Annotated in this window: 43 protein-coding genes; 16 read left to right on the top strand and 27 right to left on the bottom strand. The window is 57.7% G+C overall.

Annotation, left to right across the window (positions count from 1 at the left end; translation table 11 throughout):
- On the top strand, nt 1-1,145 hold a 1,145-nt coding region (locus tag AB1772_07755), incomplete at its 5' end, for a hypothetical protein (protein MEW5796243.1).
- A 133-nt stretch (nt 1,146-1,278) separates the two neighbouring features.
- Here the strand turns inward: AB1772_07755 and AB1772_07750 are convergent.
- The 8 genes from AB1772_07750 to AB1772_07715 all read right to left on the bottom strand — a co-directional run bounded on the left by AB1772_07750 (nt 1,279) and on the right by AB1772_07715 (nt 8,615).
- A complete protein-coding gene (locus AB1772_07750) occupies nt 1,279-1,524 on the bottom strand; it encodes a hypothetical protein (GenBank protein MEW5796242.1) in 246 nt (81 codons plus the stop codon).
- Nucleotides 1,525-1,535: 11 nt separating this feature from the next.
- Nucleotides 1,536-2,996: an MFS transporter gene (locus AB1772_07745; protein ID MEW5796241.1), complete on the bottom strand. Its 1,461-nt coding sequence runs from the start codon at nt 2,994-2,996 to the stop codon at nt 1,536-1,538.
- Nucleotides 2,997-3,027: 31 nt separating this feature from the next.
- A complete protein-coding gene (locus tag AB1772_07740) occupies nt 3,028-4,371 on the bottom strand; it encodes a decarboxylase (protein MEW5796240.1) in 1,344 nt (447 codons plus the stop codon).
- Nucleotides 4,301-5,662, bottom strand: coding sequence for an ATP-grasp domain-containing protein (locus AB1772_07735; protein MEW5796239.1), 1,362 nt, complete (start codon nt 5,660-5,662; stop codon nt 4,301-4,303). The genes AB1772_07740 and AB1772_07735 overlap by 71 nt, the downstream gene beginning before the upstream one ends.
- The gene (locus AB1772_07730; protein ID MEW5796238.1) at nt 5,655-6,653 is read right to left on the bottom strand and encodes a GNAT family N-acetyltransferase; all 999 of its coding nucleotides are present in this window, start codon (nt 6,651-6,653) and stop codon (nt 5,655-5,657) included. Before AB1772_07730 ends, AB1772_07735 begins: the two co-directional genes overlap by 8 nt.
- A 2-nt stretch (nt 6,654-6,655) precedes the next feature.
- Entirely contained in the window at nt 6,656-7,105 is a 450-nt protein-coding gene (locus AB1772_07725; GenBank protein MEW5796237.1) for an S-adenosylmethionine decarboxylase, read from the bottom strand.
- A gap of 86 nt (nt 7,106-7,191) precedes the next feature.
- Nucleotides 7,192-7,743, bottom strand: coding sequence for a fasciclin domain-containing protein (locus tag AB1772_07720; GenBank protein MEW5796236.1), 552 nt, complete (start codon nt 7,741-7,743; stop codon nt 7,192-7,194).
- 203 nt (nt 7,744-7,946) lie between these two features.
- A complete protein-coding gene (locus AB1772_07715; GenBank protein MEW5796235.1) occupies nt 7,947-8,615 on the bottom strand; it encodes a TetR/AcrR family transcriptional regulator in 669 nt (222 codons plus the stop codon).
- A 647-nt stretch (nt 8,616-9,262) separates the two neighbouring features.
- Between AB1772_07715 and mscL the strand changes: the two genes are divergently transcribed.
- From mscL to AB1772_07695, 4 genes are all read left to right on the top strand, one after another.
- Entirely contained in the window at nt 9,263-9,718 is a 456-nt protein-coding gene (mscL, locus tag AB1772_07710; GenBank protein MEW5796234.1) for a large conductance mechanosensitive channel protein MscL, read from the top strand.
- A gap of 158 nt (nt 9,719-9,876) precedes the next feature.
- The gene (locus tag AB1772_07705) at nt 9,877-11,124 is read left to right on the top strand and encodes a glycosyltransferase family 87 protein (protein ID MEW5796233.1); all 1,248 of its coding nucleotides are present in this window, start codon (nt 9,877-9,879) and stop codon (nt 11,122-11,124) included.
- Between the two features lie 482 nt (nt 11,125-11,606).
- Nucleotides 11,607-11,954: an RNA-binding protein gene (locus AB1772_07700; GenBank protein ID MEW5796232.1), complete on the top strand. Its 348-nt coding sequence runs from the start codon at nt 11,607-11,609 to the stop codon at nt 11,952-11,954.
- A 205-nt stretch (nt 11,955-12,159) separates the two neighbouring features.
- Nucleotides 12,160-12,852: a hypothetical protein gene (locus tag AB1772_07695; GenBank protein MEW5796231.1), complete on the top strand. Its 693-nt coding sequence runs from the start codon at nt 12,160-12,162 to the stop codon at nt 12,850-12,852.
- A gap of 74 nt (nt 12,853-12,926) precedes the next feature.
- Here the strand turns inward: AB1772_07695 and AB1772_07690 are convergent, their stop codons facing one another.
- The 4 genes from AB1772_07690 to AB1772_07675 all read right to left on the bottom strand — a co-directional run bounded on the left by AB1772_07690 (nt 12,927) and on the right by AB1772_07675 (nt 16,638).
- Nucleotides 12,927-13,088, bottom strand: coding sequence for a hypothetical protein (locus AB1772_07690; GenBank protein ID MEW5796230.1), 162 nt, complete (start codon nt 13,086-13,088; stop codon nt 12,927-12,929).
- Between the two features lie 7 nt (nt 13,089-13,095).
- Nucleotides 13,096-14,550 carry a putative sulfate exporter family transporter gene (locus AB1772_07685; GenBank protein ID MEW5796229.1) on the bottom strand — a complete coding sequence of 485 codons (1,455 nt, stop codon included), beginning with the start codon at nt 14,548-14,550 and terminating at the stop codon, nt 13,096-13,098.
- Nucleotides 14,551-14,718: 168 nt separating this feature from the next.
- Entirely contained in the window at nt 14,719-15,195 is a 477-nt protein-coding gene (locus AB1772_07680; protein MEW5796228.1) for a hypothetical protein, read from the bottom strand.
- A gap of 108 nt (nt 15,196-15,303) precedes the next feature.
- A complete protein-coding gene (locus AB1772_07675; GenBank protein ID MEW5796227.1) occupies nt 15,304-16,638 on the bottom strand; it encodes a hypothetical protein in 1,335 nt (444 codons plus the stop codon).
- A 298-nt stretch (nt 16,639-16,936) separates the two neighbouring features.
- On the opposite strand from AB1772_07675, the gene AB1772_07670 reads away from it, so the two are divergent.
- Both AB1772_07670 and AB1772_07665 read left to right on the top strand, forming a co-directional pair.
- Nucleotides 16,937-17,500: a PadR family transcriptional regulator gene (locus tag AB1772_07670; protein ID MEW5796226.1), complete on the top strand. Its 564-nt coding sequence runs from the start codon at nt 16,937-16,939 to the stop codon at nt 17,498-17,500.
- A 169-nt stretch (nt 17,501-17,669) separates the two neighbouring features.
- Entirely contained in the window at nt 17,670-18,332 is a 663-nt protein-coding gene (locus AB1772_07665) for a hypothetical protein (protein ID MEW5796225.1), read from the top strand.
- A 120-nt stretch (nt 18,333-18,452) separates the two neighbouring features.
- Here AB1772_07665 and AB1772_07660 read toward each other — a convergent pair whose 3' ends face one another.
- Nucleotides 18,453-19,244, bottom strand: coding sequence for a GNAT family N-acetyltransferase (locus AB1772_07660; GenBank protein MEW5796224.1), 792 nt, complete (start codon nt 19,242-19,244; stop codon nt 18,453-18,455).
- A 328-nt stretch (nt 19,245-19,572) separates the two neighbouring features.
- On the opposite strand from AB1772_07660, the gene AB1772_07655 reads away from it, so the two are divergent.
- The 4 genes from AB1772_07655 to AB1772_07640 are packed head-to-tail and all read left to right on the top strand — an operon-like array spanning nt 19,573 to nt 24,013.
- Entirely contained in the window at nt 19,573-19,875 is a 303-nt protein-coding gene (locus tag AB1772_07655) for a hypothetical protein (protein MEW5796223.1), read from the top strand.
- A gap of 24 nt (nt 19,876-19,899) precedes the next feature.
- Entirely contained in the window at nt 19,900-20,937 is a 1,038-nt protein-coding gene (locus AB1772_07650) for a sulfite exporter TauE/SafE family protein (protein ID MEW5796222.1), read from the top strand.
- Complete coding sequence (locus tag AB1772_07645) at nt 20,934-23,480, top strand: PEP/pyruvate-binding domain-containing protein (protein ID MEW5796221.1); 2,547 nt, start codon at nt 20,934-20,936, stop codon at nt 23,478-23,480. The genes AB1772_07650 and AB1772_07645 overlap by 4 nt, the downstream gene beginning before the upstream one ends.
- A 2-nt stretch (nt 23,481-23,482) precedes the next feature.
- Entirely contained in the window at nt 23,483-24,013 is a 531-nt protein-coding gene (locus AB1772_07640) for a CBS domain-containing protein (protein ID MEW5796220.1), read from the top strand.
- Between the two features lie 1,154 nt (nt 24,014-25,167).
- Here AB1772_07640 and AB1772_07635 read toward each other — a convergent pair.
- Both AB1772_07635 and AB1772_07630 read right to left on the bottom strand, forming a co-directional pair.
- On the bottom strand, nt 25,168-25,353 hold the full coding sequence (locus AB1772_07635) for a hypothetical protein (GenBank protein MEW5796219.1): 186 nt from the start codon (nt 25,351-25,353) through the stop codon (nt 25,168-25,170).
- Complete coding sequence (locus AB1772_07630; protein ID MEW5796218.1) at nt 25,350-25,673, bottom strand: hypothetical protein; 324 nt, start codon at nt 25,671-25,673, stop codon at nt 25,350-25,352. The genes AB1772_07635 and AB1772_07630 overlap by 4 nt, the downstream gene beginning before the upstream one ends.
- A 526-nt stretch (nt 25,674-26,199) precedes the next feature.
- Between AB1772_07630 and AB1772_07625 the strand changes: the two genes are divergently transcribed.
- The 5 genes from AB1772_07625 (at nt 26,200) to AB1772_07605 (ending at nt 30,302) form a co-directional block, all read left to right on the top strand.
- Nucleotides 26,200-26,880: a UPF0149 family protein gene (locus tag AB1772_07625; protein MEW5796217.1), complete on the top strand. Its 681-nt coding sequence runs from the start codon at nt 26,200-26,202 to the stop codon at nt 26,878-26,880.
- A 12-nt stretch (nt 26,881-26,892) separates the two neighbouring features.
- Nucleotides 26,893-27,267 carry a DUF4440 domain-containing protein gene (locus AB1772_07620; protein ID MEW5796216.1) on the top strand — a complete coding sequence of 125 codons (375 nt, stop codon included), beginning with the start codon at nt 26,893-26,895 and terminating at the stop codon, nt 27,265-27,267.
- 470 nt (nt 27,268-27,737) lie between these two features.
- On the top strand, nt 27,738-29,141 hold the full coding sequence (gene fumC, locus AB1772_07615) for a class II fumarate hydratase (GenBank protein MEW5796215.1): 1,404 nt from the start codon (nt 27,738-27,740) through the stop codon (nt 29,139-29,141).
- Between the two features lie 165 nt (nt 29,142-29,306).
- Nucleotides 29,307-29,759, top strand: coding sequence for an NUDIX domain-containing protein (locus AB1772_07610; GenBank protein MEW5796214.1), 453 nt, complete (start codon nt 29,307-29,309; stop codon nt 29,757-29,759).
- A gap of 75 nt (nt 29,760-29,834) precedes the next feature.
- Complete coding sequence (locus AB1772_07605; protein ID MEW5796213.1) at nt 29,835-30,302, top strand: hypothetical protein; 468 nt, start codon at nt 29,835-29,837, stop codon at nt 30,300-30,302.
- A 242-nt stretch (nt 30,303-30,544) separates the two neighbouring features.
- Here AB1772_07605 and AB1772_07600 read toward each other — a convergent pair whose 3' ends face one another.
- The 12 genes from AB1772_07600 to AB1772_07545 all read right to left on the bottom strand — a co-directional run.
- Nucleotides 30,545-31,843, bottom strand: coding sequence for a M48 family metallopeptidase (locus AB1772_07600; protein ID MEW5796212.1), 1,299 nt, complete (start codon nt 31,841-31,843; stop codon nt 30,545-30,547).
- Nucleotides 31,844-31,942: 99 nt separating this feature from the next.
- Entirely contained in the window at nt 31,943-32,905 is a 963-nt protein-coding gene (locus AB1772_07595; GenBank protein MEW5796211.1) for a glycosyltransferase, read from the bottom strand.
- A 17-nt stretch (nt 32,906-32,922) separates the two neighbouring features.
- Nucleotides 32,923-33,618 (bottom strand): haloacid dehalogenase type II, encoded by a 696-nt coding sequence (locus AB1772_07590; GenBank protein ID MEW5796210.1) that lies wholly within the window; start codon nt 33,616-33,618, stop codon nt 32,923-32,925.
- Nucleotides 33,619-33,663: 45 nt separating this feature from the next.
- Nucleotides 33,664-34,473 (bottom strand): PASTA domain-containing protein, encoded by an 810-nt coding sequence (locus AB1772_07585; protein ID MEW5796209.1) that lies wholly within the window; start codon nt 34,471-34,473, stop codon nt 33,664-33,666.
- Between the two features lie 68 nt (nt 34,474-34,541).
- A complete protein-coding gene (rsmB, locus tag AB1772_07580; protein ID MEW5796208.1) occupies nt 34,542-35,912 on the bottom strand; it encodes a 16S rRNA (cytosine(967)-C(5))-methyltransferase RsmB in 1,371 nt (456 codons plus the stop codon).
- Nucleotides 35,913-36,225: 313 nt separating this feature from the next.
- Nucleotides 36,226-37,623 (bottom strand): aminotransferase class V-fold PLP-dependent enzyme, encoded by a 1,398-nt coding sequence (locus AB1772_07575; protein MEW5796207.1) that lies wholly within the window; start codon nt 37,621-37,623, stop codon nt 36,226-36,228.
- 97 nt (nt 37,624-37,720) lie between these two features.
- Nucleotides 37,721-38,941 carry a glycosyltransferase family 4 protein gene (locus AB1772_07570; GenBank protein ID MEW5796206.1) on the bottom strand — a complete coding sequence of 407 codons (1,221 nt, stop codon included), beginning with the start codon at nt 38,939-38,941 and terminating at the stop codon, nt 37,721-37,723.
- Nucleotides 38,942-39,003: 62 nt separating this feature from the next.
- The gene (locus AB1772_07565) at nt 39,004-39,414 is read right to left on the bottom strand and encodes a YkvA family protein (protein ID MEW5796205.1); all 411 of its coding nucleotides are present in this window, start codon (nt 39,412-39,414) and stop codon (nt 39,004-39,006) included.
- Between the two features lie 46 nt (nt 39,415-39,460).
- Nucleotides 39,461-40,018 (bottom strand): 2'-5' RNA ligase family protein, encoded by a 558-nt coding sequence (locus AB1772_07560; GenBank protein ID MEW5796204.1) that lies wholly within the window; start codon nt 40,016-40,018, stop codon nt 39,461-39,463.
- An 18-nt stretch (nt 40,019-40,036) separates the two neighbouring features.
- A complete protein-coding gene (locus tag AB1772_07555) occupies nt 40,037-41,497 on the bottom strand; it encodes an OmpA family protein (GenBank protein ID MEW5796203.1) in 1,461 nt (486 codons plus the stop codon).
- A 27-nt stretch (nt 41,498-41,524) separates the two neighbouring features.
- A complete protein-coding gene (locus tag AB1772_07550; protein ID MEW5796202.1) occupies nt 41,525-42,754 on the bottom strand; it encodes a SpoIID/LytB domain-containing protein in 1,230 nt (409 codons plus the stop codon).
- Nucleotides 42,755-42,823: 69 nt separating this feature from the next.
- Nucleotides 42,824-43,694 (bottom strand): anhydro-N-acetylmuramic acid kinase (locus tag AB1772_07545; protein MEW5796201.1); only part of this gene is annotated, 871 nt, incomplete at its 5' end.

Below are 43,694 nucleotides of genomic sequence, written 5' to 3'. Positions count from 1 at the left end.
TGTATGACAACCCGGGAGTAGATACGGATTCGGACGGATACTTCGGTGAATTTCGTGTTTGTGAGGGCGAGACGACCTGGTACAAAGGGGACGGTGTTCCAGACTTTCGCGGCAACACCCCGCCGCCAATACCGTTCACGAGGTTCGAGACCGAGCCGGGGAGAATAGTCGTTCGGTGGAATGGGTATTTTTCGGAGACCACCAAAGACCGATTCTCAGGGCTGGTTGACTTCGAGGGGTATCGCGTCTATACGGGGCTGGATAATAGGCGAACGAGTCTGGCGATACTGTCGAGCTATGACAAAGAGGATTTCTTCCGGTTCAAGTATCATGAGCTTGGCAGTGGTGCGAATCGTTGGATCAACGACGATCCGCCGTACAGCTTAGACTCTCTGCGTATCATCCACAACGATCCTGAATTCGACCCGCTGCGCTATCCCCGCGAGCGGCCACGATTTGAGGGCGACAGCGCGTTCTACTTCGCCCCGGTCGATGCCAACTTAGCTGATCTCAGTTCTATTACCGGCATCCACAAGGCGTATCCTGACGCTGTCAATCCCGGTACTGACTCAACTCTGTGGACAGACGACGATGTCACTATGGAACATGGCCGCCGCCTGCCCAAGTTCTACGAGTACGAGTATATCATCGACAACCTGCTGCCGACAGTTCCTTACTTTGTCAGCGTGACAGTCTTTGACTTTGGTTACGCCGGTGGCAGGGGAAATCTCCCTCCCGATGAAACCAACCCGCTGAACAACATCACCGAAGTTTACGCACAAACATCATCTGATGTAGTCGAAGAGCAGAACCTCGATGTCATCGTCTATCCGAACCCGTACCGTGCCGACGCCAATTATCACGAGTTAGGCTACGAGAATCGCAAGGGGACGATCATTCCTGACCGCGCCCGACTCATCCACTTCAGCAATCTGCCGCGCGTCTGCAAGATCAGCATTTTCACGCTTGACGGTGATCTGGTCGGCTCGATAGATCACAACTTCCCCGAGGGCGGTCCTGAGGCGATGCACGACTGGTGGAACTTAGTCAGCCGCTCCGGCCTTGCAGTCGAATCCGGGCTTTACTACTGGGTGGTCGAGTCGTCAACGCGGACACAGATCGGGAAGTTAGTGATCCTGAAGTAATCAAATCCCACCCGTTGGGCGGGGTACGTGTCCTCTTGAAATGTGCTCGGCTGGACGGGAGCTCCGCCAGATACAAAAAAACCGGCACACGGGCGCAATGCGCCTGCCTGCCGGTTCGTGATGGAAAATTTATTCAGCGGTCTTCTTCGTCAAAATCCAGATCTTCCTCCACCTCTTCCTCGCCCCCCAGGTCATCCCAGTGTTCCTCCTCGACATCCTCGAAATCACGGTCGCGTCCTCCAGCACCGGTCTTTCGGCTCCCTTTGGACGTCAACTCGAATACGGCGTCGCAGTCCAAACAATAGACTATCTGAAGGTCGTGTCCGGAGGCGTCCTCAACTTCAAGGTTTTTGCTCCCACAATGCGGGCACTTCTTCATCTGGCTTCTCCTTACTGTGTGGTCCGGTCAGTCCGTGACAGGTGATCGTCTGGTCCCTTATGCTCGGGTTTGCTGTTATCCATGATATCCGGCGGACAGGGCACTATCAGCCGCCCCATCAGCAGCCATCTCAATACTGCGTAACTCATTTGCTGAACCATCACTGGCAGCCTTTGTTCCGACCGGTCGGTCAGAACCAGCATTAGTCCGGCCGAAGCTAATCTCAGCAGGGCCGAAATAACAAATAATATGTGATAATTCAAGAATGTTTGTCGGCCTGCCTTGAGGGAAAAGTCGCTCAGAATTTCGGCCAACACCCCGCCCAAAAGCGAGGCCACAAAGAACGCCACGCCCGTTACGGCTGCAAACCAGGCCAGGTAGTAGGCGCGATCATTTCGGGGGCTCTTGTCGATCGGCAGCGTAAACGCCGCCAGGTTGAATCCTGTCCAGAGCCAGCCGGCGTAGACCACCTCGAAACTCAGAATCCAGAGATAGCCGGCCCGGGGAATCAGCCAGATGAGCGGCACCAGTCCGATCCCCACCGCACAAAACGTAAGCACTGCGCGCGAACCGAACCGGTCTATCAAGGCACCCCAGGATCGGTTCGAGGCCACCGCCACTACCGCTGCCCCAGCCGAGTAGAGGCCGATCAGCAGAAAGCTCATCTTGAGATTGACCAGCATGTGGGGGGCAAAAAACGGAGCCGAGATTCCGATGGCGAAATTCCAGGCACTGAACACCCTTAGTATGCGGCGAAACTCCCGGTCACGGATTGGCCTGGCCCAGTGAACTGTCTTGTCGCGTAACAGCGGTGCCGGCATCGGCGCTTCCGAAACCCGGCTTAGCACCGTCGAACCGAGTCCGGCCGCCGTCGCCGCAATCGCGACGACAACCGCATAGCCGAGCGACTCGCGGTCGGCGTCTCTAGTCCAATCGAGCACCAGGCTCCCGAGAATGGCGAACATCAAGGTTGACCCCGCCACCATGGCGCTGCGCGCGCCGAAAAATCGTCCACGGATCTCGCGCGGCACGATATCCGACACCCAGCTCAGCCAGACCGGTGTAACCAACATGGTCGCTATACTCGACATCCCGACCAACACGAGAAGTGCGAAGAGTTCCCATTGCCCTTTGAGAAAGAGTAGCGGAACGGCCAGCCACCAGATCTGCCGTCCCAAAGTGAGGCCCCACACCGATAGCCGCCTGCGATCCTCGGCGAATTTCGGCAACAGGACCGAGAGCGGCTGGGTCGCCTGCGCGAGCAGCGGCAGCGCGGCGAGCAGGCTGATCTCGAAATCACCCGCGCCAAGCATCAGCGCCATCCCGGCTACAAAAGCACCTCCGGTCAGAACAACGAATATACTCGAGAGAGCACCCTCCCAGACGATGTACCGTAGATCGTCGCGTCGCGAACCCGGCGGGGATCCGGCGTATCCTGTTTCGGCCGAGACGCGGCCGGTCAGCAGACTCATGCGAGCGCTTCCGTGGGAAGGCCGTGTGGACCTACCGACTCCCCTGATTAGAAACTGGCCGCCCCGGCCCGGTCATGACCACCACCGGCGGCAACGGTTTAATGAAATGCTGACGGAGGCTATACGTATATGCCCCCTGGTCAGGTATCAGGAGGACATCCTCCGGCTGGATGTCATCCCCAAAGTAAGTGTAGCCCCACAGGTCGTGCGGCGTGCACAGCGATCCGGCCACCAGACACTCTCGCTCTTCCAGTGACGGCCTTGTGAGGTTTATCACCGGGAAGTAGTCGGATTCGTACCGCTCCCAGCCCACTGCGTTGGTGCCGGCATCGGTTATTACCAGGTCAGCCGCCTTGCGATCTACCACTTTGACAAGTATATGCATGGCCTCATGGCAAACCCACCGCCCCGGCTCGAAGTACAGCGTTATGTTCTTGCCCGCCGGCATGTGGTCGTCTACGGCTTGGGCCACACTTCGGGCGAAATCATCGAGCGGCGATGCCCGACTCACACGATGATCGAGCGGGCTGCCGGCCCTCTCTCCAATTGCAGAGCCGATAATACCTTCCGGTGTCGCCGCCGGCTGCAACCACTCACCCCGTGGCGGCCAGTACCCGCCGCCGATATCGAGAAACTCGATTGCGTCCTGCTGCTGTGCTGTCAAACTCTTGATTGCCTGACCCAGTCGCATAACGAACAGTACCTGGTTCGACGGGTTCATGTTCCAACTGATATGAAACTGAATTCCTTTGAGCTGAACGAACCGACATCGCACTGCCTGCTCGAAAAACTCGCCGAGTGTTTCGAGCGGCGTTCCGAATTTGCGCCAGATACCCGACTCTGCCGTGCTGACACGGACCCCCGTTCGAACCACGCGGCCCAGCCCTCCGGCCACCCGCTCCAGCCGCTGCAGTTCGCCAAAGCTGTCCAACATGATCGTTACCCGGTCCGCGTTGTTGACAGCCAGGGCGAGCTCCGTATCGGACTTGCCGGGACCGCTGAAGATGATCGCCGACGCCCCCGAATCGAGTGCCAACTGCAGTTCCTCGCCGCTGGAAACATCCAGGCCGTAACCGTCGGCTACCAGCAGGCGGGCGATCTCCGGGCAGTTGTTGCTCTTAACCGCATAGAAAGGCGTTACCGACGGAAATCGGCTGCGGAAAACCGCCCGGAACTCCCTCGCACGCGAGATCAGCGCTTCCTTGTCCAGCGCGTAAAGCGGCGAGCCGTGGCCGCGGACTAATTGCAGAAACGAGTCACGGCGCCCGATAAACCCCCGTACATAGGCTTCAAGTTCTGAGCGCTCAAGCCGCGGTATCGGCTGCTTCAGCAGCGCGGCGATGCGGTGAGAGTAGTCCTCGGAGCTTTTGCTCATGGCGGGTCTCAAAATCGACGGCAAGACGCGAAACAATAGCCTCGCTCTCCCGTTCGAGCAAGTGGTAATGGAGGGACGATGGCTTAAAGATCACATGCCCCAGCAACCAGGATTCGTAGTCCTCGGGCGGCAGAGTAACCACATGACCGGGCGAACGCTTCAGCCAGCACTCGACTACCGCCGGGTGCGCCTGCACGGCCCCGGTATCGAGACGGCTGATCATCCCCTCCTGGCGGGCAAACATGCGTGCTCCGACTAACCGGGTCCACTCTGCCTCCGGCGGTGCCGACACTGGCCTGCTCTCGGCAAAATCCAGCGCCACCCCCAGCATATCCAATCCACAACTGCGCATGATCAGCGGCGGCAGGCAGTCGCCGCCCGGTCGCGGGGTCAGCTCGAGAAAACAGGGTCGCTTATTGTGCATGATGAAGTCGACCATACAGACCGCCCGGTCGATCCCCAGCGCCTTCGAAGCGTCACGGAGCTTACCGGCGAGATGCGAGGTGTCAAGGCCGTCAGGCAGGCGCGCCGGCAACAGATAGGCGAGCGTGGTGCCGAAAGTCAGTCGGCAGGAGCGTATCTTTCCGGCGATCCTGATGATGCGGACAGTGTCGCCCTCAATAATGAAGTCACAACTGTATTCCGGCCCCTCGACAAGCTTCTCTGTAACTATCGCCGGCTGCATGGTCCCTGCTGCCACCTCCGCATCCGCGATCGAATACATCCGAGATCCGGCGAGTTTTCCCAAACCAGATTTGACCTGGCTGTAGTGCTTTAGGCATTGTTTACGGTCGTCGCAACGGAACGTAAGCTCGCTCCCACTGCCGGTAAGCGGCTTGAGCACGATCGGATAGCCGACGCTGTCGGCAAAACGGAGGACATCTCTTTCGGATCTGACAAGCACGGCCCGGGGACAGTTTACCCCACGCTCCTGCCAGATCTGTTTAGTCCGGAACTTGTCTCGAAGCAGGTGGATGGATTCGACTGACGGGTACGCCAGCCCAAATCGCCCTGCGAGATCAGCCGCCAGCGCCATCGACTCGCAGTCGTAACAGGCCACCCCGTTGAGCTTCAAGTGATACTCCGACAGGTGAGCGACCAGAGACTGATAAACCGCGTCGCTCTGCCTCAAATCAACGAGCACCTCGTTGCCCGGAGAGGGCGGAAGTTCACGGGCTTTCCGACGCTCGAGTGCATCGGTCACGAACAGCGCCCGTTCAGGGTAGCGTCTGCTGATGAGGTCGATATAGTCGGAGGTTGTGCCGACTACCAGCACTCGGCCGTCAGGCATTGGCGATCCCGCCCACGTCGAGGCTGCTGGGCGCCCACTTCCGCTGCGGGTGCACAAGCCCGGCTTCCGGCCTGACCGTCTGCTTGTCTTCCTGGACAAGATACAGCGGCGCCGGCGTCAGATGGAATATCCCTTTCCAGTTGAAATCACCGCACAGGAAGTCAACCCGCTCCAGCTTCTGTTCGCAGGCCCAGGTCATGTGGTGGACATTGATCAGTTTCGCGATACCGACATGATTGGCGCTTGTTCCGCCGGCCAGCATGGTCATAGTCCCGTTGAAGACCGCTCCCATATCGACTGCCGCCGGTTCTCCGCCGACCAAGATAGTGACCATGCGCAGCCAGCCGCGTTCCGAAAGCAGATCCCGCAGGGCGCGGAAACCTTCCAGAAAGCGTCGGTCATAAAAATACGAGTTCGCTGCGTAGCGGCCGAGATTCAGCTCCACCAGCGTCTCGAAATCCTCGGGATTGTCGAAACGCCAGGTCGCGCCACGATCATCCCAGCCGGCCAGCTCGCGCCGGAGCTTCTTGGCTGTCTTGTGGGAGAATTCCTCATAATACCGCTCCATGTCGAAGCCGTACCGAGGAGGACAGAACAGATACCCGACTTCGTCGACCTGGTCGTACAATTCGCCTGCCGGCGAACAAGGTCGCAGGTATCGAAGATGGTACGACCCCGGCACCGCCGCCAGCATTTCCCGAAGCAGGCGCGGTTGGTCGGCGATGATCCGGTTTTGTTCGAGCCAGGTCTTGCCCGACCAGGTTTCGCCCGGGAAGAAGTTGAACAAGCCGGAATCGCCGTTGCGACTCAAAGGAAGGAAACCGCGAACGCCCCCCCGCTCCTCGGCCACCACGAAATACGGGGCGTGCCGATAGCTGTGGTCGAAACAGGTTCGCACCTCCCAAAGATCCGAGACGAACTCTCGCGGGATGAGCGACTCCCACAGGCGACGACATTCACCCGGATCGGTAACTACTCGAATTCGATACACCGTTACTTCCTCAGATTCACGTGCGCGATGCAGCGCTTGCCGTCGAAATACTCGAGCGCGAACTTTTCGACCACGGCCGGGTCGTAGGGCTTGCAGCTGAATACATCGAGGTAAACAGCGTTGCTGGCATTGGCGAAATGAGCCGAGATCAGCGAGGTCTCGATCAACTGGACCATCGAGAACCCGGCCACCCTTTCGTCCTCGCCGAAATTAACCACCTGACACTCACCGAAGCGCTTCATCGCGATCAGATCACAAAGCTGATACACGAACTGGCGGATCTTCTCAGCGTCCCTGATGGTATCCGGGTCGCAGTTATACAGGTCAAAACTGCAGGCCAGACCCCAGGCGCCGCTGATATCGCTGGCGTCATACTGACTGAGCTCGTCATAGGCCACGAGGCGCGATACCGCGTTGCTCGCGGCCTGTCCGGGGTGGAATTTCGTCTTCACTTGGTTCCGTCCTTTATCAAGTGTGGTTTCCTGTGTCGCTCGCGGCGCGGCCACCAGCCGGCCCGCCTCCGCAGAGCGGTAATAATCTATCTTTGAGGGCCGACTCCCGACCCGATTACTCCGTCGATCACATGGATGACACCATTGGCGCAGAGGATTCCCTCCTCGACCACCGCGGCATCACCTACTTTCACTTCATCACCGTCCGTCACAATCACCAGCGGTTCTCCCGCCAGCCCGGATACTCTCATTGCGCCGGTTTGTTCGAAAATAATTGCGCGCCCCCGGACAATATGTCGCGACAGGAGCTGCCGTAATCTGGCGCTGTCCCGCGCCGCCTCCTTTCCGTCTGACAGATTCAATTCCGCGAACACCGAGTTGTTGGGAGCAAACAAGGTAAACGTTCCCTCGCCGCTCAAGAGCTGATAGAGCGCTGTAATCCGAAGGTACTCGGCCAGCCGGGCCAGGTCGCTGATCTTTGAGAGCGTAGTCATGATGTCGCTCCGTGCAGCCGACGAATCGGCGATCTCCAGCTCGACCGGAATTGACTCCAGCGGGCGACTGTCGGGCATAGAGAAACCGACAACCGCCACTGCCGTTGTCAGCAGAGCAATCGTCGGGTACCACAGTCGTTTCACGAACGACCCTCCGAGTTCGTCCTTGTGCCCATCGTCAACTGTCACCGAACCTGCGCCGCGGCTGCGGAAATAACGAAATCAGGCACCGGGCCCGCTCCGTCTCTCCGTATCCGTCACCACCTCTCCTTATGTTCCATCGCTTCAACGACAAGTACTGCCCTCTTGAAACTTCCTCGTATCACGAGGCCCATGCCCTGCCGTCGTTAATTCACCTTATCTGCCGGTATAGCTTCCCGAATGAAACGAGTCAGCCCCGCCACGAATGCCTGCTTCAGCGACGCGAACGATCGATCCACGTCGTCACCGTCGGTCGTGACCACCGCAAACGAGTAGTACCCGGAAATGAACCCGACAATGGCGCAAGCCAGACGCCGAATGGTAGCGGCCGGAATGGGGGCTTCTATTGTCCCGTCGACCAGCTCCTCCACCGTCCTGATGTACTGCAGGAACGGGGTCTCGATACCCTCGTATCCCTGCTCCAGCGTCAGATCGGCGCGACCCTGGAAGTAGAGCACGAAATCCTGCCAGCGCCGACTGAAAAACTCGACATGCGCGCCGATCATGGCGTCGAGCATCTCCGGGAGTTCGGTGTGACCCTGGCACTTCTGCACCAGCTCGGCGGTCAACTCATCGATCACCGTCTTCATGACCTCGTTGACCAGTTTCGACTTGGTCCCGAAGTGGTAGTAGAACGTGCCCCGCCCTAGGTCGGCCCGGCGCGTGATATCATCAATCGTAGTCAGATCCAGCCCTTTTTCCGAGAAAACGGAACGGGCCGCGTCCAGCAGCCGGGCGCGAGTTTTACTAAAACGCCGTTCCCGACGCGACTGGCTTCGCCCGGTTCCGGCGGGCTTATCTGAGTCTATGGCCACCAAACTATTCGACACTATCATCGTTTTGGACACTATCGTCAAATCTGACGAAGCTGTCAAGGCCTCAAACAAAAAAACTTCAGAGCGGTTCCAGGAATGTCTTAACGTGGGCAAGGTAGACAAGTTTTGAACCTTTTCGAGAGCCCGTAATTCTCTTGTAACATCATTTGTTTCAATCGATTACACTTACGCACCCCTACCGACTTGAATCTGCCGACCGGCGTTGTGACACAAATCCGAACCACCCCACCAGAGGGGCTTGCCGGCCCAAAAACAGGACTGATTCGATTGTGGACCTATAATTCCCGGAAATCAGCGCGAGAATGCTCTCGAGTGCTCCTCTAACTATCGCTGGCCCAGACCGTTATATGTTCTGATCTTCTCAAACAGTTATCCTCATTCCCGTATGTGACACATTCCCCATGGACAACTTTCTTTCTCGCATGACCTTACAAGGACTTCAGAGAGAGCACCCACCCGCAGCTGTGGAGCGGCAGGCGGAGGACTGATCCAGTGTGATTATTTCTCTTTTATCGCCACACGCCACACAGTATGATAGCTTGTATTGTCGCACAGTCGAACCGTGTGGATATGGGTCAAACGGTGCGTGATTGAACCACTCTCAACCAAGGGGTACAACTATGAGCATGGCCAAGGAGTTTCGCGAGTTTGCGGTCAAAGGCAACGTGGTCGACATGGCCGTTGGGATCATCATCGGCGCGGCGTTTGGCGCAATTGTCAGATCGCTCGTCGATGATGTCATCATGCCGCCGATCGGTCTGCTGCTGGGTAACGTGGACTTTTCCAACCTGTTCATCGTCCTTAAGCATGGCACGACAGCGGGCCCGTTCGCCAGTCTGGCCGACGCCAAGGCGGCGGGAGCAGTCACACTCAACTACGGCATGTTCATTAACACGGTGATCAGCTTTCTAATCGTCGCCTTCGCGGTGTTTATCCTCGTGAAAAACGTCAATCGCATGAAGCGCGAGAAAGAGGTGGCGCCGGCGGCGCCGACCACCAAGGAGTGCCCGCATTGCTTCTCGACAATTCACATCAAGGCGGTGCGCTGCCCGAACTGCACGTCGAGCGTGGCAGGAGCGTAGGCCGGGTGGCCACCTGACACCAGTAGTGTCAGGAAGCGGCTCCGGAAGCGGAGGGCGGGTTGTGGAGTAGTTTCGGCAACTGCCACGGTGACATAATTGTGCGCGGCCGTGCTTCAGCGAATAGCCGGCGGCCGTAAGCCAGGGAGGTCAGGACGCTCGTGAGCGTCAGATTCAGACTGATTCTGTTGATTTCGGCAGTGGTTCATGCCGGGCTCCTGTATCTAGTCCTGACCCGTCAGTTGGATTTTCTCTTCAGCGACGCCTCGCACCGCATGGGACCGGCCTCTGATTTTTTTGCCTTGTACAATGCCGGGAAGCACTGGGCTGTCGGGGACGGTGTCTACGGGCACGGCCCCGGATTCGGGTTCAGACACCATCCCATCATGGCGATGTCGGTTTTCGCCTGGCTGTCGGCACTCAAACCATACACGGCATATTACGTTTGGGTAGCGCTAACGGAGCTTACGCTGCTTGTTGCGGCGATACTGCTGAGAAAGCTGATTGCAGACGATCTCCACTTCACCGTGACGATTGCCATCGCAGTCTTCTTCTCGCCGTTGTATCTCGAAATCTTCATGGGGAATGCCTCAGCCTTGGCGGGCTGTCTTTTGCTCTTTGCTTACTTCCTCTATGTGAGAAGCCGGTCCACCGCAGCCTTCCTCGCTTTTGTGGCGAGCTGTCTGATAAAGCCAGTCGGGATCATCCTGCTTCCCGTGATTGCCCTCAAAGGACACTTCAAACCGGCGCTGCTCGCGGTCGTGATTCTGATTGGCCTGTGTGTGCCGTATTTCATTCAACATGGCGCGGATCTCGACAATCTCATATTGCTCGACGCAACTGACCACAAATCAACCGCCGGATTCCTGGTGCATGCGGGCAACCAGGGGCTTTGCGCGCTCTTGATGAGAATCGGGGCAGCCTTGGGAGACACACCACTGGCATCACTGAAGTCGGTAAACCAGTTGCCCCAATGGTACGCGCCGTTGGTATACGCCTGGCCGGTTTTGCTCGGGGGGCTGGTACTCTGGGTAACATGGCTGCACCGCCGAAGCCTTGGTATAGAGATGATGGTGTTTTTATCAATATCCGCGTACCTGCTTGGCTATAAAGATGTCTGGGAGCACAGCTACTCAATCCTGATTGGCGCTCTCCCCTTAGTCTATCTCTCCGGCAAAATCGACAGACGAATCCTGCTCGCCGGTACACTCCTCCTGGCTCTGCCTACCGGCCTGGCGTTTTATGACGTGCACATCGACAGTCCTGGTATCCACGATCCGGACTGGTACTGGAACGGGGGGACGTCGATAGTCCATCATGCTACCAAACCCCTCGGCATGCTCTTTCTGTTCGCCAGTGCCATGTTCAAACTGCGTTGGAACCGCCCCTCAAGTACCGGGGAAGCTTGACCGTCGACTGTCGACCAAGTGCCATGCAACTTCTCCGGGATACTCCAGTGACACCTACTCTGAATCTCACGTTTCGATCACGGGCTGGGGCGTTGCCACTCGCTGTGCCCGTAAGAGACCCCCGGGACTCTACGCCCAACTCCCTTATTCACAATCACTTACCCATGATACGGGGTGTGGCCGAATCATAGATTAGAGAGTTGTCTACACGATTCAAGACAGCACTTCGCTGAGATCCACAAGGTCTTCTGAGTAAGCGACCGAAAGAAATACTCTGGACATTGATGACCCAATCCGATATAATTATTTGTCAGTGTTGGTTTCCGTAACGGCTTTGGTTGAGAGTTTGTCCTTCCCCACAAATATCTTGAAAAGCGTAGAGGCGGAAGCTTTGCGCAATAGTGCGCTGTAATGCGTTTGTCCTCGTACGGGGTTTTCTCTGGAGAATTACTGGCCGCGGACAGACAAGACCGGAGTGTGTGATGAACATCTACGTGGGAAACCTGTCGTTCAACACGACAGAAGAGCAGTTACGTCAGGCCTTTGAGAGTTTCGGTGAGATCAAGAGCGTGAGCATCATCACCGACAAGTTCACGGGCGAGTCCCGTGGTTTTGCCTTTGTCGAGATGCCTGACAAGGAAGCGGCGGCGGCGGCGATCAGCGGCCTGAACGGTCAGGAGCTGAACGGTCGCAAGCTGAACATCAACGAGGCCCGTCCGCGGACCGATCGGGGCGACCGTGGCGGCGGCCGCGGCGGCGACCGGGGTGGTTTCCGTGGCGGTCGTGGCGATTATCGCGGCGGCGGCGGCCGGGGCCGTGGCCAGGAGTAAGTGAACACCAGACCGACCTAGACATAAAAACTTCCCATAGAGACCGGCCCGCGCCGGTCTCTTTTTTTGACAGCCCCGACCCCTCCCTACTCATATCCTGCTCGTCCGTAGCCCCTTGAGGTCCGGTTTGTTAGTGCCGATATCCACTCTATAAGGTAACCGCGAACATCCAAGGCGACTGTAAATATCCAGCAAGGAGGCAACGATGCAGGAACATGAGCGGACAATTCGGCCGGCCCTGGCGGCGATCGTGCTGATCTGCTTTTTCATGCCGTTTATCAAGATCAGTTGTGCCGGGCAGCCCATTGTGTCCATTACCGGGCTTGATCTCGTCCTGGGCAAGACAATCGAGCCGCCGCCATTTCTCCAGGATAACCCCGGCTCATCGGGATTCGACAATCCGTACGGCGCCGACTGGTCAGGCGGAGCCGATAAGGGGCAGGGCCAGTGGGAGGTCCAGGTCGGCGACTCGACTATTCCTTTCAATCAGTCCGCCGGGACGGAATCCTTCGACCCCTACAGCCAGATGGGTGACAGCGAAATGAGAGTCGATACCGAACCGTTGACGGCGGCAGCGATGGCCCTCGCTATCATAGCGCTCCTCGGTACCTTCGGCGCGAACCGTCCGGCCATGACTATTTCCGCCATCTGCTCGGGCGGCGTGGCGATCTTGCTGTTCATCTTCAGGGCCAACGCCGGCGGCGATATGCCCTCCGAGTTCATGGGCATGATCTCACTCGAATGGGCTGCTGCCTTCTGGGTTGCGCTGGCCTCGGCGGCGGCGCTGGCGTTGTTCACCGCGAAAGTGCTCTCGCAGCACAAGCCGGTTCGCCAGAAACCGCGGCTGGTCATTCAATCGCGCACCGATACCACTCCCTCGGAATCGCTCAAGCATTGATGCGCCCTGCCTCGAAATGTTGATCACCAAACGAACCCCGAGATTCTCGGGGTTCTCTTACTTGCGGGTATGTGTCAGACTTCAAAGAAGGTGCGGCTCACCCAGACCAGTATTCCAATAAGCGCGACCCCCAGCGCGATACTCCAGACGATCATTCTCTTTTCGACCGGCAAAAGCGGCTCGTAAGCCATCTTCTGAAGTTCGTCCACCAAACGTGGTTCACTCACCGTTTTCATACCTGCCTCACGCTAGCGGCGGCTTGACTCCCGCAAAGAACAGCCAGGAGATCACCAGACCGATCCAGATAATGAACCCGAACAGGCAGATCACGTAGACCAGCGCCAGTTTGCCAATTCCCTCTTCCCACAGCTTGCGGAAGTTGGAGACGACACCGATCGTAAAGAACGTCATCACGAAAAATATCCCCCGAAACACATTCGCCTGCCCCATCGCCGCCTTAGCCGGTCCGATCAACTCCGATGCTGACACGGCGATCAGGATCACCGCCGCAAAGGTCGCCATGTAGCCGAGGATGAATTTCGGGAAGCGCCGCCAGATCTCGCCCGCGCGCATCTTCTCTCCGCCGGTTTTCTCAATCTTAGCCGACCAGATCCAGGCCAGGATAAACGCCCAGATAGCGATAAACACGTCGATAAAGACCTTCACAGTTGTGGTCGTCGCCATCACCCAGCCCGACTGATAATTGATCCCCTGTTCCGCGGCCGCTTTGGCCAGAATGAGCGATTCGGCTATCGCCCCGCTGGCTACCGCGGCGCCGTCGGTCTTGACCGCCAAACCCATCCATGCCCCGGCCACCATCGGTTCATTATAGAGAAAGCGCTGAGCGATAAACGGCAGCAACACCAGCTCGACAACCGCGAAAATCACCACTAGCGACGAAACCATAATCGGCACGACCGGACGCGCTTTGATCGCCGAGCCGGTGGCTATCGCCGCTGAGACCCCGCAGATCGATATCCCGCTGGCCAGCGGCACAGACCACTCCCGGCTGAACTTGAAATACTTGCGTGCGACAAAATACACGAGTGCCCAGTAGATCAGATACGCTTCGACTATCGCGCACAGTCCGCGGAACATCACCGATGTGGCCAGGCCGAGCTGCTCCGCCGCCGTTATCCCGAGAAAACCGCCCAGAATGACTATGGCTGTCTTGATGTATAGCTCGGGGCGAATAGCCTCGCTCATCAGCTTTGCGAATCCGGGCGTGAAGTTGCCGACCATCAGCCCAACTATCAAGGCGACTATGTAGCCCGCCTCCGAGGTGAGGTTCATCGACCAGGAGATGCCGAACGAATTGAGCTGGTTCGGTGTCGCGGCAATATGCGCCCAGGCGCCGATTATCCAGCAGAAATAACTGATGAAGAACACCAGCGTGAAGCCGAGGGCAAACTTCTTCACGTTCGCCCGGAGCCGCCACGCCCCGACACCCAGCACCAGGAGAAGAAACATGTAAGTGCACAGAAGCGACCCGAGTCCGGGCAGTCCGGCATAGTTGTCCGATACCGGTTTGAGTGCGCCGGCCAGGCTGGTCCAGACTTTGGTAGTCACCACCCAACCGCACACGTCGCCCCCGAGAAACTTCGTCAGTGTCAGCAGGAATATGAACAATCCCAGAATGACCGCTAACCAGTCTTCCGAGATGCCGGACCTGCGGAAACCATCTGCCGTTTCAGCCACCGACCATACCCTCCTTGCGAGAGGTTGACCGTGGCGGATATCTCTTGCTCGACATCACCACATCGCTTACCGCGCACTAAGCGCGTCCTACATTACATTAAAGCATGAAGAGCAATCGAGTCAAGTTGGAATCGGCGCGTGGCGTACGGTGACACGCCGGACGTGCTATCAAAATGAGAGCACTTCAATCCTGTATGAATAGAACTCGCCGCCGCCCGCAGGCATGTAGACAGACACCCCGTTTGAATAGATAACTTCCGTGTCACCATTGCAGGTGGAGAGCAGAATCGACGTGTCCGTCACTTCGGTCACAGCATCGTATATGATGCCGTCTTTAATTGTGCAGGTGCCGGGCACAAATAGTGTCGTGTCAATTTCCATAGACGGCTCCTCGTGGTCCGCCGCGAAATCGATCTCTCGAAATGCGTTCAATGCCCCGTCCGGTAACCGGCGAAGCCGCATAAGTTGTCGCCGGGCTGTCCCCTTCTCGTGGAAAACTACCTGTGAGGCTCCGACATACAGGTTCGGGGCGGATGAATCACCTTCATCGGAAATGACAAAGTAGTGTTTGTCGGTGTATATCGTATATGTGGCTGTGCCCGATATCCACACGCCCTGCCGCCAGGTTTCCAATCGCGTTTTCAAGCCCTGACTACCAGGTTCGGCACCGCACCCTATGACCCATAGCAAGGTCCCGACCAACCACGAAAGAACGAAGCAATCAAATCTACGCATCCTCGACCTCCTCACGCTTTAGGGTACCGTCGCGTTCCCTTGCTTCAAGTTCGCCGACAGAAACGGAAACTCAAGCAGACCTTGAAACAGTTCCCACTGTCGATCCGGCTTCTCAGGCGCCCCGCCATGCCTCAATATGAAGTCTCCGACGAGTTGCTCCCCGACAACATATGTCACCCGGTAGCTTCGGTAATCCCTGGAAAAAGCAAGTGACTTCGCGGCGGATTCATCGGTGCCCAGGTCGAAGTGGCGAACCCACCTCGCTGCTCGCAGTGAATCCCAGGTTCCGTCGAGATACGCCCGGGCAGCGTCGACATGACACTCACTCAGCTCCTTGCGTGCGTGGAGAACACGACAGTAGGTGTCGATCATGGCCGTGTCGAGATTCATAAACTGTGGCAGGATCCGCTTGTAAAACGCCACCCTCTCTTCGAGCGGAAACACGAGCGCGGACGCATAGCTTGCCATGCCTTCGTCCAGGACCGACGAGGGGCAATAGAGAGGAATAACCGAAAACTCCACCCATCCGCTGTCCTGCACGAGGATTTTCTCTCTCATGACGTTGGCACAATGATGTCCGGGGTACCCCTCGTGGGCCGCTATCCCAATCAACGAACCGGCGTATACAGGCCCACTTGTATCCACCTGGATCAGACTTTGCAGGCTACCCAGGTACCAGTTGTACCCTCCCCACGATTTCCCGCCGACCAATTCGATACGGCAGTTCTCTCCCTCGGGCAGATCGATAAAGCGGCATGTCCTCTCACGACACTCGGCGACACATAGTTTGATCAAGGTGTTGATCGACTGTCTCGGCACAACGAACTGCTTCTGCAAATTCTCGAACCGCTCGAACAGATCTCCGCGTCCCGGCACGAGCGAGTCGAGCCGCATGAGTAGATCCTCGTAGTATGCTGAATCGTGTTGAGGGGCGACTATGCCGTAGATCGCCTGCGCTTCCTGATCGAATGTGAGTCTCACACCGTTGCGCCAGTCAAGCACCGCAAGTAAGGAATTCAACTGACCCCGGAGGAAGTCAAGTCGCCGCCCTCGGGAGTCAGTTTCCGCATGGGCTAAGAGCTCCTCGGCATACGCGAGCAATCGCTCGGCCTCTTGCACCAGCTTCTGGTACGGGAACTCCCTGCCGGCCGCTTCTTTCGAGGCTTCTTCGCGAAATTCAGGCGGCCCGAAATAAGCGTCGACATAGTCAGGAACATACTCCCCCACACTCAGTACAAGCCTGACATAATCGCGAGCGAGAGAATCAACCCGACTTTCTGTTCGCGCCGAAGACATTGCGGGGATGAAGGAGCTTGCAGCAAGCCAACCTACCAGAATTACAACCTTGATCATCAGCCTTACTCCTGTCGACCATCAGTCGCCAACGGGCAAGTCCCGGGGTGCTGACCTTATATTCCAACTTAAGGCTTTCGTACCTCCCGGTCCACTAAGAACCAAGCAGGACTCCCGGGTGGATACGTGCAATTCAGATATCCCATTGCAAATCAAGAAGTAACGGGGCTGCTACTCGTCTTACAAGTTGCACCCTGATCCAGACCCGTTCCTTATGGCCGTCACCCATAAGAAAGTGAAACCATCCCCGGTCGGGACCGTACAGTTATATATCTTTTAGATATATCTGGAGCGAGCAATGCCTCGTGCAAGCAAAACCGAATTCGCGATTCTTGGACTACTCAGCCTGCGACCGATGTCAGGCTATGACATCAAGACCTTCATTGCCCAGAGCATCGGTTTCTTCTGGCAGGAAAGTTATGGCCAGCTTTACCCGACGCTTAGACGGCTGGTTGCATCGGGTCTTAGCACTGAATCATCACAGACGACCGGGGGGCGCCCGGAAAGACGCGTCTATAAAATCACCAAAGCCGGTCGAGCCCAGCTACTGGCCTGGCTTAAGACCCCGACTGAAAGCGAACCCATAAGGAACGAGCTTCTGCTCAAACTGTTTTTTGGGATGTTCACCGACAGGAGCACCTGCGCGGAACATGTGAGGAGTCTTCTTGAACAACAAACAGAGCGTCTGAGAGAGTTTAACTATGTGGAGCGGACGATCCTGAAGGAATACGAGCGTCAGGACGTCTACGACTATTGGATTACGACGCTGCGATTCGGAAGACACATAACGCGTGCCAGAGTGCGCTGGTGTCGTCAGACTCTGGCGTGGCTTAAAGACCAGCCGAGGAGTAAGAAGAAGTAAGCAGGAGAATCTCGGCTTGAACTTCAAATGCTCATTTCCCGGCGCCGAGTCCCGTCTCGTTCGCATTGGGGCGACTGGAGGCGGTGATAGTACTGTCATATCGGAGCAGACGCACTCGAGCCCGAACTGTATGCCCGAATGAACTTAGGTCACTTTCAGGAGGTCGTGTATGGACATTAAGCTACAGAAACAACTCACTACCATGAGCATTGCAGCCGGTCTGACAGTGGGGATAATGTATCCCGCCTGGACATTCCTCCCCCTCCCGGCAGTGCTTCACACCGGTCTATGGATCTTCTTTGGCCCCCTTACGCTCATAGCTTTTATCGGGCTGTATCCATTCGTGGCCAAGCCCAGGCTGACCATTTATGCGCTGATGGGCACGATATTTGGCGTGATTGGAGGCATCAGCCAAACAATGTTCCAGGTTATCCAATTAGAAAACATCATCTACATTCGCAAATATATCCGTGCGGAGAGTGATCCTGCCGTGCAGGAAACCTGGAGACATATCCTGAACGGCGTGTTTACGGTCCAGAACGGCATGAACTACATCGCCGACCTTTTCTATGACCTCACCATAGTCATGTTTGCCATTCTGATGTGGACTCACCCTAAGTTCGGGAAGTTCTTCACAATCACTGGTCTGGCAGCGGCAGGCTATCACTTCGCATCAAAGCTTTACACATTCCCTGTGCCTCCCCACGAAGCGGGCCTCTTTGAAGGAGGCTATTTCATTAGTATCTGGTTCTTCTTGATGGTAATTCAAGTTTGGAGAAAGTTCTCGTGGCTAAGCGAGGACGCAGTTGCAGCAGTTGCAGCTAAAATGTAGGCCGCCACAAAGGCGAGAAGCACACCTAGATTTCCAAGCGCCGGCGCGTCTTGGATCGGGTTTTCCGGTAGTGCAAAGTACCTTGTGTGACATCGGGAGATGAATAAGAGACGGGGCAACTCACCTTTGTCCATCCCACACATAGAAGTCTACCTCACACAGCTTCTTAAACCCCAGCTTCCGGCATATGGGCGCCGACGTGCGCTGGTCGGCGAGCACAATTACCGCCTCGACACCGTCGCGAACAACATCGCTCAAACGATACGCAAGCATCGCTCTGTAGATGCCTCGGCCACGATATCCCGGCAACGTAGCCCCGCCACAGAGGAGAGCAATCGGCCGATCGGGATAATAGGCTATGTAGGCGCAGGCCACCGGCTTACTCACACCGTCAAGATAGGCGAGGTAAGCCCGGCTCCGGACTTTCGGAAAACTGAGCGCGATCATCTCGTGGAAGAACCGCGAGACATCGGTCGGCATCCCGAAACCAACCGCCATGATCTCGACCGCTGCCTCATGATCGCCCGGCGGCAATTCGCGAATTGTCACCTCGGAATTCCCATCGATTCGCAGCGTGAGATCAGGTAGATACATCCCGTCGGCGCCAAGCTGTTTCTCGAACCCGCATGCCAACAGAAGTCTGCCCAGGTCCGCCGGCGTGGTGTTCGGCCCCACAATCCAACTGAAAGGCTTCTTTTTGGAGTCAAAGTACGCACATACCTGGCTTATGGCAGCGCCGGCATCCTCCCCACTCAAGCGGGCATTCATGGCTTTGTTTGCCAGGGCATGATTAGAAGGCGTCTCGCACACTATCACGCCGGGGAAGTTGAGATACTCATTGTATCCTTTGATGGCGGGAAGCAGGCAGTCGGAGCGTTCAATCGCTTCTATAAGGGTCTTGTGGTCTATCATTTGGTTTGAGTGTCGATCTCAGCCGCGCCGCCCAGGCACCGGCGTAAAGCCATACTCGTTTGCGGGATTATACCCATCCAGGTAGGTCCACGCAAGACGCCAAGCTCGTGCTGCGTCGTATCCCGATCCCGAACCAAAAGCCATTGGAAGGTAATATAGTCCAATTACTACTGAAGCATGATTGTCGAACTGCCTGGTCTATCATGCACGGTCACGGATGCAAGAACCCAGGGCACATGCCACGAGGCTCGCCCTCTAACATCACTTCCCTCTTGAATTTATCCCCGAAAATTGCTTGATTGATCATGACTCGAACCGGAGTGCGAATGTGGTTAAACGGCTGAAACTGTTCCGTCTGTATCTGCTGTCGATGTTGCTCCAACTGCCCGCGATGTCGCTCCTGGCATCGGAGGGTCTGGATATCCCCGAGGCGCTGGAAAAGAAGGTCCCGCTCGAAAACCTCAGCGGCATCAGCCTGTTCTTTGCCCGCACCTATAACGAAAACCTGTGGCTCTATGCGCTCTACTGCACGGTCATGATGGCGGTAGTGGGTATGCTGATCGCGCTCGCGACCGACGTGGTTCTCAAAGCGATCGGCATGGAAGTGCATAAGATCGAGCACAAGGAATAGTCACAGGAAGGCAGGACACAGATCATGTCTGAAGGTCTCTTTGATATCTATCTGCCGATCGCCGGCATCCATTTCAACGTGCTGGTGCTGCTCGGTATCGGTTTTTCGGTCGGTGTACTGGGCGGTTTTTTTGGCGTAGGCGGCGCCTGGGTAGTCACTCCCGCGCTGAATATCTTCGGCTTTAACATGGCGTATGCGATTGGTACCGATCTGGCGCACATTTTCGGCAAATCGATTGTCGCCACCCGTAAGCATGGCAAGATGGGCAATGTCGACGTCAAAATGGGGCTGCTCTCTATTATCGGCTCAGTGATCGGGGTCGAGATCGGCGCCCAAAACGTCATGTGGCTGACCAGCAAGGGACTGGCCGGTCCGGTGATCCGTTATGCGTACATGCTGCTTCTCTTTGGACTCGGCGCGTACATGCTGTATGACTACTTCACCAAGGATAAACGCCAGGCTAAAAAGATCGCCGAAGCCGAACTCAGAGCCGCCATGCCCGAGAGAAAGAAGAAGTGGGACATCCCGCCTATGATCTACTTCCCGGTCTCGGGGGTAACGGTCTCCCTCTGGGTGGTCCTGGCCGTCTTCTTTCTTACCGGCTGGCTCTCCGGTTTTCTCGGAGTCGGCGGCGGATTTATACGCATGCCTGCGCTTATCTACCTGATCGGCTGTCCCACGGCGATTGCGGTCGGCACCGATCTCTTCAGTGTCGTCTTCACTGGCGCTTACGGCTGCTTTACCTATGCGCTTAAGGCGCGGGTGGAGATTATCGCCGCGTTTATCATGCTCTGCGGCGCAGCCGTGGGGGCACAGATCGGCGTCTCGGCCGTGAAGTATATCCACGGCTACGGGATCCGGCTGCTGTTTGCCATCATGATCATTCTCGCGGGCGGCTCAGTTGCACTTAAACAGGCCAACCTGTCCGGGCTGGCCGGGTACGCCGTCATGGGCGCCGCGCTGAGCATGTGCGCCATAATCATCGTGCTCATGGTGCGCGGTTTCCGTAAGGAAAAAGCTCTTATGGCGACTGCACCGGCGAGCAAACCGACCTCTCGATGAGCTGGCTGAAGAACATCTTCGGGAATTCAAGCGCCCGGCGACAGGCGGTTCTTCAGCGGATTCAAAGCCGGTATTCAGTCTTCCGCGTGCTGCTCGACCAGCACAACCAACTGCTGAAAACAATCAGCCGTCTCGAGGAGCGCCACCGCTACGGCGAGCTGCTCGATTTCAACACCGTCTGGATCGAATTCACTCGGATTAAAGAGGGGATGAAACAGCTTATCGGCCTGATGATCCAATTGGGCGGCGAGCGCTACAATCCGCTGAACCAGCGACTGCAGGTTTGCAGCGATGAAATCGACAGCCTTTTCCCCTCCAGCAAACCGACTCCGAGGGACGATTTTGTCATACCTTTCGCGCAACTGGGGCGCGAGCGCACTCCCTCGGTCGGCACCAAGAACGCCAACCTCGGCGAAATGAAATCGGTGATCGGGCTGCCTGTGCCCGACGGCTTCGCTGTCAGCGCCTGGGCCTACAAGCACTTCATGGAGGTTAACCAGCTTCAAAAGCGGATCGACAACCTTCTCCGCAACGTGCAGATTCAAAAGTACGACGACCTCGAGATCATCAGCAACGACATCCGCGAGATGATCTCCTTCCGCTCGGTCCCGGATGATCTCGCGGCGGCGATAACGACCGCCTTTGACCGCCTCGCATCCGGAACTAAAAGCCGCGGGTTCGCCCTGAGATCGAGCGCCGTCGGCGAGGACACCGCGTTCACCTTCGCCGGCCAGTACGTGACCTTTCTCAACGTCCGCCGCGAGCAACTCCTCGAGCGCTACAAAGACATCCTCTCCAGCAAGTTCACGCCGGCAGCAATCTACTACTTGTTCAGTCACCGTCTGGCTGAGATGGATTTGGCGATGGGTGTCGTATGTATGGAGATGGTCGACTCGATGGCCAGCGGGGTCGCCTACACCCGCGATCCGATCAATCCCGACGCTCCCTATGTCGTGATCAACTCGACTTTTGGTCTCGGCACTTATCTGGTCGACGGCATCATCACGCCTGATCAGTTTCACGTCTCGCGCGAAACCGGGAAGGTCATCGCCTCGCAAATCGCTCACAAGCCGGTGCAACTGGTTCTCTGCCCCGACGGCGGCACGAGCGAGAAACCGGTCGAGAGCGAGATGCGGGATACCCCGTCGCTTAACCACAAACAACTCGCCCGGCTGACGGATTACGCTCTGCGCGTGGAACGCCACTACGGCGGCCCGCAGGATATCGAGTGGGCCCTCAGCCGTACCGGCGAACTCTACATCCTGCAAACCAGACCTCTGCGCGTAATCACAAGCCGGTCCGCGGGCGGTGTTGCTGTCACCGGAAACGTGAAGGTACTTGCCCGCGGAGGAACCACCATCTGTCCCGGAGTCGGCTCCGGCCCGGCCGCGATTATCAAGTCAGTCGAGGAAGTATCCACTGTGCCGCCGGGGTCGGTGCTCATCGCCCCGAATCCATCGCCGCGACTAATTGCGGCCATGCACAAGATCAAAGCGCTGGTAACAAAAGTCGGCGGCAGCGCCAGCCACATGGCTACGCTGGCGCGCGAGATGGCGTTGCCCACGATCGGCGGCTTATCCGATTTGGAGCATATCCGACCGGGGCAGCTGATGACAATCGACGCTACCAACTGTGTCATTTACGACGGTCTTATAGAGGCTTCATCCGTTGCTGAAGCAAGACCAGCGACGGAAGCAGCGGCCCCCACTGGTTACCCGGTCGTAAACGACATCATGACCCGTATCGCGCGCCTTCAGGTTATCCACGCCGGTGACCCCGATTTCACCGCTGACAATTGCAATTCCTTCCACGATATCCTGCGCTTTGTCCATCAAAAATCGCTCGAAGAAATCTTCTCGGCCCTCACGCGGATCGAAGACAAAGACACCATAGGCCTTCGTCTCAAGACGAAAATCCCGCTGCTGATAAACATCATCTACCTTGATCAGGAAGGGTACCTGGTCAGCCGGGGGAGGCGATCGGTGGACGAAACCACCGTGGAGTCGATGCCGATGCGGGCATTCTGGGGCGGCCTGCTCGAAGAAGGCTGGACCCAGCAGGCCGTTCCGTCGGACCTAAAAGGGTTCTTAGCGGTCGTGGGCACAAGTATACAGGAGGGACACCGTCCGGAATTCTCCGAAAACAGTTACGCCTTTCTCAGCCAGGATTACATGCTGCTGAACCTACGCATGGGGTATCACTTTCAGACTATCGAGGCTATCGCCACACCGCAGCCGGAAAAGAACTACGTGCGCTTGCAGTTCAAGCTGGGCGGCGCAGCGCTGGAAAGGCGTATCCGCCGGGTATGGTTGATCAGCCGCCTGCTCGGATTGGCCGGTTTTGAAAACACCAGCGAGGGGGATTATCTCGACTCATCGGTCGCCTATCTGACCCAGACCGACATCCTTGAGCGGTTGCGCCTGCTGGGACGGATCACTATCTTGACGAAGCAGCTCGATATAACCTTGACCAGCGATGCCCGGGCCGCCTGGTATCTGAAGGCTTTCGCCGAGAAACTGGGCCTCGACCACAAGGAAGACTGATCATGGCAGTGAAACGTGTCGGCGATTTCATGGTCCCCCTGGACATGTTCCCGTCGATTCCGTACTGGTTTACCCTGCGCCAGGCCCTCGCCGAACTGGGGGAGTTCGAAATCAAACGAAAAGACCAAAAAGCCATCCCCTGGCTTATGCTCGTGTTTAGTGCCCAGAACCGCTTGCTTGGCATCGTGCGGCGAAGGAGCATCCTCGACGGCCTCCGCACGGCACTCCTGCCGCACCGGCTTTCCGTCAATCATCAGGTACCATACGAAGTAACTACCGACAGCGCCCTCTACTCACTGCAGTCGTCATCCGAGAATATCATCGCTCAGCTCAAGAAGCAGGTGGAGCGTCAAATAATCGAATTTATGACGCCCATACAGGTTACAGTCGATTACGAAGACTCCGCTCTCTCGGCGATCCACCTGATGATCGACCGCAACCTGATATTCGTTCCAGTCATGAAGGACGGCCAGGTGACCGGCCTGATCTACGCCGAGGACGTATTGCACGAAGTCCTCGCGCAGATTGTGTGAATGAGTATTACCACTGTCATGCCCCAGCTCGACCGGGGCATCCATGCCCATAGGCGGCAGGCAACCCTTCCCGGTATCCCCCAATCAACTTGCCCGAAAAAAAGACGGCCCCACAGCAGCAGGGCCATCTTAAATGGTGGTGCCGAATACCCCAGCCATCGGACGTCCACTCAAATCTCGTTGCGCTGCAGACTCTTACGTCCGCCCGGCATACCCGGTGTCCATTCGCGGCAGACACATGTGCACGGCCCGCCGCAGGCGGGGTCTGTCCGGTCCTGTCGGAGCCAATTCACTCCGTATCGCGTACCGAAACGCGTCAGCCAGCATCGCTTTACGGACGAAACAACAGACGAGGTAAACCGCAAGGAGTACCTTGACCCAAGATTAATAGATAGGTGGGTGGATTAACCAAGAGCCAAATCGAAGATGGTGGAGCTTTAACAATCTTCCAGAGTACTCCTTCAGCGGTTTACCTTTTTTATCGTCCTGCCGGACCCTGTCGTCCCGGGAGAGCGGGATCTACAGTCTCCGACTAATGCCAAAGTACGCCTCCCGTGGGTTTCTGTCAAGGAATAAGTGCCCAGAACCGGCTGTTTTCGGTGCCGCCCCGGAAAAATCGGTGGATAACCTGCCGGCAAAGCTCGTTTTGTTACTGTGTAGCCCCCCGGAGTTGCCTGGCAGGTGGATCTGCTGCAGCAAGGCCTGCTCCGAGTCCGATTCGCCTCCCGGGCCACGGTCGGTTGGAGACCTGACGCCGAATACGGCCTCGCGGTGGATGGGGAGGTCCGCCACGCACCTGAGCCGCGGTGGCGGTCTTGTAGGTCGGGTTCCGCGCGTTATCCCATGGAGCGCGAAACCCGACATTGTTCTTACTTGCGAGACGGATACCGTGTCCGGCGCGGCGCGGCGGGCTTGAAGCAAGCCCACCCTACGGTTCCAGGTGTCGAAACCGCCCCCGAAGCCGGGACTGGTTTCGACCTACAAGACTCCGGAGGGAGTAGGGCAGAATCCCAGGATCGCGTGCGATAGCGTGCGATCGGTGATTCTGCCGGGCACGCTAGGGATCGTGATGACAGAACCGCTCAGTCGAAGCGACGCGGGTTCTGCCCCACGGAGCTGATCGGCAGGGCTCCATCCCTGCCGCTTTCAGCACGTCACAGGCAGTTCGGCAAGCCTAATGTCGGGCCCGTGATGAACAGATAATCAATCAGAATCGTGATGTCGCCAATTGTGACGTCGTCGCGCACCGGAGCTGCCCCTCCCGACTGGTTGATGTCGGCCTCCTCAAGGCAGAACAGGATCCCGTCGCAGGTGCCGGTAATAAACTTGGCGTCGATCATCGTGGTGACATCGCCAATAGTCGGCTCGTCTTCATTCGATTGATTGGCGTCACGACCCGCGCCACGCAGCAGCTCTGGACAAAATCCTGCCAGTAGCCCTGCTTGACCCTGAAGTTCGATGACGCCACCGTGCCGGTCGCGGTCTGGCCGACCGTGAAGTTCAGAATGTAGCTGGCCGAACTCTGCCGGTCACCGCCGCCGGAGATCACCTGCCAGTCGATTCTCTCACCCTCCGCGATGGCCGGCGATGAGGCTGCCGACACCACGAACGCGGTCAGAATCACCGCCGGGAGTATGGCTCGAATTGGATTAAGTGTCATGTGCATATCGCACTCCTATGATCATCGTATGTTTCGTGGGCGGCAGACCTCCTGGTCTGCCCCACGGTGGCAAAGTGCGTCCGGGTGGCCCACCCTTTGGGTGGGATGGATAGAGATCTGTCATCCCGGTTTTGGTACCTCACAGCTTGCTGTGGGTTTTCACAAGCGTTTTCGGACAGACGGGACCCCAGTCCCGTCATACCCGCGAAAGCGGGTGCCCAGTTGTGATCGCTATGGTGGCCCAAAGATGTCGAAAGAAACACGGCGTAAATGGGTGTAGGCATACGGGCCGGTGATCGGCCGACACAACTAGACCCTCGGTCGTGGCCGAGGGTGACGGCCCTTAGGGCCGTCGGAGCACCGAGAGTTGTGTAGTTCGTCTGGTACATATCATTGTCGAACAACCCACAGCAAGCTGTGGGCTACCGGTTTCGTCTGCCCCTTTGTCGCAGGGCAGTCGAACAACCTACAGCAAGCTGTTGGCTACCCTGCTTGACCCGTATTGTCGGTCTGGCTATAATGAAAGATGGAACTTAATGCACCGCTTTCCAGCGAGGAACTCGACGAACTGGAAGACTTCCTCGAGTCGGATGCCGTCCCGGACGAGTGCATGCCTTTGGCCATGCTCGACGGCTTCATGACCTGCCTGGTTGTCGGCCCCGATACGATCATGCCAAGCGAATGGATGCCGGTAGTGTGGGGGGATCCGAAGGGTCCGACGTTTGAGACTCTCAAGCAAGCCGAGATAGTCACCGGTCTGATGATCCGCCACATGAACCAAATTGCCCGGACGTTTACGGAAGGGCGTCCAGAGTATCCATGGATGCTGCAACTGATCGACGATGGCAAAGCATCTGATTTCGACGTGGACGATTGGTGTCTTGGTTTCCTGACCGCAATGCTTCTGAGGCAAAAGGACTGGACTCGATTCCTCGAGTGCGAGGAAGGTATAATGGCAGCGCCGCTTATCACTCTTGGCACGAAGGCAGGCCTGGAGGAGATTGAGCAGGCTGCAGACCCCGCCGCTGAACGGGCTGACTGGGTACGGCAACTGGCGCCCTGTGTCCAAATCATTTTCGCCTATTGGCGAGCGATGCGTACGAGCGGCGGCCCGTCGAAATGGAAAGCTCCGTCGCCCAGATCCGCTGCAGGTAAGCACATCTCCAGATCCGGTTCCAAAGTGAAGAAACCCAAGCGGCGGAAGTGACGGCTGTATAACGTGCACACCGTCAAGTCCTTGCACGATCTTCTGCTCGAACTCGAATTGCGCCTGATCGAGCCCGACGTTCGCCGGTCGCGGCAGGCACTCGAAGAACTTCTCGCCGATGAGTTCCGCGAGTTTGGCTCCTCTAGTCAAATCTACGACAGGCAGCAGATAGTCGACGCTCTGCAGGACGAACCCGGTTGCCGATGGGAACTGCGGGATTTCGAGGTGACGGAACTCTCTTCGGAGTGCGCTCTGGCGACATATCGTGCAACTCGCACTACTATCGTCACAGGGGACATAGTCAACTCGCTGCGCAGTTCGATCTGGGTGTTCCGTGACGGTCACTGGCAAATGCTGTTCCACCAAGGCACGCGGACGACCGATTGACCGCTAGTGGGGCGGGTCTGCTTCAGACCCGCCATCTCCAATCCTGAAGAGAGAAGGCCCCGGTGGGTTGGGGCCTCGGCCTGGGGAAGGAGGGGTATAGTAGAGGGGATGTGGACCGTCTGTAGAGCAGTCGCAGCCAGTTTACCGTTATCGTGTTAGCGCAGTATGAAGCCGCTGATAAATTGGTGATAATACGGCGGGGAAGCCTCGTAGGTCGAAACCCCTGTGGTTTCGACATTCTGGCGTCTTGCGACTTGTGTGACCCCGTCATGTCTAAACCACGTCGCCCGCCTGCCGCGGCCGACTCAGGGATTCTGACCTACAAGAGAGTTTCCGATTCGGCAGAACCGATCAATGGTTAATGGTTCTGCCCTACGGCGACCGGCCGTGCCCCCCCTCTTGCCCCCGCCCCCAAATCCCCTATATTCCGTCCCGTTGAAACTGTGTTCGCGAATGTACAGGAGATACCAATGAAATACCGCGTTGAAACCGATTCCATGGGCAAAATCGAGGTGCCGGTCGACCGCTACTACGGCGCCCAGACCGCCCGCTCCCTCATGAATTTCAAAATCGGCGGCGAAACCATGCCGGTCCCGCTCATCCGGGCGTTCGGCGTCCTCAAAAAATGCGCCGCCCAGGTCAACCAGGACCTCGGCCTGCTCCCCAAAGACAAAGCCAAACTGATTATCGCCGCGGCGCAGGAAGTAATCGACGGCAAGCTCGACGGCCACTTCCCGCTCGTGGTCTGGCAGACCGGCTCCGGCACCCAGACCAACATGAACGCCAACGAGGTCATCTCCAACCGCGCGATCGAGATGGCTGGCGGCGAGAGGGGCAGCAAGAAGCCGATTCACCCTAACGACGATGTCAACAAGGCGCAGTCATCGAACGATACCTTCCCGGCCGCGATGCATATCGCCGCGGTGGTGCAGATTCACGCTGAACTGATCCCCAAGATGACTCTCTTGCGCGACACGCTGAACAAAAAGTCGAAAGAGTTTGGCAAGATCATCAAGATCGGCCGCACGCACCTGATGGACGCCACGCCGCTCACCCTCGGCCAGGAATTCTCCGGCTACACCCAGCAGTTGACCAACGGCCTGGCGCGGCTCAAGGACTGCCTCAAGCGGCTCTATCCGATTGCGCTCGGCGGCACGGCGGTAGGCACCGGCCTCAACACGCATCCGGAGTTTGCCAAGCGTGTGGCTACAGCTATTGCAAAAGAGACCGGCTATCCGTTTGTGACCGCTCCAAACAAGTTCGAGGCGCTCGCCGCGCATGACGCGATTGTTGAGGCGTCGGGCGTGATGAAGACTATCGCCTGCTCGTGCATGAAGATTGCGAACGACATTCGCCTGCTCGGGTCCGGCCCGCGCTGTGGGATCGGCGAGCTGCTTCTGCCGGAGAACGAGCCGGGATCGTCGATCATGCCCGGCAAGGTCAACCCGACTCAGTGTGAAGCGATGACCATGGTGGCGGCGCAGGTGATCGGCAACGATGTAGCGGTCAATGTGGGCGGGGCGACCGGCCATTTCGAGCTAAACGTGTTCAAGCCGGTGATGATCTACAACCTGCTGCAGTCGATCAAGCTGCTGGCCGACGCCTGCGAGTCGTTCAACGACAACTGCGCGGTCGGTATCGAGGCGAATACGGCCAACATTAAGAAGAACCTATTCGGCTCGTTGATGCTGGTGACCGCGTTGAATCCGCATATCGGGTATGACAACGCCGCAAAAGTGGCCAAGAAAGCTCACGCCGAAGGCACGACACTCAAAGAGGCCGCCGTGGCTCTGGGCTTGCTGACCGAGAAGGAGTTCGATCAGAAAGTCCGCCCGGAGAAGATGATCGCCCCGAATCTGGGGGTGAAGAAGTAGGTCTGTAGGGCGGGTCCGCCTCGAACCCGCCATCGCCGGTAGGTCGGGTTCGCCGCATGGACAATTGGAGCGGCAAACCCGATATGCACGAATCGTAGGGCAGGAGCCCTGTGCTCCTGCCACCATCGGCAGGCACGGAGGCCTGCCGATCAGGTAGTTTGCCAAATGCGCCTCCCTATCCAAGTCAGCATCTTCGTCGTTAGACCCGGCCCACGGGGCGGCTACGAGTACCTGCTCCTGCACCGCGTACTCCCCCGCATCTCGTTCTGGCAGCCGGTTACTGGCGGTGCCGAATCGGGCGAGACTATCGAACAGACCGCCCGTCGCGAATTGACAGAAGAGACCAGCCTGGCGCCAGATTATATTCGCCCGATAGGGTTCACGTATTCCTTCCCGCCCGACGAGTTTTTCAGAGACGTGTACGAGACCCTGCCGGATGAGATTGTTGTGCACGTCTTTGTCGCCGGCGTGCCGGCGGCGTCCGAGCCGATAATCGATCCTGTGGAGCACGACGAATACCGGTGGCTTTTGTATCACGACGCGCTTGAGCTGCTGCACTGGTGGGATGATCGGGAGGCCGTTCGCAAGGTGGAAGAATTTCTCGCAAAAGTGGTTTGAGCGCCGCGACGGATCATCTACGTCCATTTACGTGTACAAAAAGCTAAATGGCGGCGTGAGGCCAGGAGGTGCATAATGTCGAATAAGATCGGCATCATTGCGGTCGCGGTGGTTGTCACGGTGTTGACGACGGCGCTCGTGATCGACGCAGACGACAAGCGGCAGGCGATTATCAGCGCGCTGGGCAACGCCAATCTGACCCAGTGCGGCATCGAAAAGCTCACCGACCAGGAGCGTAACAACCTGTTCCGGGTGATCGGATCGTTTCCCGTTGCGTCGTACACTCAGGCGGCGGCTGAGGCATATCTGAAGCGACATGGTTGGCGCCAGGTGCAGGTGATCGGCGCGGTGGTCGTGGACACGGTCTGGGATGAAAAGCACATATTAGTTTCGGACAACTACGACCTGTTCCTGCTGGATCCATCAATTGTACCTAATCTGCCGGATCCGGGTGTGTACTGGGCGGAAAGCTCCGGCTCTGCCTGGAAGCTGATCTTTCCTGACGGCGACGAAGGCAGTTTCTGGGCGGAGGAATTGGATTAGGCAGTATTGTTCCCCGCGTGGACGCACCAGGGATCACACGATCGGGGGGCAGTCTCACCAACACGCCAAACAGGTGGCCTGAGTACACAACTCCATTCGGTTCTACTGCGCGGAACCGAGTAATGTCAGGTTTTGACACAACTACATGAGGTTTTGACACAACCCCGTCAGGTCGGGTGCAACTGTGCGGCCTGCGAGAGGCGTCATCGGATCATCCGTAGCCGACCGCAATTCGATCTCGCCTACGGTTTCCAGGTGCGCGCGAACTCCATCCGCTTTTTGAGCGAGGGATGATCGTAAAACCAGAACTCGACCAGTGCGCTTGGATCGGGGTCGGACAGATTCAGCACCGAGAGCTTGTCAAATGTCCTCGCCGCAGTCTCACAATCGACACCGCTCGCAATCATGCCGTACTCGTCGGACTGCCGCTCCATGAAACGGCTGGCAGCGTTGGTGACCGGCTGAAAGACAAAGCTGAAGATCGACAGGTAGGCGGCAATGAGCGGCAGCGAGGCATAATCACCGAGTCGCTCGAAGCGAAAGCTGTCTTTCAATCGAGATATCGTCACCGGTAAGAGCCGACTCGCCAGCCAGAACGCCGCCAGGATAAACAGGATCGCGACTCCCAGCCCCCACCAGATGTGGTGTTTCAGATAGTGGCCCATCTCGTGCGCCATGACGAACTTGATTTCGTCGGTGGTGAAGTTCTTGATTAGGGTGTCATAGAGGACGATGCGCTTCGTTCCGAACAGGCCGGTGACATAGGCATTGACTTTGGTCGACTGTTTCGAGCCGTTCACCTCGAATACGTCTGCGCCGTCGATCCCCGACCTATGGGCCAGCGCCAGAATCTCTGACTCAAGCTGTTTGTCCTTCAACGGGCCAAACTCGTTGAACAGAGGCGCGACTACCACCGGAACAATGACAACGAGCGCAACCGTTAACGGAATCGCGCCCACCGAGAACCAGAGCCACCAACGCTTGAGCCGGGTCAGCACCCAGTAGAGAAACCAGACCGGGACGATCAGGAGCACGGCGCTGACCAGAAGCGCAAGCAGGTCCTCCGCCCACCATTGCGCAAAGGTCTGGTTCATGAAGCCGTAGCTACGCTCCACAAGAAAGCCGCGATAGATGGAAAACGGCAGATTCAGAAGATAATCCGCCAGCATAAAGAGGCAGAGAAAGACCCACAGAGCGAAAAACTTAAACGGGATCCTGGCGCTCCAGTTGCGGAACCGGGCCGAGAGGCCGGTAAACAGAATCACCGCCAGCACGGCCAGCCCGATAAAGAACCCGGCGAACCGCCACACGTTGACAAACTTGGAGTACGACACCAATCGCTCGTACCTCTCGGGTGACATCGGGTAAATTGGTTCCGTGCTGTCGGCGGGGAACACGGATGCACCCAGCGCTGCCGAATCTTCGGATTCTGTAGCCTGCGTATCCGTCAGAATCGTATCCGGCGGGACAGCGGAATCGGCCACAATCATTATGGGCGAGAGCAGGGATGACACCAAAAGTGTCAGATAGACCGCTTTCACATAAGACTCCTCTGAAACTAACCGACGCGCCAGAAGTTAGTGAGAAGAGACGCCGCCGTCAAGCTTCGCTCGACACCAGCCAACCGAGGGGGGAGAGGTTCACAATGTTGTGATGGATGCGACGGCCTGCTTGATGCGCTCGGCGACGTTTTCATCCCGGCCGACAACAAAATCCGGCCGGGTGTCTTCCATACCGTCCCCTTTGAACGCCAAGGTCTTGCACCCGCAGGCCTGAGCTTCTTTGAGGACTAACCCGAATCCCTCACCATAAGATAGCATGATCAGCAGAATTGCCTTGTTGAATCTAACAGCCAATTGCTCGCGAGTAGCCTGGCCTTGGAGTGTGATGCGATCAGATACGCCAAGCCGGCGGATAAGCGCCTGCAAGTCTTCTTTGTCCGGTCCTTCTCCGTAGATCTCGAGTTTCAGGCCGGGGATCTTTGCGATTTCTCTGATGGCAAGGTCGAATTGCTTTCGGGGAATCAGTGAGCCAACAGTGACCAACAATCGGGGATCCCGCGGCTCATGGCGATTGACAAACATGGGACCGATCGGCATCGGCGCGACAGTGATACGGGCCCCCTCCAGGAACGGATACAGTTCGAGCAGGATTCGTTTCAGATCCGACGACACACATTGCCAGGAGCGGACTCTTCTCGCCCGCGACGCAAAGTATCGCGCTACCAGAGGGAATTTCTGGAGCTGGTACAGATCGGTGCCATGGCAGATGACATCGACCCTGTCGTAATACTTAGTCGCAAACGTTCCGTTGGGGAACCACCAATGGGCCAGAATGTCCGGCCGCTGTCCCAGGTTTTGGGCGGTCAACCGATCTATGTCGCGCTTGAGCTGACTTGACGTGTGGTGAAAATACCAGGCAAATTTCGGCCACTTCCAGGGCCTGCGTATCGAGCGGGTCATGGGGTACTCGCCGAACGGATAGTGGAGTACGACAACCTCGCTGCCGGTTTGCTGCCCCAGTAATTCGCCATGATCCTTGATAAACAGACCGGCGACCGGGTTGTCGTCTGTGGGGTAATTATGAGTTATGATTGCGATCATGACCAGTTCGTAATTTACTACACACCCATCTCACGTACAAGCGAGGCCAAATCGGAGAATGTAGCGTCGGGAGTCGCGACCGCCTCCGGGGTGGCGCCGGAGCCAGGACGGTCGTGGCGGCGGTCAATCCAGACCGTGCTCAAGCCCAGTTTCTTGGCCGGAGCGTGGTCATGATAAAGGGACTGGGCTACGTGCAAGAGCCGTTCGGCCGGGCAGCCGATTCTCTTCAGCGCAAAATCGAAGACATGCAACGATGGTTTGTATGCCCCTGCCTGCGCTGCGGTGACGATATGGTCGAAATCCACTCCCAGGCGCCTGTTTGTCCCTTCGAACAATTCGTCGTCGACATTGGATATGATTGCCAGACGATATCTATTCTTGAGTGCTTTCAGGGCAGAGATCGTGTCTTCGAACGGGGGCCAGCCCGTCAGCGAATTGGCAATTACAATGTGTTCGGAGTCGCCGGCCTCGAATCCAAACCTCTCGCACATTTTGGCCATCGCCTGGCGCAATACGTTCCTATAACTTTGGTACGGCCCCGCCTCGATATCCGATTCGATAGCCGCATACGTCTCGAGTATTGTGTCATCGGGTACAGTCACACCGTGCACCCTTAGAACCGGCTTTACTGCCAGGAGTATGCCGGTCTCCCAGTCAACCAGGGTACCGTAGCAATCGAATGACAGAACCTCAAACTGGTTGTATCTGAGCATGACAGTTGCCGCCGTCAAATCGTCCGGGCCCAAATTGCGCGTGCTTCACTTAATCACGGAGACGACCAGATCGACCTCGGTGCCGATATCGAGCTCCGCGCCCTCCGGCTCCGACTGATCCAGAACCGTCTCCGGCAGGTAGTTCTCGTTGGTGCGACGCGATACCACGCCCAGTTTTAGTCCCTTTTCCTGGATCTCCTTTTTGGCGGCGTCGAGTGTAAGCCCGATCAGTTTCGGCATGTATGTGAAAGTCGACGCCCGTCCGCGGTTGACCATCAGGTTGACCATCGATCCCAGCGGCACCTCGAATCCGGCGGCGGGATAAGAGAAGACTACAACCCTCTCGGGCAGCGTGTCCGATAACGCCCATTGAATCTCACCCATGGTCAGGCCGGCAGTCTCGAGATCGAGCATCGCCTGGCGGACAGATCTTCCGGCAAGCTCGGGAATCGGCACCATTTTCTGGCCAAGTGAAACGACAAATTTGATCATGCGGCCCGGCTTCACTTTGGTGCCGGCGCGGGGAAACTGCCGAATAATCACACCGGTCGGTACACCGGGTGCGTACTCTTCGGAGGCCACCTCGTGGGCGAGTTCCAGATCGGCCAGCGCCAGCTGGGCCTCAAGAACCGGTTTGTTGGTGTAGTCGGGCAAAAGAAACTCGGCGCCCTGACGGGTTACTATGGGCATCACGATCTTATCAAGTGCGACCGCCAGTATCAGACAGGCGACCAGCGGCACGGCAATCCACATGAGGAGCCGACGTTGGCGAGTGCCGGGCGGGAGCCAGCGGTCCAGCCATCCGGCCGGGGCGGACGCGGCTTTGGTCAGGCGTGAGGCACGGGGTCTGTCCATAATGTCTGCTTATACGGCATTTCCGAGCGGTAGATCAATCTAAAAAAGCCCGGACCGACATGGCCACGTCAGGAGTTCAGTTTTCTCTTTAAGCGAACGCAAAAGGATCCATCGAGCTCGTCGAATTCCGGGTATGTTTTGACAAACCCGCGCTCATTCACGAGTTCGTGCGGGAGGAATTGAGCAGCAGAATCGATCTCAAACTGATCATTACGGAGCAGGAAGTTCTCGACGATTTGATCGTTCTCTGACCGGATAATCGTACAGGTCGAGTAAACAAGCAGCCCACCGGGTTTTACCAGGCGAGCGGCACGGTCGATCATCTTGGCCTGAACCTTGGCCATGTTGGCGATATCGCTCTCGCTCTTGGCCCAGCGCAGATCGGCATGCTTGCGCGCGGTACCCCAGCCGCTGCAGGGCGGATCGAGTAGCACCCGGTCAAACGGGCCGCCGGTGAACTCTGTCATGTCACACGCCACCGGCGAAATGATTTTAATGCCGAGCCTCCGGGCGTTCTCTACCACCAACTCAAGCCGCTGGCGCGATTTATCGACCGCTGTCACCATCCCTTTGTTTCGCATTCGTACCGCGGTATGAGTCGCCTTCCCACCCGGCGCGGCAGTGAGATCGACCACATTATCACCTTGTTTCGGGTTGAGCAGGCGCACCGGCAAGCCCGAGGACTCGTCCTGAACGAACACCAGCCCGGTCTCGATCAGTTCCTTCTCCAGGGGCAGCCCTGAACTCTGAAGCCGAAAATACTCCGGCAGATATTTACCGGGTATGAATTCAATTCCGTTCTGGCGCAGTATCGCAGCGACATCGTCCGGTTTCGCCTTAAGATAGTTCACTCGATACGTCACGCTCGGCGGGCGGTTGTAGGCGGCCAGCAGTCGTTCAGTGTTCTCTATGCCGAACTCGTCCAGACAGTATCTCACAAAGTAGTCCGGGTAGCTGTACAAATCGCCGAGGTACTTCCACGGATTTTCGTCCTTGTCGGCAAAGCTGACTTTTTCGGGCTCGCGAAGCCGCGAGCGCATGACCGCATTGACCAGTTTGGCCTGGCTGACATCGGTGAACTTGCGGGCGAGGTTGACCGACTCGGAAACCGCCGCAGCGGCAGGCACACGATCTGTGAAGATCAGTTGGTAGAAGCCGAGTCGGAGGATGTTGGCAAGAACCGGCGGAAGCGGCACCGACGGCCGTGCCAGGTAGAACTTGATTTCGTGGTCGAGACGGCGGCGCATCTTGACCGTCCCATTAACGAGCTGAGTTAGAAACCGGACGTCGAGCGGCTTGAGCGACTTACCCTGAGCGACTTTCCGGATGGCGGCATCGGCCTCCTGCCCGGCCTCGATCTGGCCGATCGCCTCCAGCGCCGCTGCGCGGACAGGATCGTGCGATGTGGTTGTTGTTATGGTGTTACCGGTGTCACTCATCAACATCTAAACCGCCCGCCGAGTGGCGCTCATATCCGCACGGCAGGTTTTACTACAGGGTTTGTGCTTCAGCGTCGGGATATAAGTAACACTTTTTGGCCGGCGTTTCAAAGGCGAATCACCAGAGCGGCAGGTCCGGATACCCTGTCTCAAAAGACGCCAAAACTGTTGCGCCGGTGCTTGCCCCTTCTGCCTCGACCGTTGAGCAAGGCAAATGGGGTCGTTGCCTGACGCAACAGATCGAGGTTTTGAGACGCGACAATCCCTCAGCAAGCTGTAGGCTACCAGTCGGCCCTCCCCAGGACAACGGCATTCAGAACCGGAAATACTCGTCGAACTTGAACACGAAATCCCGCGGTTGGTATTCGCCGCGCTCCTTGTCGAGAACATAGTCAGCGGAGTACTCGCGCGTGGCTATCTTAGCGACCATGGTCGCGAACCAGTCGACATCCTCAATCGTATTGTAAAGACCGAACGATGCCCGCACCGCGCCGGGAAGGTGGGAGCGATCGCGATTGAGAATCTCCAGCTCATACTTGCGCGCCTGTGCATCGGTCACACCCATAAGCTCTTTGACATAGGTGTGGGCGCAGAAGCAGCCGGCGCGAACGCCGATCGCCCCCTCGTAACTGAGTATAGCCGCAGTCAGCGCGTGCGGGACGCTGTTGACATTGAAAGATATCACTCCCAGCCTCTGAGAAGCATTGCGCGGATCGACGCTGCCATAGACAGTAACCCCTGGAATTGTCTTCAGCCGTTCCAGGGCGTGCGCAGTCAGCTCGGACTCATGGCGGATGATATTGTCCCAGCCGAGCTGCTGATACAGCCGTATCGCTGCCCCAAGCGCCACGACGCCGACTATGTCCGGCGTGCCGGCTTCTTCTTTTTCCGGAAGATCCGTCCAGTAGGCTTCTTCGAGAGTGACGATGTCAACCACCCCGCCGCCGACCTCGCTGGGGTCGCCCATCTCAAAACACTCCTTTTCGCCGACTATCACCCCCACACCGTACGGCGCGTACATCTTGTGAGCAGAGAACACGAGGAAATCGATCTTGCGACCGGGGTCGTCCGGATTCATGTTTACCGGGCGATGCGGCACCAACTGGGCGCCGTCGACCATGATCTTCGCGCCCGCCTGGTGCGCCCGCGCGGCAAAGAAGCCCAGATCGTTTATGTATCCCGAGACATTGGAGGCGCCGGTTATCGCCACCAGGCGGACCCGGCCGGCATACTGTTTCAGCCTGGACTCGAAATCTGCCCGGTCGATCGTACCGTCCGGGTTCAGACCGACATGCACCACTCGTCCGGCGCGCCGCCAAGGGAGCTCGTTGGAGTGATGTTCCATCAACGTGGTCAGAATGATGTCTCCCGGGGCGCCACAGGCACGACCGGCAAGCTTATTGATCGCCTCGGTTGTGTTCTTGGTGAATATGACAACCTCGCGGTTCAAGTCAGCCCCGACAAATCGGGCCACCAGGTCACGCGCCTCCTCGAACGCCCAGCTCGACAGCTGCGATTTGAAACCGGTGCCCCGATGCACGTTGGAGTACCACTCGAGGAAGGAATTGACAGTATCGACAATCGGCTGAAACGGCGGTGTCGAGGCGGCGTTGTCGAAATTCACATAGCGGCGCGGGCCGTTGAGCGTGGGGACACGGGTGTCCGCGCCAACTATCAGCCGCGGCAGTGCGGAAATAGAAATCTGGGCCATGCGGTCTATCGCGTGTATTTGGTTATTACTCGTTTCGATACCATAAGCCTAAGAGGGAGTGAGGATCGGAAAGACGGAACAGCGGAGCCGGCTAGTGTCAGTCAGCTTCCCGGCTGATCAGGAACGAGAGATACTCTTTCGCCCAGCGTTCCCGGCGGTGGAATCTCTCGGCATGCTGGTAATAACGATAGCCCAGAGCATCGCCGTCAATCTTGCCCGATTTTACCTGGAGGATCAGATCACACAGCCGGTTGACATCGTCGCTGGCAAACGAGAGCACCCCGCCGGCGGCGCGAAGCTCGCGAACCGCTTCGCCGTCGCGGGCGCCGAAAAGGATCGGCCTGCCCGAGGCCATGTACTCGAACAGCTTGGCCGGAAACGTGCCCTGGGTGATCGGCACCTCGCGCAGGCTCTCGACCAGCACGTCAGAAGTTTTGAGAAAATACGGGATCGTCTCCAAAGGCTGGGCGCCGATAAAGACCACGTTGCGAAGGCCGTAGTCGCGCACCATGCCCTCGAGCGTGGAACGCTTCTCGCCGTCGCCGACAAACACAAAAAGCACATCGGGCTGATCGGTCAACTGGCGGGCGGCCTCGATCACCGTCTCAAGCGAATGCGCCCAACCGAGCGTGCCCGAATAGAGCACTAAAAACTTTTCCTCCCAGCCGAACTTTTTGCGAATACCATTGTGCCCGGCGGTGGCAAACTCCTGCCCGAACCCGGATTTGATCGTGGCGACCTTTTCAGCTGGAATGCCGAGGTACTTGATGTATTCGGCGATGCCGTCGGTGGCGGCAACAATCTTGTCGGCGCGACGGTAATGCCAGTGCATCAGCCGCTTGAGCATCCGCGTAAAAAACGTACGGTTCAGATTGCCGAAGTCTTCGCTTGACTCCGGCTGCAAGTCGCGAATCTCGATGACAAACTTAGCCCTGCGAAGTTTGCTTATCAGCCAGCCGATCACCGGTGTGTTGACCGGCGGCGTCGATGCCAGGACAACGTCGAATCCGGACCCGATGCGGAACGAATTCAGAAGACTGGTGAACAGGAAGATGACAAAGCCGATCATCCGCCGGCCGGGATACTGATTCGAGGCCGGCAGCACCCAGCTTCGATAGACCCTGACCCCGTCAAGTTCTTCGCGATAAAAGAACTTGCCGCGGTATTTGGGCGGCACTACTCCGTCAGGATAGTTGGGAATCGCAGTCAGGACCGATACTTCATTGCCCTGGCGCACAAAGTACCGGGAAAATTCGTACAGTCGTCTGACCGCCCCGCGTTCCGGCGGAAAGTGTTGGGTTACAATCAGAATCCTCATAATAGAGCAGGTTAATACTACCGGTTTCCAAACACTATTGCAAGCTAATAATCGGTCACAGATTAATTGCCCACAACCCGGACCAGGATGGCAATCGATACCCCCAAAGTCAAGAGCCATAAAGCTATAATGACGGCAGTGGCCACGTTGGTATCAGGCCTGAAAGTACATTCCATCGCTTTCTGGCGGTACTCGGCGAGTACTCTCTCTGGAATGGTTGTCCGAATAAGCACAATCCCAAGCGGGATGAGCACCAGGTCGTCGAGCTGGCCCAGGACTGGAATCGGGTCGGGTATCAGATCGATGGGGCTGAAAGCGTAGCCCACCAGACAGACCGCCGGCGCTTTGGTATACCAACGGACACGGCGATCGCGGCAGGCAAGGTATATGGCCCGCAGTTCAAGCATCAGTTGGCCGGTCTTGCGCCACCAATTCTTGTCGAGCGTGTGCGGTCCACGTGGTGATGCGTTCATACTGCCGGGAATGTAATGCACGCGAGAGTCCCGACCAATGACAGTCTTACGCCCCGGTAAGCGGAAACGTGCGGACCGAGACCCAGTGATGATCCGCCACCGGCGAAATGAGATCGATAGAGGTTACGTCGAACGATTCGCTGGGGAGGTACGACGCAATCTGATCCTTAACCAACATCACACGGTGAGGGGATATCTCCTTAGCCACCGTTACATGCGGAATCAGCTCCTTGAACGGCAGCGGGAGGTCGAGATTCGCGTAGAGTTGGCGATACAAACAGCGCAGCGGCTCCACTGGCGAGACTCCCCAGTAGATAATCGGCGTGCCGGGATAAAAATCCCCTACCGATTCAAGACGCACTTTCACCGGCGGGCACTTGCGTGCCTCGGAGTTTATTACGGCAGAAAGTTCTGCCAGGGGAACCGTGGTCTCCCACGGGAATACCAGCGTGATGTGAGCGGCGACCACGTCGTAATCCGGGTCGAACCTCTCCCGAATTGAGGCCACATAGCGCTCCAGCCTCTGGGGCAGGTAGATCACCACCGCATACTTCTTCTTGCGGGTGGTTTGGCCGATCTCGACATCCGTGTAGTTGTAGCCCATGTGATCTGTCCCACCGTCCTACTTGTAGAATACGATCTCGATCCGGCGGTTGCGGGCACGGCCCTCCGCGGTCTGGTTCGATGCCACAAAGTTCGTTTCACCCCGGCCGTACGCTTTCATGCGGTCAGCGTCGATCCCAAGCGACTGCAGAATTCCCTTCACCCGGTTGGCCCGCTTCTCCGAGAGCGCCCGGTTGGCGGCGTCGGTGCCAATATCATCAGTGTAGCCGTTAATGTCGATTTTGATGTCCGGGACGAAATTCAGCAGTCCCCCCAGGCGCTCGATTCGCTTCCGATTGTGCGGATCAACTTCGAATGACCCAGGCGCGTAGTCGATGTTCAGCACCATCGGCTTTGACAGCATGGTCAGGTCGATACAGCCGTGTTTGTCGACCTCGACCCCGGGCAGCGTGTAAGGGCAGTCGTCCAGGCCCTCCGGGACGCCGTCGTTGTCGCTGTCGATCGGGCAGCCGCGTTCATCGACCTGCGCTCCCACCAGACCAAACGCGCAGCTATCCGCATAATCAGGAAGGCCGTCGTAATCGGAATCGACCGGACATCCGTGGATATCGACCCGGTTTCTTGCCGGGGTGGGAGTAGATGGGCAGTCGTCGAGGCCGTCCTGGACACCGTCGCGATCGGAATCAACCGGGCAGCCGGACGCGTCCACATCGGCCCCGCGCGGCGTGCTAAGACAGGAATCTAGCGTGTCGTCGATTCCGTCACCGTCGCTGTCGCGCCGGGCTTGGCGTGGTAATTCGGGCCTTTCCGAAGCTGTCGACCAGGCCTTGTCCGAGGCCCACTCGGTGCGATCTGCCTGCCCGAAGTGGAAATACACTCTGGCCGAGGCGGTGAGCAGCAGTTTGTCACGGATATCGGATATTTCCGGCTCGAACTCCGCCCCTGCGCCGGTGAGGCGATCCGCCTGCCCGACAAAATGAAGCGAAACACGCGGCGACGGTCGTACCAGGATTCCAAGTGATCCGCCGAGAAAGAGCTCCGTGGCTGAGAAATCTGTAGGCTGGTCCTGGTCGCCTCGCACGACATAGGTGGTGTTGGAATCCGGATCGATCCCTTTCCAGATAAGCAGGCCGCCGCCGAGACCGGCGGTGAGGTTGAACAGCCGGTCGGGTTCAGAGAGCTTTCGGTCCAGACGAATCCCCAACCGGGTGGCCGCGAAATCGAGCGGGCTGTTGTTTTGAAACGATCCGGACGTATCCACCGACAGCTTGTTTTCGTCGTTGGCAAGTGTGTACACCGAGTAATCGAGTACGAGCTGCCAGCGCGACGACAGCCGGTGGGCGAGCGCCGCCTCGAACGCCGCCTTGCCGGGGAAACTGAAGAATTTGCCGCCCGACATCGATACAAGTCCGGCCCCGCCGCCGAGAGCGTAGCGGTAGTCCTCCGCCGCCGCCGGCGTTGCGATTATCAGCACACCCAGGATTGCGCCTGCGACCCGCATGATCCTACGGTGCCACACCACCGTCTCCAAAGCAACCTTAAACACCTAATAGAGCTTCTTGATGTCCACGCTGGCGTAGTAGTGCTTGAGGATACGCTCGTAATTCCAGCCGTTTCGCGAATGGCCGATCGCGCCGCACTGACACATGCCGACCCCGTGGCCGTACCCCTGTCCGCGAAAGGTCACGGATACGATGTTCTGAGCGGCGTCGCGCTCGATATCGATATCGAATCTGTCCGACGGCAGTATCAGGTCGGGATTGGAGGTTCGCCCGATCACCCAGCGGATGCGGTCCTTTTCAAAGCGATAGACATCCTGATCTGTCCGTACCAGCAGCCGACGCACTCTCCCTCCGGCTGTACGCTCCGAAACGGAGACATCGGTGATCGTGCCGATCCTGAGATCGCGTCCCCGATCCGATGCCAGATACTGCTCGATCCGACCGCGCAATTGCTGCTCGGTAAAGGCCTCTTGCCAGTTGTAATACTTGGACCAGGAGCAAGCTTCAAAATCTTCCACCGATTTGAGGTATGGCACTTCCTTGCGGTCCCAGACGTCGGCAATGTTGTCGGTACGCCCGCCGCAGGTGGAATGAAAGTAGGCATCGATCATGTCGTCCTGATATGTAGCCACCTGGCCGGCGGTCAGGTCAATTGCCTTGTTGGACAGTGCATTCTCGCCGGTGAAACCTTCGTAGACCTGATCCATGATGCTGGCCTTCATATCGTATGGCTCGCCCTCATACTGCTTCAGGTGAGCCATGGCGTAGGTGCGCGCCGCCACCGCCTGGGCCTTGACGGCCTCCATTTCGGTCTTGGCGCGAAGGCCGATTTCCGGCGGCACCACCCCGCGAAGGTAGTCTTCCATGTAGATGACATTGATCACCCGCACGACTTCCCCGCGCGGAAGAAATCGAAGCAGCCCGCGGTATTTCCGGTCGCCGAAGCGGACCCGGTTTCCGGCACCGCGCGGAATGACATTTACTTCGTCGAGATCCGCCCGGATAGCATCGCCTCTCGCGTTGCTGACTGAAAGGAGTGATCTTACCGGTTGGACGGTCACCGGTTGACTGGAATAGAACACCTCTTGTCGCCCGCCGCGAAGACACTCAATGGCGAACGAGGCATCGGAACCGGCCTGCACACCCTCGGCTTTCTCGTCCAGAAGGACACGCACAAACGGAATCCGAATGACCGAATCCAGGGATTCATCCTGCAATCCCGGTACGCCTCCGCATCCCCAGAGCAGACCGAGCAGCGCAAGTCCCGCAGCCATGCGTATGGACAATCGGCCGACGCACTTAAGCGATACGCTATAAATCACTTCCTGTGTCAAAATCAGTCCTTAATGTGGCGGCTGGACAATTCGTCCCAATACCGGTCGGTGCGGTTTTCTCATGCCGGACCCAAACCGAGTCGGGAGCGCCTCGCCGCGCAGGGCGGCCTCGCCCATGACCGCGTATGCCGAGGCTTCCACCAGGTCAGAGTCGTAGCCCAGCGCCGCGATCGATTCTACCGCGAGGCTGTCCGACAACCCGCGCAATCGTTCTACAAAGAATCTGTTGTGCACGCCGCCGCCGGTCAAATACAAACTCCGCACGGTGCGGTCGCGCCGAATGAACGGGCGAAGGCTGCGGCTGATCGCGCACACCGTCAGTTCCGCGGCGGTGGCGAGGATATCTGCTTTTTCGAGACGGAGCTTCCTGCCGGCTGCTATCAAGCGGTCGGCTAACCGCTGTCCGAATTCCTCTCGGCCGGTCGACCGTGCTCCTCTCTTGAAATACGGCTGCCCCAGGAGCAGCGTAAGCAGGCGCTGGCTCGTACGCCCCGAGCGCGCCAGCTTACCGCCGCGATCAAACGGGACGCCGAACAGTCGTGAAGCCAGGATGTCGCACAGGCTGTTACCGGGACCGCAATCCGCGGCTGCCGGCGCACGGCGGGCTTTTCTACCCGGAAAATAGAAGAAGTTGGACATCCCTCCGATATTGACAATCAGCCGCGATTCTTCAACGGCGGCAAAAAGCCGATGCATGGCCGCACCTGTGATCGGCGCCCCCTCGTTTCCAAGGGCGATATCGGCCTGACGAAAATCCCCCACCACGATTCGGCGGGTGTGCGCGGCGATCTGTTCGAGCGATCCCAGTTGCATTGTGCCGTTCACAAGATAACCGGCGAACCTGGTTTTTCTGGGAAGATGCCGCACAGTCTGTCCGTGC

It is taken from the genome of Candidatus Zixiibacteriota bacterium (assembly GCA_040752815.1).
In the GTDB taxonomy this organism is placed as follows: domain Bacteria; phylum Zixibacteria; class MSB-5A5; order GN15; family FEB-12; genus JAGGTI01.
Note: the sequence above shows the minus strand (reverse complement) of the source record. Positions and strands in the feature narration are given on the sequence as shown.

Excerpts from the sequence above, each read along its gene's own strand:
- AB1772_07550 (MEW5796202.1), bottom strand. The coding sequence starts at position 42,754 with ATGGCTGCGGGACTTGCGCTGCTCGGTCTGCTCTGGGGATGCGGAGGC.
- AB1772_07745 (MEW5796241.1), bottom strand. The coding sequence starts at position 2,996 with ATGAGTCTGCTGACCGGCCGCGTCTCGGCCGAAACAGGATACGCCGGA.
- AB1772_07740 (MEW5796240.1), bottom strand. The coding sequence starts at position 4,371 with ATGAGCAAAAGCTCCGAGGACTACTCTCACCGCATCGCCGCGCTGCTG.
- AB1772_07695 (MEW5796231.1), top strand. The coding sequence starts at position 12,160 with ATGCAGGAACATGAGCGGACAATTCGGCCGGCCCTGGCGGCGATCGTG.
- AB1772_07665 (MEW5796225.1), top strand. The coding sequence starts at position 17,670 with ATGGACATTAAGCTACAGAAACAACTCACTACCATGAGCATTGCAGCC.
- fumC (MEW5796215.1), top strand. The coding sequence starts at position 27,738 with ATGAAATACCGCGTTGAAACCGATTCCATGGGCAAAATCGAGGTGCCG.
- AB1772_07750 (MEW5796242.1), bottom strand. The coding sequence starts at position 1,524 with ATGAAGAAGTGCCCGCATTGTGGGAGCAAAAACCTTGAAGTTGAGGAC.
- AB1772_07575 (MEW5796207.1), bottom strand. The coding sequence starts at position 37,623 with ATGGCCCAGATTTCTATTTCCGCACTGCCGCGGCTGATAGTTGGCGCG.
- AB1772_07640 (MEW5796220.1), top strand. The coding sequence starts at position 23,483 with ATGGCAGTGAAACGTGTCGGCGATTTCATGGTCCCCCTGGACATGTTC.
- AB1772_07585 (MEW5796209.1), bottom strand. The coding sequence starts at position 34,473 with ATGGACAGACCCCGTGCCTCACGCCTGACCAAAGCCGCGTCCGCCCCG.
- AB1772_07560 (MEW5796204.1), bottom strand. The coding sequence starts at position 40,018 with ATGGGCTACAACTACACGGATGTCGAGATCGGCCAAACCACCCGCAAG.
- AB1772_07595 (MEW5796211.1), bottom strand. The coding sequence starts at position 32,905 with ATGATCGCAATCATAACTCATAATTACCCCACAGACGACAACCCGGTC.
- AB1772_07645 (MEW5796221.1), top strand. The coding sequence starts at position 20,934 with ATGAGCTGGCTGAAGAACATCTTCGGGAATTCAAGCGCCCGGCGACAG.
- AB1772_07590 (MEW5796210.1), bottom strand. The coding sequence starts at position 33,618 with ATGCTCAGATACAACCAGTTTGAGGTTCTGTCATTCGATTGCTACGGT.
- rsmB (MEW5796208.1), bottom strand. The coding sequence starts at position 35,912 with ATGAGTGACACCGGTAACACCATAACAACAACCACATCGCACGATCCT.
- AB1772_07700 (MEW5796232.1), top strand. The coding sequence starts at position 11,607 with ATGAACATCTACGTGGGAAACCTGTCGTTCAACACGACAGAAGAGCAG.
- AB1772_07660 (MEW5796224.1), bottom strand. The coding sequence starts at position 19,244 with ATGATAGACCACAAGACCCTTATAGAAGCGATTGAACGCTCCGACTGC.
- AB1772_07635 (MEW5796219.1), bottom strand. The coding sequence starts at position 25,353 with ATGATCGACGCCAAGTTTATTACCGGCACCTGCGACGGGATCCTGTTC.
- AB1772_07630 (MEW5796218.1), bottom strand. The coding sequence starts at position 25,673 with ATGACACTTAATCCAATTCGAGCCATACTCCCGGCGGTGATTCTGACC.
- AB1772_07690 (MEW5796230.1), bottom strand. The coding sequence starts at position 13,088 with ATGAAAACGGTGAGTGAACCACGTTTGGTGGACGAACTTCAGAAGATG.
- AB1772_07675 (MEW5796227.1), bottom strand. The coding sequence starts at position 16,638 with ATGATCAAGGTTGTAATTCTGGTAGGTTGGCTTGCTGCAAGCTCCTTC.
- mscL (MEW5796234.1), top strand. The coding sequence starts at position 9,263 with ATGGCCAAGGAGTTTCGCGAGTTTGCGGTCAAAGGCAACGTGGTCGAC.
- AB1772_07610 (MEW5796214.1), top strand. The coding sequence starts at position 29,307 with ATGCGCCTCCCTATCCAAGTCAGCATCTTCGTCGTTAGACCCGGCCCA.
- AB1772_07570 (MEW5796206.1), bottom strand. The coding sequence starts at position 38,941 with ATGAGGATTCTGATTGTAACCCAACACTTTCCGCCGGAACGCGGGGCG.
- AB1772_07625 (MEW5796217.1), top strand. The coding sequence starts at position 26,200 with ATGGAACTTAATGCACCGCTTTCCAGCGAGGAACTCGACGAACTGGAA.
- AB1772_07735 (MEW5796239.1), bottom strand. The coding sequence starts at position 5,662 with ATGCCTGACGGCCGAGTGCTGGTAGTCGGCACAACCTCCGACTATATC.
- AB1772_07670 (MEW5796226.1), top strand. The coding sequence starts at position 16,937 with ATGCCTCGTGCAAGCAAAACCGAATTCGCGATTCTTGGACTACTCAGC.
- AB1772_07650 (MEW5796222.1), top strand. The coding sequence starts at position 19,900 with ATGTCTGAAGGTCTCTTTGATATCTATCTGCCGATCGCCGGCATCCAT.
- AB1772_07605 (MEW5796213.1), top strand. The coding sequence starts at position 29,835 with ATGTCGAATAAGATCGGCATCATTGCGGTCGCGGTGGTTGTCACGGTG.
- AB1772_07565 (MEW5796205.1), bottom strand. The coding sequence starts at position 39,414 with ATGAACGCATCACCACGTGGACCGCACACGCTCGACAAGAATTGGTGG.